This window comes from Flavobacterium omnivorum (assembly GCF_900099915.1).
GTDB classification, from domain to species: Bacteria; Bacteroidota; Bacteroidia; order Flavobacteriales; family Flavobacteriaceae; genus Flavobacterium; species Flavobacterium omnivorum.
In genome coordinates this window covers 1-57,671 of record NZ_FNDB01000019.1, presented here as the reverse complement: position 1 = coordinate 57,671, position 57,671 = coordinate 1, and the positions used below count along the sequence as shown (strand labels likewise).

The following is a 57,671-nucleotide window of genomic DNA, read 5'->3' as shown; positions in this document are numbered from 1 at the left end:
GTTCTATTGGGACTTTAATTATTGCGGTAATGATTATGATTTCGACTTTTGCTTGCAATAACGGTTTGATTATGGCGGGTGCCAGAGTGTATTATACGATGGCGCAAGACGGTGTTTTCTTCAAGAAAGCTGCCGAATTAAATAAAGCGAGTGTTCCTGCTTGGTCTATCTGGGCGCAGTGTATCTGGGCTTCGGCGTTGTGTTTGACAGGAAAATACGGTGATTTATTGGATTTTGTGGTGATTATTGTGTTGATATTTTACATCTTGACCATATTGGGAATCTTTATTTTGCGCAAGAAATTACCAGATGCTGAAAGACCGTATAGAGCTTTTGGCTATCCATTTTTGCCAGCACTTTATATTGTTGTTGCTAGTGCAATATGCATCGCTTTACTTTATACTAAAACGAGCACGAGTGGTTGGGGTGTTTTGATTATGCTAGTTGGAATACCAATTTACTATTTGACTAAAGCTAAGGAGTAGTTTTTTAAAATTATGAATTATGAGTTATGAATTTGCGGATGTACATCGTATTTTTAAATAGAGATTTTTTACGAATCAGTGAAAATCCTTCAAATCCGTTTCATCTGCGTTCTATTCGATACAAAATTAGAAAATGAACACTTAAAAAAAATCCGTTTAATCCGTGTCATCTGTGGCTAAATTAGAGCTACAATGCCAATAAAAAAGCAAAAAAAATCCGTCTCGTTTTAAAAACAGACGGATTTTCTATTGAATTCAGGTTGTGTTGCGGTTGTTTTAAATCTACAAATTAATGACTAAAAACTAATAACTAAAAAATTACAACCGCAATATACAACCTGTAAAGGACCGCTAGTAATACGTAAAACGTCTTACTTTAGCAATGTATTTTGCCAATCGGATTACTTGGTGGCTGTAACCGTATTCGTTATCGTACCAAATGTATAAGACGATATTCTTTCCATCTTTTGAAACGATAGTTGCGTTACTGTCATAAATAGCAGGTTGTGGAGTCCCTATTATATCTGAAGAAACTAATTCATTATTCATGGAATATTTTATTTGCTCTACCAGCTCGCCTTCCAAAGCATATTTTTTCATGATAGCATTGATTTCCTGTACCGAAGTGGTTTTGGAAACCTCAAGGTTTAAGACAACCAAAGAGCCATTTGGAACTGGGACCCGAATCGCATTGGAGGTCAGTTTCCCTTCTAATGATGGCAACGCTTTTGCAACAGCACTTCCAGCACCAGTTTCGGTAATCACCATGTTTAAAGCGGCTGCTCTTCCACGACGGTATTTTTTGTGCATGTTGTCTACAAGATTCTGGTCGTTTGTGTACGCATGAATCGTTTCTAGATGTCCTTTGACAACACCTAATGTATCTTCAACAGCTTTTAAGATTGGTGTGATTGCATTTGTAGTACAAGATGCCGCTGAAAAAATATTAATTTCATCCGGATTGTATTCGTTCTGGTTTACACCATGAACAATGTTTGGAACTCCCTTTCCAGGAGCGGTAAGCAATACTTTATCTGTACCTTTAGAAACTAAATGTCTGCTCAAAGCTTCATGTGTGGTAAAAGCTCCTGTGTTGTCAATTACTAAAGCATTGTCAATTCCGTAATGCGTATAATCAATTTCTTCTGGAGCGTTTGCAGTAATGACATGAACGGTAGTTCCGTTGATTATCAATGCGTTATTTTTGGGGTCGGCAATTACAGAGCCTTGAAAGTCTCCATGTATAGAATCATATCGCAATAAAGAGGCTCTTTTTTCGAGCGAGGTAGCGTCATTTTTATCACGGGTAACAATCGCTCGCAAGCGCAACTGACTTCCTTTTCCCGTTTTAGACATCAGCTCTCTGGCTAATAGACGACCAATACGTCCAAAACCATACAAAACAACATCTTTAGGTTGCACTTCCTCTGAGTCTTTTGCGTTTTTTAATTTGTCAATCACAAAATACTTAGCATCTGGATATTTGTCCTCTTCTAAACCATATTCATAGGTTAGCTTGCCAATATCTAATTTTGAAGGTAGCAAGTTCAATTCTAAAACCGCTTTTGCAATTTTAACAGAATCAAATATAGAAATGGGTTTCCCTACAAATTCGGCTGCATATTCATGTAGATTAATGATGTCACTAACATTTCGGTCTAGCAGTTGATTGCGGAATAAGACCATCTCAATGGATTTGTCATACCATAAATCGCTGATAATTTTAATCAGTTTTACTCCTGCGCGTCGCCTGTCGGCTTGAAAAGAAACTTCTTTTTCGTATAAAGTGGTAGTTGCCATGTTGAAAATTTAATGAAAATAAGTGATTGTATTTTTTAAAATTTGTGCAAAAGTACCGATTTCAATCGATTTCGTAACGTGTTTTGTTATTTATTTGCAAATAAAAAAGCCATCTTGTTTTTTCAAGATGGCTTTAGTTTTATTAAAAAAGGAAGCATTAGAGAATCACTCGCATTACTTCTCCACTTTTAGTAATCATTTCAATACGTACGGTTTGGCTTTCTTCTTTTTTACTTAAAAGCTTAGACACCGTTTCTACATCTGTAGCTTTGACATTGTCAATACTCAAAATAATATTTCCTACCAACTCCTCTCTGTATTGTTTTAAATTTTCGCTGGTGATCGATTTGATTTTTACACCATAATCTATTTTGAATTTCTTTTTATCTGCTGCTTCTACGTTTTCTAATTCAATTCCTTTAAACTCGGTGCTGAAAAATTCATTTTTACTCAAGATAACTGCAACAACTTTAGTTTTTCCGTCTCGTATAAAAGATACCTGCACTTTGTCGTTCGGTCTTTTGGTGTTGATGTAACCAGAGAGATCTGCAAAAGTAGCCACATTTTGTTCGTCTAATTTTATGATAACGTCACCTTTTGTAAGGCCTGATTTCTCGGCACCAGAATTTTTAGTTACCTTATTAATGTAGAATCCCTGCGTTTGGGAAATTCCTAATTCTTTGGATGTAATGCTGTTCAGTTCACCTCCTTCAACCCCAAGAATTCCGCGTTGTACATTTCCAAACTCCATTAAATCTTCAATGATTTTTCGGGCAATATTCGAAGGAACCGCAAACGAATAGCCTACGTAAGAACCCGTCATAGACGAAATCATCGTGTTGATTCCAATCAGTTCGCCACGTGTGTTTACTAAGGCGCCACCACTGTTTCCCGGATTTACCGCGGCATCTGTTTGTATGAATGATTGGATACCGCTGGTGTCTAAATCTCTGGCTTTCGCCGAAACAATTCCAGCAGTTACCGTAGAAGTTAAATTATATGGATTACCAACAGCCAAAACCCATTCGCCCACTTTCACCGAATCAGAATTGGCAAAAACGGTGTACGGTAATTTCTCCTCTGCATCAATTTTCAATAAGGCAATATCCATTTTAGAATCGGTTCCAATGAGTTTTGCCTGATATGATTTCTTATTGTTTAAGGTAATTTCGATTTCAGAGGCACCTTTGATCACGTGATTGTTGGTTACGATATAACCATCCTCAGAAATGATTACACCAGAACCAGTTCCTACTTGCTCCTGAGATTGTCCTCCTTTATACCCATAAAAATATTCTAAAATAGGATTTGTAACGGTTCTTCGCGAGACGTTTTTTACGTGCACAACCGTATGAATAGTTTTTTCTGCAGCTTCAGTAAAATCAAGGACTTCCGATGATAATCCTACTTTTTTTCCGTAAGAATTGGATGCTGTTGTTACCAAAGTATTTTTATCATTAGAAAAATAACCATTGGGGTCAAATAATAACTTGTAGGAACCTAGTGTTACTACTCCGCTTAACAAGGAAACTAAAAAAAGTGTTGAAAAATTTTTCATAATTAAATTCGTTTATTAAGATATTTACTTGTAAAAATAGAATTAAAATTGATTCCTAAAATACAGTTTAACGCTCTTTAACAATGATTAACATTTCATTAATAGTTTGTACTTTTGTGAAACACAAATCAAATTAAAATGCACTTAGAATTTTATAAATACCAAGGAACAGGAAATGATTTTGTAATGATTGATAATCGCACGGAGTTTTTTCCAAAAGAGAACACAAAACTAATAGCACATTTATGTGACCGACGTTTCGGGATAGGTGGCGATGGGTTGATTTTGTTAGAAAATGATTCTGAAACCGATTTTAAAATGGTCTATTACAATTCAGATGGAAACCAAAGTTCCATGTGTGGGAACGGTGGACGCTGTTTAGTGGCTTTCGCCAAAAAGCTACAGGTAATCGAGAATGAAGCAACTTTCATAGCCACAGATGGCTTGCACCACGCAATTATTGGCGATGATGGATTGGTTTCGCTACAAATGATTGATGTTGCTGAGGTAAAAGTCAGTCCAGATCACGTGTTTCTAAATACGGGTTCGCCACACCATGTGCAATTAGTTGATGATTTAGAAAATTACAATATAAAAGAAAATGGAGCTGCTATTCGATATGGAGATTTATACGGCAAAGCAGGAAGTAACATCAATTTTGTCAAACAAATTGACGATACCACTTTTTCGCTACGAACGTATGAAAGAGGCGTAGAAGATGAAACACTTTCTTGCGGAACAGGAGCGACCGCAGTTGCAATTGCGATGAATGTTTTAGGAAAAACGGATTCTTCTTCCATTGATTTGAATGTTGAAGGTGGGAAATTAGTCGTTTCTTTTGATAAAGGAGAAGGTAAATTTACTAATGTTTTCCTGAAAGGACCAGCAGAATTTGTATTTGAAGGAACAATTGCCATTTAATTACAAATTAGGAATTATGCAAACGCCGGATTTATCAATTTTAGTATTGTTATTATTTGTTTGTAGCTTTCTTTTTTATTCTCACTTCAAAAAAGGTGGATTTTCTAAAATGAATTATTACGATAAATATCATTCAATGATTCGTTTTTTAATCATTCCTATTGTAATAATAATTTTATTGGTTGCTATTTTTAATAAACTGGTTTATAATTCGTAATTATTTAAAATGAAAACATTAAAAGGTGACAACATCTATATTCGAGCATTAGAACCCAATGATTTGGAGTTCGTGTATGCGATAGAAAATGACCAGAGCATTTGGGAAGTCAGTAATACGCATACCCCTTACAGCCGGTTTTTAGTCAAACAATATTTAGAAAATGCCCATCAGGATATTTATGAAGCCAAGCAATTGCGATTGGCTATTTGTCAAGATCAGGATTTTCCTGCTCTGGGTTTAATCGATTTATTTGATTTTGATCCAAAGAACAACAGGGCAGGAGTGGGTATCGTTATCCAAGACAACGAAAACCGAAAACAGAATATTGGTTCCGAAGCTTTGGCATTATTAATAGAATATGCTTTTTTTAATCTTAATTTACACCAATTATATGCAAATATAGGAACCGAAAACGAAGCAAGTAAAGCTCTTTTTACTAAATTTGGATTCGAAATGATAGGCGTAAAGAAAGACTGGACTTTTGTAAACGGAAAATACAAAGACGAAGCTATTTTTCAATTGATTAATACTAAATTTTAAAAAGTACAGTTATAATTCCCAATCTTTTAAACAGAAAGTAACGATTATAGAGACTAACACTCCAACAAAAAAATACCACAAATGAATTTAAAAAAAATTATCACGATAGTATCCGTTGTCTTAATATCAATATTAATGATTTACGGATTAATTATTTTGCGTCAGATTTTTTCTTCCAACACAAAATTTTCAGAAAATGAAGTCTATGTTTATATCCCAACGGATTCGAATTATGAAGCGGTAAAAAAAATAGTGGCACCGTATATTGAAAACTTAGATCGCTTTGAGATGGTTGCAAATAAAAGAGGCTATGCAGAGAATGTGATACCAGGCCGTTTTTTACTAACCAAAGGAATGAACAGTTATGAATTGGTAAAAACCTTAAGACTAAATTCGGCGGTAAAACTAGCTTTCAACAATCAAGAACGAGTAGAGAATTTAGCGGGACGTGTAGGTTCTCAAATCGAAGCTGATAGTGTAGCGTTATTGAATGCGTTTAAAGATTCTATTTTTCTAAAGGAAAACGGATTTAACGAAGAAAACGTTTTGGCACTATTTATTCCCAATACATACGAGATTTATTGGAACACTACTGCTGAAAAGTTCCGCGATAAGATGATCAAAGAATATCGTAATTTTTGGAATAAAGAAAGACTTGCCAAAGCACAAAAACAAGGATTGACTCCAATTGAAGCAACTATTTTGGCTTCAATAGTGCATAAAGAATCGGTTAAAAAAGACGAGAGACCAAGAATTGCAGGGGTGTATTTGAACCGTTTAAGAGCCGGAATGCCGTTGCAAGCTGATCCAACCGTAATATTTGCAATGAAAAAGAAATCGAATGATTTTAATCAAGTCATTAAAAGAGTTTTTTATAATGATTTGACAATGTCGCATCCTTATAATACATATATGAATGTTGGTCTGCCTCCTGGACCTATTGCCATGCCTGACATCACGGCGTTAGAAGCTGTTTTGGACCCTGAAAAAAACAACTTTATTTATTTCTGTGCCAGCGTAGAGCGTTTCGGATACCATGAATTTGCAGCCACTTTAGAAGAGCACAATAAAAACGCAAAAAAATATTCAGATTGGATCAACAGTCAAGGGGTGAAAAGATAGTTGTGACTTGTAAAGTCCTTCTTATAGTAGGGTTCATACTTAGTTTTCAAATTGGGTATTCACAAGATAGCCCTAATAAAAATTCCTTTAAACCCTCCGATTCTTTAAATACGAAAAGACAAAATTTCGTAATCATTTCGGAAGCTGTTTTGGCTACGGGAACTTTAATAGGTTTAAACCAACTTTGGTACGCCGAGTATCCCAAATCTAATTTTCATTTTATAAATGACAATTCTGAGTGGCTTCAAATGGATAAAGCAGGTCATGTGTTTTCATCTTACCATTTAGGACGATTTGGTGCAGAAATGTTAGAATGGAGCGGCACCTCAAAAAAGAATCAATTGCTTTACGGCGCCGGTCTCGGTTTTGCATTTCTAACCGCTGTTGAGGTCTTAGACGGCTATTCTGCTGAGTGGGGCGCTTCTTCCGGAGATATACTAGCTAATGCTGCTGGAACCGCTTTGTATGTTTCGCAAGAATTAATCTGGAACGAACAACGCATTACCCCGAAATTTTCTTTTAATACTACGAAATTTGCAAATTATCGACCCGAAGTTTTAGGAAGTTCAATTTCAGAACAAGTGCTAAAAGACTATAATGGTCAAACGTATTGGCTTTCGGTTAATTTATATTCGTTTGCTAAAGACTCCAAAATACCAAAATGGGTGAATGTAGCATTGGGATATGGAGCAGAAGGAATGATCACTGGGAGAAATGAAAATAGAACCACTTTTTCAGCCGAAAATTTACAACGTTTTAGACAATTTTATCTGAGTTTGGATGTCGATTTAACAAAAATTAAGACCAATTCTCATTTTTTAAAGACCGTTTTTTCTGTTTTTAATACTATTAAAATTCCCGCACCAACTATAGAATTGGTGCGTTTCAACGAGGTAAAATACCACTTAATCTATTTTTAGAAAAGTTTAACTAACTGATTATCAGTATAATTATTTTTATTGTATCTTTGCACGTAGAAATTTCATAACGGGACAGCGTTTGAAGAAAAACAATTTATGATAAAGAAATGGTATTTTTATGCAAGTTTGACTGTGATTACAGTTTTTTTGAGCTCAGGTTTTAGACCTTTTAATTTAGAAACCAACCCTTGGTTTCTTATCAATGAAGAAGATGGTACACACTACTTATATCCATCTCAAGAACAAGAAGAATACACGAATTTAAACATCCCTTTTACCGGAAATTTCTTTATTGGTTTCAGAGAAGCTTTGGGCTATCGGGAATCAGAAAGCAAATACAAAAAAATTAATTCTTTAGGATATATGGGTAAATACCAATTTGGTATTGAAACCTTAAAATCTGTGGGCATATACAATCGCTCTGCTTTTTTAAATAGTCCTGAACTGCAAGAAAAGGCGTTTTTAGCCCTTTTGGCGCAGAACAAGTGGGAATTAAAAAAAGAAATTAAAAAATACGAGGGTACAATCTTAAATGGCATTCGTGTTACAGAATCTGGGATATTAGCAGCTGCTCACCTTGGAGGTGCAGGGTCTGTAAAAAAATATTTTAGATACAAAGGCAAACGAAATTTTAGAGATGCTTATGGAAGTTCCGTGCGTAGTTATATGAAAATGTTTGGAGGTTATGATACTTCGTTTATTGTTGCAGACAGCAACGCGAAAGCCAAAATTAGATAATCAATTTATAGGGTAAAAAAAATAGGATGTCAAGCAAGGATTGACAGCCTATTTTTTTTGTATTATTAGATTACTTTGCTTTAAGAATTTCTCCATTAGGCCGAACCAATAATTTTATGGTTTCCTTATCTTTTTTTATTTTTACATTGTATTGTTTTTTAATGATGTCTCCGTCCTCTTGAGTATAAAGAAAACTATCATTTACAATAGTCCAGCCGGGATATGTTCGGTAGATGGAGTAGATTACTTCGCTAGGAAGAACCACATTCTTGAATTGTTCTACAACACGTACTAGCTTCCCTTTTTCATTATAAGTAGCGGTTAACGATCCGTTTTTAACCTCCATAACCACAAGATACTCTTCGTACCCTTCAGCATCTTTTCCTAAATCATAAGCGATGAATTTCTCTTCTACCATTTTGACCTTTTGATCCGGGTTGTTATCAGGAATGTAAACTGAAAAATCAGTTCCTACTCTCTTAATGATCACTCCAGGTAATTCTTCTATTTTGATTTTTCCTTTTTCAGTTACTTGAGCATTTACTGCTAGTGTAACGCTTAAAAAAAGTATAATAATAAGTGCTTTCATAATATTTAAGTTTTAAATTAGTTAATGATTTTTGGAATTATATTCAACTATAACTTTCTAAGGCTTACTTTTTACTTCCCCTTTTATATTTTGTTAATTATCTTAATATCAGTAATTTAAAATTTAATTTCTTCGCTAAAAGTAAATAGGTATATGTAAATTTAGTTTTTTATTTCAGGATGTAGCGTTAATTTTACTATAATTTATGTTAACAAAATGAGCCAAATTAGATTCTTTTTATTAGGATTTTTTTGCTTTTTATTTTAATTAAAAACCAAAAAACACCAAGCTTTCGAATGGTGTTTTTAAGGTAAAATAGAGTCTAAAATGGCGTTTGATTATTCGAAACTTTCCAATAAAATTTCTAATATTTTAATAGCCGCCTCGCTAATTTTTGTACCAGGACCAAAAACAGCAACCGCTCCTGCATCAAATAAAAACTGATAATCTTGTGCAGGAATTACTCCTCCTACAACTACCATAATATCCTCTCGACCGTATTTTTTTAGCTCTTCAATCACTTGTGGCACCAGCGTTTTATGACCAGCAGCTAATGAGGAAACTCCAAGAATATGTACGTCATTTTCCACCGCTTGTTTGGCAGCCTCAGCTGGCGTTTGAAAAAGTGGGCCAATATCCACATCAAAACCTACATCAGCGTAACCGGTGGCTACCACTTTAGCACCTCGGTCGTGTCCGTCTTGTCCCATTTTGGCAATCATGATTCGTGGTCGACGTCCTTCTTTTTTAGCGAATTCATCTGCCAGTTGTTTTGCTTTTTCAAAGCTTTTATCGTCTTTTATTTCTTTGCTATACACACCACTAAAGGATTTAATTTGTGCTTTGTATCTTCCAAAAACCGTTTCCAGTGCGTCACTGATTTCTCCTAATGTTGTTCGGTTTCGAGCTGCTTCAACAGCTATTTCCAGTAAATTTCCTTCACCAGTTTGAGCACAAAGGATTAATTTTTTAAGTGAATCCTGAACTTTTTCAGAATCTCTGCTGGCTTTGATTCGGTCTAATTGCTCCAATTGTTGCTTGCGGACCATTTGGTTATCGACATCCAAAATCTGTAAAGGATCTTCTTTTTCTAATCGGTATTGATTGACACCTACAATAATATCCTGACCACTGTCTATTCTTGCTTGTTTTCTGGCTGCCGCTTCTTCGATTCTAAGTTTTGGAATTCCGGATTCAATGGCTTTGGTCATTCCGCCAAGTTCTTCTACTTCTTCGATAAGTTTCCAAGCATTTTCTGCAATCTCATTCGTCAAGCTTTCTACATAATAACTTCCGGCCCAAGGATCGACGGTTTTGGTGATTTTAGTTTCTTCTTGTAAATAAAGCTGTGTGTTTCTGGCAATTCTAGCCGAGAAATCCGTTGGTAAAGCAATGGCTTCATCCAAAGCATTGGTATGCAAAGATTGTGTTCCTCCAAAAGCTGCTGCGGAAGCTTCAATACAAGTTCGCGCTACATTATTAAAAGGATCTTGCTCCGTTAAACTCCAACCCGAAGTTTGGCAATGGGTTCTCAAGGCTAATGATTTATCGTCTTTTGGTTCGAATTGTTTGACTAGTTTCGCCCAAATCATTCTTCCCGCACGCATTTTGGCAATTTCCATAAAATGGTTCATACCAATCGCCCAGAAAAAAGATAATCTTGGAGCGAATTCATCAATTTTCATTCCGGTCGCTAATCCAGTTCGAATGTATTCGAGTCCATCGGCCAAAGTGTAGGCTAATTCAATATCAGCAGTGGCTCCCGCTTCTTGCATGTGGTATCCAGAAATTGAAATCGAGTTGAATTTCGGCATTTTTTTGCTGGTAAATTCAAAAATATCAGCAATGATTTTCATCGAAGGCGTTGGCGGATAAATGTACGTGTTTCGCACCATGAACTCTTTCAAAATATCATTTTGGATTGTTCCGGAAAGCAATTCGGGTTTTACGCCTTGTTCTTCGGCGGCGACAATATAGAAAGCCATAATAGGTAAAACAGCGCCATTCATCGTCATGGAAACCGACATCTCATCCAGCGGAATTTGGTCGAATAATACTTTCATATCTTCCACGGTGTCAATCGCAACTCCCGCTTTTCCTACATCACCTACTACGCGTTCGTGATCTGAATCATAACCGCGGTGTGTAGGTAAATCAAAAGCTATGGAAAGTCCTTTTTGACCCGCAGCCAGGTTTCTTCTGTAAAAAGCATTACTTTCTTCAGCGGTCGAAAATCCGGCGTATTGGCGCACAGTCCATGGACGACGAACGTACATTGTAGCGTAAGGTCCGCGTAAATTTGGTGCAAAACCAGCTCCAAAATCAAGATGAGTAAGATGCTCAATATCTTGTTCCGAATACGTTGGTTTTAGTTCGATTCCCTCCGCGGTTAGAAAAGCAACAGCCAAAGAATTTTCATTCTCTACTTTCAACGGTTTGCTTTCTAATTTTATATGTTGTAAATCTTTTCTTTTCATTTGTTTAGTGCAAAGATTATATTTTTTGAAATTTTAATTCCTTTCAATCCATATTTCAGTATTTCGTGAAGTATGAAAAAATAGCTTTAATAACAATTGTGTTATCGTAGCTGTTGAAATGAATTAAGTATGGAAAATTTTGAATTAAAGCTACTCTGGTCTTGTCATATCTTATTTGAAAAAGTAGCGGATTTGACTTAATTATTTTTAAACTTTCCTTGAAAGAATTGGAGAAAGTATTGCCCAATTTAGGTTGAATGCTTTTGTACCAATCCAAAGCTGTTATGAAATCAAGTTTAGCTTCCTCAACAATTATAATTTTATAACTCGCCATCAATATCTTTTAGAAAATCATCAATATTTTGGGCTGAAGAAGGATTCTTAAGATATTTCTCAGTTCTTTCTCTAACTTGGTCCATTTGCCATTGAGGGATTTCTACATTATTCGACTTTGGAAGAATAATCACTTCAACTTCATCAGCATTAAAATCATCCGGCAGTGTGATACTTATTTTGTGATTTTTCACCTTAACGATTTGTCTTATGGCTTCCATTATTTTATGTTTTTAGTAACGTAAATATACTCTTTTCCAGTGGTGTTAAATTAAATAACAGAGTCGAGTTGACTATTCAAGATCCAATCTTTCCTGTTCTATTTTTTCTGCCAGACGTTTTTCGATTATGGGTGTAATCAATGTTTTTCTTGGTTTGACTTTTACAAAAGGAAACAATTCTAAATCATGTTTCATTTTGTCCTGTTTATTAGGATGTTTGTTTGTACCTAATAGAATTTCTTTCCCAGAATCAAATAGTTCCTGAGCTGTATCAGCACTTTCCTGAATTTTCCTTTTGATGATTCCGTCATTAAGTTGTTTTAGGAAACCGCCATTTGCCTCAATATCTTTAAATAATGCCAACGCTTTTTCGGCTAATTGATTGGTGAGATTTTCGATATAATAACTGCCGTCAGCCGGATTATTCACTTTGTCAAAATAACTTTCGTTTTTAAGAATCAATAATTGGTTTCGGGCAATTCGGTCGCCAAATTCATTGTCTTTGTGATACAACGCATCATAAGGTAAATTTGCAATAGCATCTGCCCCGCCAAGAATCGCACTCATACATTCGGTTGTGGTTCGCAACATGTTAACATTATAATCGTATAATGTTTTATTTCGTTTGGTTGGCGATACGATGATGTTGCAATCTAAGTTGTGGTTGTATTCTTTAGCAATAAGATTAAAAAGTAATCGTAATGCACGCAGTTTTGCAATTTCAAAAAAGTAATTGGTACCAACGGCCACTTCAAAAACTATGGGTTGGTTTATAATTTCAATTCTATTGAAATATTCATTGGCTTGTCCTAAACTATAAGCAATTTGCTGCACCATATTGGCACCTGCATTTTGATACAAAACAGCATTTATACTGATTAATGACACTGATTTTGTTTCTTCCGATAGTAAATTCAGTGTATCAAAATTACTTTTTTCTTTAGTTGTAAACCAGTTTCCGTCTTTGGCTAATTGTCCAATTGGATCCAGATTGCAAAAAATAGCAGTATTATTTTTTTTTGCGAAAGCATCAATTTTTTTTACGAAATCGATTGAAATAAATCCAAGATTAAAATAAACGGTAACTTTTTCTAATGGTAATTGATCCAAAAGAGTGGTGATATCAATTGATTCGTTTTCTATTGTAAACCGAAGGCTATCCGCACCACGACTTAATGTGTCGAGAGCTCTTTCTATTGATTTCTGAAGATCGTAGACAAATATATTTTGACAAATTTTAAATTCAGACGCTTTAGTGGAAACAGGAAAAGCTTTGGTAAACTCATCTTTGTGGTAAAAAGGTTTTACCTGAATGTCTTCGGGAGAATTCCAAACTAAGGTTTCATTATAATCCGCTCCTTTGAGTTCAAACTGGATTTTTTGTTTCCATTGTTTGGAGGAAATTGGATCGAAAGCATCGAAAAGATTTGTTGTCATTTTATTTGTATTTTTCCTAATCCCAGCGATTCTCCAAAAGAAATTGAGCTAAAAATCGGTATTTTATTTTTTAATATTTTCTATTTAATTTCACGCTCTTTTCCCAATTTTGAAATTGTTAGGAGGTGATTTTATTTTTTAATCGTGTCGCCTTCAAATTCGATGATATAAATATCTTCACTATCTTTTTTCATGTAGTATTTTTCGCGGGCGTATTTTTCTATCTGTTCTGGATTTTTTAATTGCTTGATATTCTCTTGATCTTTTTTAATTTCTTCTTGGTAATAAGTCGCGTTATCCTCTAAATCTTCAATTTGTTTGTCTAAAATACGATGATCGAAGTAGGAATAGTTATCCAAAAAAATCATCCATGTACAAAAGAACAACAATACCCAGACATATTTGTTGCTTAAAAATTTAAACCAAGGTTTCTCTTTGTACGGATTTTTCATTTTATTTTTTTTAGCCCCGATTACAGTGTAAATCCTTTTAGTAGGTGATGATGACGAAGGAAGATTCACCTACTAAAAGATTGCAACGGAAAGCGGGAAATAGCTCCTAATAATTATTCCACTAAAATTACAACTAAATTAAAGAATTTTTTGATTTATTACCGCACGAACCACATCAATGGCTACGGTGTTGTATTTGTCATTTGGTATGATGATGTCCGCAAATGCTTTGGTTGGTTCAATGAACTGCTCGTGCATGGGTTTCAATGTGGTTTGATACCGATTAATGACCTCGTGCATATCTCGGCCTCGCTCTACAATATCGCGTTTCATCCGTCGGATTAATCGTTCGTCAGAATCGGCATGAACGTATATTTTTACATCAAATAATTCTCTTAACTCCGGATTTGCAAGAATTAAAATCCCTTCTACTATCATCACTTTTCTGGGATGTGTAAAAACAGAATCATCAGTTCTATTATGTGTTGCAAAAGAATAAACGGGTTGGTGAATGTTGTTTCCCTCTTTTAGTTCTTTAAGATGCGCAACGAGTAACTCAAAATCGATAGCACGCGGATGATCAAAATTAATTAAAGCTCTTTCATCAAATGAAAGTCCGTGATTCTCTTTGTAATATGAGTCTTGAGAAATAATACCAACTTCTGTTTGTGGTAATTCATTCATAATCTGATGTACAACTGTTGTTTTTCCGCTTCCTGTACCACCTGCAATTCCTATAATGAGCATAAATGTTTTGTTGTGTTTTTATGAATACAAAAATAGGAATTTAATCGGGAGCAGTTTTTGTTTTTTTAGGAAATATTGCTAATTAAATATATGTGGTAGGGGTTTTCAATAAACATTTTTTACCTTTAGTTTCTAAAATTAAAACTTTGTATTCTCAAATCAACAAAAACATAAGCCGCTACGTCTCTTTTGACCAGCAAGAATTAGAAATCTTCAATTCTTTATTGGAGTTTAAAACCGTTCCAAAAAAAACGATGTTACTGCAAGAAGGAGAGATGTGCAACTTTGAAGCTTTTGTTGTCAAAGGCTGTGTTCGAAAATATTATATTGATGACAATGGCTTTGAAGTGATTCTCCAATTTGCTATCGAAAATGCTTGGGTAAGCGATATTTCGTTCAGTATTTACGAAAACAAGCCAAGCCGTGTTTTTATCGAAACATTGGAAGATTGTGAATTTTTTATGTTCAGTCCTGAATCAAAAGAAGAATTGTTTAGTAACGCACCTCAATTTGAACGTGCGTTCCGCATCCTAATGCAAAGGAGTCTTGCGGTCACTCAAGACCGTTTATTTAATACTATTTCTAAAACGGCAACCGAGAAATATTTAGAGTTTCTTGAACATTATCCTGCGCTTTCACAGCGTGTTGCCCAGCATTATATTGCTTCTTATTTAGGTATTTCAGCCGAATTTTTAAGCAAAATAAGAACTAAAATCGCTAAACTTTAAATTCTTTTTTTTATTTCTTGTCCTAGTTCAATGCATGCGCTCTTTTTTCGACGCAACTTTGCATTATACTTTTAAAAATCAAGACAATGGAAAATACTGATATAATAGACGGTGCAATTACTAATTCGGTTTTGCATAAAGCAAATTCTCGCGGTAACGCTAATCATGGTTGGTTAGAATCCTATCATACTTTTAGTTTTGCCAATTATCAAAATTCAGAGCGTATGAATTTTGGTGTGTTGCGCGTTCTAAATGATGACAGAGTCAGCCAAGGAATGGGTTTTGGGAAACATCCACATGATAATATGGAAATTATTTCTATTCCGCTCGAAGGGGATTTAGAACACCAAGACAGTATGGGGAATACTACCGTAATCAAGGAAGGTGATATTCAGGCGATGAGCGCCGGTACCGGAATTTTTCATAGCGAATACAATAAAAACAAAGATCAATCGGTTAAATTTTTACAGATTTGGATTTATCCAAATAAAAAAAATGTAACGCCTCGTTATGACCAAATCACTTTAGATTTAAATGATCGTCACAATAAATTACAGCAAATTTTGTCACCAAATCCAGAAGATGAAGGGGTTTGGATTCATCAAAATGCTTGGTTTCATATTGGGAAGTTTGACAGCGATTTTTCTACTGTTTACGAATTAAAAAAACCGGGAAATGGAGTTTATGCTTTTGTTTTAAAAGGAGATTTTACAATAGGAAACATCGATTTAAATGAACGTGACGGATTAGGAATTTGGGATACAAATGCAATTAATATTACCGCTAATTCAGCTAATGCAGAGATCCTATTGATGGAAGTTCCAATGCAATTGGAATCTAATAAATAATAAAAATAACTAATAAATATCAAAATTATGTCAACAACAAAATGGGTAATTGACCCAACACACTCAGAAATTGGTTTCAAAGTAAAACACATGATGTTTACGAATGTTTCAGGTAAATTTTCAAAATTTGATGCCACGATTGAAGCAGAAGAAAGCAATTTAGAAAACGCAAAAATTGAATTTACAGGAGCAATTGATTCTATAACAACAGGAAACGCAGATAGAGATACGCATTTATTGAGTGATGACTTTTTTGATGCTGCTCAGTTTCCAGAAATTAAATTCAGCGCTACTTCTTTTACCAAAATTAAGGAAGGCGAATATGAATTGGTTGGCGATTTAACATTACACGGTGTTACTAAATCAGTGAAATTAGAGGCGGATTATGGAGGATTAATGAAAGATCCATGGGGAAATACTAAAATGGCACTTGCATTAGAAGGAAAAATTAATAGAAAAGATTGGGGATTAAACTGGAATTCTGCTCTTGAAACTGGCGGTGTTTTAGTAAGTGAAGAAGTTCGTTTGAACATCGAATTGCAATTTTTGCAACAATAATATAAAGTAATTAGACACAAATCTCAAAGGATTATTTTCTTAGGGGTTTGTGTTTTTTAAAAATAGAATGATGGAAACCATAAACATTTTATACATAGGCAGACATCCCGAAATTCTAGAAACCGTCATCCGATTAATAAATGCAAACGAGAATTGGAATGGAGTAGGCGTTATGAATGATGAGGAAGCGAAGGAAATTTTTCTAAAAAAAGATTTTTCCATTGTCTTGTTAGGTTCCGGTATTCAGGAAGAAAGCGAAACTGAATTGTGCACTTTTTTCAAAAATATAAACACAAATATTAGTATTGTTCAGCATTATGGAGGCGGAAGTGGTTTACTGAAAAGTGAAATTCTACTCACTTTGGAAAATACTAAATAGTAGCAGAAACAAAAAGAGAGCCATGTGAATGACTCTCTTTTTTTTATATAAACTATTATTTGTTCTTCTTTGCTTTGATCATCATTTCCAACTGATCCCAAAGTTCTTCGGGAATTGCTTCAAGTAAATTGAACTGTCCAGCGCCTTTGAGCCATTCGCCACCATCAATTGTTATGACATCTCCGTTGATGTATGCTGAAAAATCAGAAACTAAATAAGCCGCTAGATTAGCTAATTCCTGATGATCTCCCACACGTTTTAAAGGTACTTTTTTAGCCATATCAAATTTCTCGGCTAAATCTCCAGGTAACAATCGGTCCCACGCACCTTTAGTTGGGAATGGTCCCGGTGCAATTGCATTGGAACGAATTCCGTATTTTGCCCATTCTACTGCAAGACTTCGTGTCATGGCCAAAACACCCGCTTTTGCAGTTGCGCTAGGTACCACGTAAGCAGAACCTGTCCAAGCGTAAGTCGTAACAATATTCAAAATGGTAGATGATTTTTGTTTGGTGTCAATCCAATGTTTTCCAAAAGCAAGTGTACAGTTTTTGGATCCTTTTAAAACAATATCAATTACAGTATCAAAAGCATTGGCAGACAATCTTTCGGTTGGTGAAATAAAGTTTCCGGCAGCATTATTCAGTAAAACATCAACTTTACCAAAAGCTTTCAACACTTCTTGAAGCATATTTTCCACTTCTTCATAATGACGCACATCACATTGTATAGGAAGACAAGTTTCGCCGGTTTCCGCTTCTAGTTCTGCAGCAGTATTTTTCAGTTTTTCTAAATCTCTGGAAGTAATGGCCACTTGCGCACCCAATTCTAAGAAATATTTAGTCATTGCTTTTCCTAAACCGCTTCCGCCTCCTGTTACGACAATCACTTTGCCTTTTAGGGCATCGTCGCGTAACATTTTATCTGTATAGCTCATGTTTTTATGTTTTTATAATGTAAATATATTAAATTAAAATAGTATGCACGCATAACAAAAACAAATACTTTCAAATAGCGCACAATCGTTTACCGGCTTCTTCCAGCGTGGCATTATCTTTGGCGAAGCAAAAACGAATTAATTTCAGGTCTTTTCCATCATCATAAAAAGTAGAAATGGGAATAGCAGCTACGCCATACTCGATAATCAAACGTTTGCAAAAAGCAACATCATTCTCATTTGATATAGTTTCATACGAAACCACTTGAAAATAAGTTCCTTCACACGGCATGAGTTTGAAGCGGCTATTCTTTAATAATTGTCTAAAATAATCTCGTTTTTCTTGGTATAATTCTCCAATTTCAGCTGTGGAAACCAAGTCCAAATACGCACTAATAGCAACTTGACAAATGCTATTTACACTAAAAACTAAAAACTGATGCACTTTTTTGATTTCTTTCATTAAATAATCGGGTGCTACTAAATAGCCAATTTTCCATCCCGTAACATGGAATGATTTTCCAAAAGAAGAAACCATCACACAACGATTCAATAGTTTTTCCCTAGTATGAGCTGAAATATGTTTTTCCTCGAAAGTGATATATTCATAGACTTCATCAGAAAGAAGTACGATATCAGGGTATTTTTCGAGCAGCATTTCCAAGGCTTCAAAATCAGATTCCGTTAAAATTTTCCCCGTTGGATTGTGCGGATTGTTAATGATAATCATTTTTGTTTTTGAGGAGCAAGCATTTTCTATAATTTTCCAATTGGGTGTGTAGTCATCGTTAAGTGTCACGCGAATGGGAGTGGCCTGCGATAATAAAACAGGTGCTTCGTAACAGTCGTAACTGGGATCCAGAATTATAACCTCGTCATTGGTTTTCACCAAAGCTAGTATAGTGGTAAAAATTCCTTGTGTCGCTCCGGCGGTAACTAATAGTTCCGTTTCAGGATGAACTGTTCTTTGATAAGAGTTCTGAATTAATACCGCTATTTTTGATAATAACGGCGGATAGCCGGACATTGGTGTGTATTGATGCACATTTTCTTTGGCCAGTTTGGCAACAATAGCTGTTAATCTTTCGTCAACAGGAAAGTTTGGAAAACCTTGTGAAAGATTGATGGCATTATATTCAGCAGCCATTTTTGACATAACTGTAAAAATACTCGTGCTGATATTTGGAAGTTTACTCATAAAAAAATGATTAATTCTAAACATAAAAATAGGTTTTTATATTTAGAATTAATCATTAGAAGTATTGTTTTTATAATTATTCAACTCTTTTGAGTTGAATAATTTACAAGCTTAATATCGTTTTGATGAAGTATATGTTCTGTGATTTCTGTTAATTTCATCCTTTAGGATTTTTAAAGGAAAGTTTGAATTTACATTTTATGTATGATAAAAATGGTAGGACGTTTGTGCAAATCGATAGTTTCTTTTTTCCAAGCCGCAATTTTTTTGGTTTTGATATATTCTGTAGGCAAGGTTATGTCTGTTGCAATGCATAAATGCGTTTCGGGATGTAGTGTCTGAATTAAATCTTCCAGTAATTTATTATTACGGTATGGTGTTTCAATAAAAATCTGAGACTGATTCTTTTCAAAAGAGACTCTTTCTAACGTTTTAAAACTGGCTTTCTTTTCGTCTTTTTCAATAGGTAAATAACCATGAAAGGTGAAACTTTGACCGTTCATTCCTGATGCCATCATTGCCAAAAGAATAGAAGAAGGACCTACCAAAGGAATAACCTGAATTCCCTTTTCATGCGCTAATTTTACAATTACAGCTCCAGGGTCAGCTACTCCAGGACATCCCGCTTCGCTCATTAAACCCATGTTTTGACCTTCCAAAAGTGGTTTTATAAAGTCTAAATGTTCTTTAATTTCGGTATGTTTGTTCAATACAAAAAGCTTTAGCTCAGCTTGTTTTTTCTCTGGACTTACCTCCTTAATGGACTTACGTGCTGTTTTGTCGTTTTCAACAATATAATAATCGATAAGATCAATACTTCTTTTTATAGTTTGTGGTAAAACATCCGTAGGATCACAATCGCCCATGGTTGTAGGTATTAAATACAGTTTTCCTAAAACAGCGTTTGATTTCATGAGTGTTTTTTATGTCCCTATTATGGTGTTGATAGGATTATTATTGTTGCCGATTGATAACGAATTATAAGATTCTAAGTGCTAACCACAATTTTTGAAGAGAAAAATTATTGGTGTTTGGCTACTAGTTTTTTGGCAATTACATCACAAACTTCATCCAGCATGTTGTAAACAATTTCGAATCCATTGGGTAAGCCAAAATAAGGGTCGGGAACATCTACATTTTCTTTTGGAAATAATTCATTTAAAATTAGCTGGACTTTTTCTTTGTGTTGTTCAGTTTTGGCTAAAGTTAGTACATCGCTATAATTAGTATTGTCCATCACATATATGTAATCGTACACATCAAAATCAGTAGTGCTGAATTGTCTTCCTTTTTGATGTGAAATGCTAATTTTGTTTTTTTTTGCAACAGCAATAGAGCGTTCGTCAGGTGCATGACCAATATGCCAAGAACCAGTTCCTGCGGAATCAACAGTGAATTTATCCTTTGGAAGTTTTGAAGCCAATATTCCTTCAGCTAAAGGAGAACGGCAGATGTTTCCTAGGCAAACCATTAATATTTTTACAGGCATAATGCTTTTACAACGTTAATTTTTTGTTGATATCTTCCACAAATTTCTTGAATTGTTTGTCGGTAGCCACTAAATTGTCAACCGTTTTGCAAGCATGTAACACGGTAGCGTGATCACGATCTCCAATTTGAGAGCCGATATTTGCCAACGATGCTTTTGTAAATTTCTTTGCGAAGAACATAGCCAATTGTCTGGCTTGCACTACATGTCTTTTTCTCGTTTTTGATTGTAAGGTTTCTAAATCCAATTGGAAATAATCAGAAACAATTTTTTGAATATAATCGATAGAAATTTCTCGTTTTACATTTTTTACGAATTTTTCAACGACACTTTTAGCAAGTTCCAAAGTAACTTCCTTCTTGTTAAATGAGGATTGTGCAATCAATGAAATAATTGCTCCTTCCAATTCTCTAACGTTCGATTTGATGTTGCGGGCAACATATTCTACAATTTCTTCAGGAATTTCTACACCATCGCGATATAATATATTTTTTAAGATAGAAATTCTTGTTTCATAATCGGGCTGGTGTATTTCAGCAGACAATCCCCATTTGAAACGAGATAACAAACGTTGTTCGATATCTTGCATGTCAACCGGTGCTTTATCTGAGGTTAAGATCACTTGTTTTCCATTCTGGTGCAAGTAATTAAAGATGTGGAAAAACACATCTTGAGTACCTGATTTCCCAGAAAGAAATTGTACGTCATCTATGATCAAAACATCAATTAGCTGATAGAAATGGATGAAATCATTTCTATTATTTTTCTTAACGGAGTCAATATATTGCTGAGTAAAAATCTCTGCTGAGATATACAAAACGGTTTTTTCAGGGTATTTGTCTTTTATTTCCACACCAATAGCGTGTGCTAAATGAGTTTTTCCTAGACCAACTCCCCCAAAAATCAATAGCGGATTGAATGAAGTTCCACCTGGTTTATTGGCTACAGCCATACCTGCGGATCGTGCTAATCTATTAGAGTCTCCCTCTAAAAAATTATCAAAACTGTAATTAGCATTTAGTTGAGATTCAATTTTTAAATTTCTTATACCTGGAATGACAAAAGGATTTTTTAATTCGGGGTTTAAGTTTTTAAATGGAGCATCTACTTCTTGTGGTTTCATAGGAACTCTATTCGCACTTGGCAACTGTTCTGTAAACGGTTGTTTATTGCCATAAGTGTTTTCCATTCTGATTTTATAAAGTAACTTAGCGTTTTTTCCAAGTTCTTTTGTAAGGGCTACTTTTAGTAATTTTACATAGTGCTCCTCTAACCATTCATAGAAAAATTTACTTGGAACTTGAATATATAATGCGTTATCGGTAAGTTCAACTGATTTGATTGGTTCGAACCAAGTTTTGTAAGCTTGGTCTTGGATGTTGTCTTTTATAAAAGACAAACAGTTTTCCCATACTGATTGAGCAGTTTTGTTCATATATTCTATTAAATTGTTTTTAATTGGTAATTGTTATCTTACTAAAAAAAAGGAGTTTTGTAATTATTTATCGGGGTAACAAATATGTGAACAAAATTCTGTAAAAAAAAATATATAGGGTAATAATTTCACGAATTATTGTTGTAAGGCGCTATTTAAAATTTAAATATTTAATATAAAATTAATGAAAGATCATCAAATAGAAGTTAGGGTACGCTACTCAGAAACTGACCAAATGGGCGTTGTATATCACGGAAATTATATACCTTATTTTGAAATAGGAAGAGTGGAATGGCTTAGAAACAAAGGGATATCGTATAAAAAAATGGAAGAAAGTGGAATTGCCCTTCCTATTGTTTCCATGAATATAAATTATAAAAAATCAGCGCGTTATGATGAGTTGCTTACGGTTCACACGATTTTCAAAAGTCAGACGTCCGTAAAGATAGAATTCGATTGCGCGATCTATAATGAAGCGAATGAGTTATTAACAACTGCCCAGTTTATTTTGGTTTTTGTGTCATTAAAAACAGGTCGCCCAACTGCTCCTCCAGATTATATTTTAGAATTGTTAAAAACTTTGGAATAAACTGAAAAAAGTACTGTTTTAAATCAGAATTAGACTCGCCTAATGTCTATTTCAAATAACGTTTGAAAAATGTCGAAGACTATTTCGGCATTTTTTTTTCGTGTTTTTACCTCAATTATGCCCATTGGAAGGGTTGAGATTTCATTTATTTCCATTTCTTGAGAAACAATTTCTAGTTTCTTTTCCTTGATTACCCGCATCACTTTATTCATCTTTTTGTAATCAAACGAGATTATAAAATGTACATCAATGGTTTTTTCGATAATATCGCAGGTGGCAAGTACTAGTTTCGCAGTTGTCTTGTAAGCTGTAATCAATCCTCCAACGCCTAATTTTACTCCTCCAAAAACGCGAACGACTACAAGTAATACATTTGTAACGGAAAAGGATTGAATTTGGCCATAAATGGGCATACCAGCACTGTTGCTAGGTTCTCCATCATCGTTTGCTTTATAGGTAAGCGCATCAGTACCCATTTGATAGGCATAACAAAAATGACCAGCATGCGGATGTTGTTTTCGTAAATGGTCTAGGATCGGTTTTAGCTGATCTTCTTCTTGCATGGGGAATGCGTAACCAAAAAACTTACTATTTTTGTCTTTATGGAGAATTCCTTCTACGGGTAATTCAATGGTTTTGTATGTATCTTTCAATGAGAATTAAATAGGGAATGAATTTCAAACTCGGTTTGCTTTTGAAGCCTTTTTTCAAATTAATTTTTTGTCTAATAAATGGATGACGTCTTCTTTTCCAACTTGTAAATTCCAAACTTCAAATCCTAAAGCCAGCGCAGCATCAGTGTTTTCTTTTTTGTCATCTACAAACAGGGTTCTTTTGGGAGCCAATTCATGATTGTTTATCAGGTGATTAAAAGTTTCAGGATTGGGTTTTCTTGTGCCAAGTTCAAACGAAAAATATACTTTTTCAAAACATTGATAAAAATCCCGGTAAAAAGAAATCCCGTTTGTTTGCTCAAAATTTTCAATATGGATAGCGTCAGTGTTCGACAACAGAAACAAGCGGTATTTTTGGGAAAGCATTTGTAAAAATTCTAATCGATACAAAGGAAAGTCAAGAAGGATGGCGTTCCAAGCCGTTGTTATTTGTTTAATACTAGCCGTTGGAATGTGTTTTTGAATGCCAAACAGAAAATCTTCACGAGATATTTTTCCAGTTTCAAACTGAAGGTTCAACTGTTCAAGATCATCATTCCATTCCGTTAGACCTAAGTTTTTAAAAGCAGTAATAGAAGCTTGCTTGTCTAAATTAATAAAAATATCACCAAAATCAAAAATTATAGTATTAATCATAGTTTCTAGAAATTAGAAGTTCGTCAGTACCAATCATCGATTTGTTGAACTGTTTTTTATCCAGAATAGGCGCTTTGATTCCGGAAGTGAATGGGATGTTTCCAACGAATATTCGTGCTTCATCCCATAGATTGGCATCTATAAAAGATTGCAAAGTTTGCCTCCCGCCTTCGATAATAACGGACTGAATTTGATGTTCGTACAACGATTGAACTACTTGCTGTACTACGTTTTCTTCAAAATCAATTATTTCAAAGATAGTATTTTCTTTTTCAGCAGCGGTTTTAAATTTAGAAAAAAGAATAGTTTTAACTTGATTGTCAAGAATTTGGCTATGTTCTGGAATGCGATTATTTTGGTCTAAAACTACTCGTACAGGATTATTTCCCCGCCAGTCTCGTGCGTCGAGTTTAGGATTGTCGTCAAGTACAGTTTGTGTTCCCACCAGAATTGCCTGCTCCTCAGTGCGCCATTTGTGGACTAGTTGCCTGGAAAACCCATTGGTAATCCAAACGGGTTTTTTTTCTAATTTTTCTAGTGGAGCGATAAAACCGTCTTTGGATTCTGCCCATTTTAAAATAAGGTATGGTCTTTTCTTGTTGTGAAAAGTAAAAAAGCGCTTGTTCAATTCAAAACAGTCCTCTTCTAATACGCCAACAGTTACTTGAATTCCGGCTTCGATTAGTTTTTTGATTCCTTTTCCCGCCACTTTTTCGTTAGAATCTATAGTTCCTATGACCACCTTTGGGATTTTATTAGCGATAATCAAATTGCTGCATGGTGGTGTTTTTCCAAAATGGCTACATGGTTCTAAACTTACGTAAATGGTTGCTTTTTTCAATAAGGTCTTATCTTTTACTGAATTTATGGCGTTTACTTCTGCGTGTGGTTCACCCGCTTTTCTATGCCAACCTTCACCGATAATCTTTCCATCATAAACAATTACACAACCTACCATAGGGTTTGGATATGTAGTTCCTAAACCGTTTTCAGCTAATTCGATGCACCTCTTTATATATATTTCATGTTTTTTCACCATACAAAAGTAGTAATTTTTGAGTTTATGATTTTGTTTCAAAACTTTGAAGAATAATAATAAACAATTTCTATTTTTGCAGGTATAAATAGATTTTTAAAAAATGGAAAATTACAGTATCAGAAAAATAAATAAAGAAGATAATCAAGAAGTTGCAGCATTGATACGCGCGGTTTTTGATGAATTGAATATTCCAAAAGTAGGGACGGCTTATGAAGATCCTTATTTGGATTTTATGTTTGAAGAGTACAGCAAGCCAAGATCTGTGTACTATGTGGTTGAAAATAACGGAAGAATTATTGGTTCTGCTGGAATTGCGCCATTAGAAAACGAAGCGGAAACTATTTGTGAATTGCAAAAAATGTATTTTCTGCCGGAAACACGCGGTTTGGGAATTGGTGCCGAAATGATGGCGGTGTGTTTACAAAGTGCTAGGAATTTTGGTTTTGAGAGCTGTTATTTAGAAACAATGCCTTTTATGCTTGAGGCACAAAAATTATATAAAAAAGTTGGTTTTGAATACATTTCAGCTCCAATGGGTAGTACAGGACATGTCAGTTGTCCCATTTGGATGTTGAAAAATTTAGAATAATGATTTTGACCTAATTGTTTTAATTCTAAAGATAGAAGATTAGAAACAGCAAGCAGTCATTATTTATTACTCTTTATATTTTTAAATAGCAATCCATTTTAAGCTGATTTTTTGTTTGCTATACAATTAAATTGATACTTATAAACCATGAAAATTAAAGAGTACAGAGCTCATTTTATTCAAGAACTCACCCCTCTTTATGATGCTGGTGAAGCAGAGAGTTTTTTCTACTTAATATTAGAGAAAAAACAGCAAATGAAACGAATTGATTTGGCGCTGCATCCTGATTTGGTTTTTTCGGCTGCAGAAATTGTGGTATGGGACGAGATTTTAGAACCGTTAAAACAAGAGATCCCAATACAATATTTATTAGGTAAAACGAGCTTTTATGGATTGGATTTTAGTGTCAATGAACACGTTTTGATTCCAAGACCAGAAACAGAGGAGTTGGTTGATTGGATGCTATCGAATCACCGAAAAACACAACAATCCAACAATTTAAAAATACTGGATATTGGAACAGGAAGCGGCTGTATTGCTATTTCCTTGGCAAAAAATCTTCCAAATGCTACCGTTTTTGCTATTGATGTTTCTGAAAAGGCTTTGGCTACAGCGAAAAAAAATGCTGCCAATAATGCAGTAAGCGTTAATTTCATTCATCAAAATATTCTAGATGTGGTTATCTTAAGTGCAGTTGAAGGAATCAACGAACAGTTTGATGTTATAGTTTCAAATCCTCCTTATGTTCGAAATTTGGAAAAAGAAGAAATTAAAAAAAATGTTTTAGATAATGAACCGCATTTGGCTCTTTTCGTAGAGGATGATGACGCGTTGATTTTCTACAAAAAAATAGCCGAATTAGCTCAAAAAAATCTCGCTGAAAACGGACTGTTGTACTTTGAGATCAATCAATATTTAGGTGCAGCAATGATTGATTTGTTGGAGCAAATGCATTTCAAAAATATCGAATTACGAAAAGATATTTATGGTAATGATAGGATGATAAAATGTACTAGATAGCGTTTAGAATATAACGTGTTTCTTTTGATTGTTAAAATGGTTGAGTCATAGAAGGATGATCCCATAGTTATTACAGGGAAATTTTTTTGATATGCAATTTGAAGGTGGCTAACTAATCCACTTGTATTTTTTGCATCACAACACGTTGGTATACCGTACTTTACTCGTATCGCAACGCTTCAATGGGATCGAGAACTGCAGCTTTGATAGCAGGATATAAGCCCGAAGCAATAGCTACGATGAAACTAGTGATAAAAGCGGCCATAATAGCGCCCCATGGGATTACAAATGCAAAATCCATTGCAGTGGCAATTCCAAATCCAATTAGGATTCCAAAAATAATACCTACCAATCCACCCATTTGACCAATCAATAACGTCTCTATAAAAAACTGAATGGCGATGGTTGTTTTCTTAGCTCCCAAAGCTTTTCTAACTCCTATTTCTCGCGTACGCTCCGTTACGGAAACGATCATGATGTTCATTAAAGCGATAGAAGAGCCTAAAACGGTGATGATACCAATCAACCAAGAGGCCAGTCCTAAGTATTTTGTGATTCCTAAAATTCGGTTAATAAGATCGTCACTACGAACAACACCAAAATTATTGTCTTTAACAGGGCTTAATTTGCGAACTCTGCGCATGGTGCTTGTGGCATTGTCTAAAGCTTGTTCTAGCAATTCTTTTTTACCTACCATAACACTTACCGTATAATTTATGTTGGGCGCCGTAAATAAAGAACGAGCCAACTGAATAGGAATTAAAACACGTAAATCTTGATTGTTTCCAAAGGTGGATCCCTTTTCTTTCAACACTCCAATAACTTTAAATTTAGCACCTCGGATTGCGATTGTTTTATCAATTGGATTCACGTCTTTTAGCAATCCTTTCTCAAAATCAGATCCTACAACACATACATAGGCATTGTTGTCGATATCAAAACTGGTAAAATTTCGTCCTGCGCTGGTTTCTAAACCAGAATTGGTCATAAAATACTCGTCCACTCCAAGAATAGAATTTTCTGGATCTGTTTTAGTCGCTTCATATTTTACTTCAGCAGCGGATGTTGCTGTAAAAGAAAGGGAGGTTTCTGTAAAAGGATAGGTGTATTTGTTCTTGAAAGCCACTGCTTCAGGATAGGAAATAATTGGATTTATGATTACGCGCTCGTCACCACCACGATTACGCGTCGTATTTTCATACTGTTTAATATTAAAAGTATTCGCTCCCATCGATGCAAAATCAGAGGAGATGGTGTTCTCAAGTGCCGAAACAACCGTAAGAATACTAACTAAAGCGGTGATTCCTATAGCGATAATCATCACAGTAAGAACCGTTCGTAACAACTGCGTTCTAATTGAACCTAATGCAATCCGAATATTTTCTTTGAATAATTTTAACATCATAATGGTTTGACACGAAAATACAATTTTTGTTACAAATTTTATCTAGCTAAAAACTAATTTATTGTAATCTCTTTTATTTGAAGCTATTTCCCGCTTTCCGTTACAATGCGACAGCAAAAAATAATTTGTTTTCAATTGCCTGAAAGGAGCTTCCTACGGTCGCTCTTTCCGGCAAGAAAACAATATTATTTTTTTACTGTCTCATTTTCACTTCAATCTGGGCTAGTGGTCCTGCAATAAAATGATGAAATTTGTAAACAGAATAATTTTAAAAATAGGATATTTGCAAAGAATTAGAATTTGGAGTTTTTCAATACTTCCAAAATCTGAAAATCTAAAATCCAATACTCATACAATGGCATCAAAACCGAGCATTCCAAAAGGAACCAGAGATTTTTCACCTGCTGAGGTGGCAAAACGGCAGTATATTATACAGATTATAAAAAGTAATTTCGAGAAATTTGGATTCCAGCCCATAGAAACCCCTTCATTTGAAAATTCGGAAACCCTAATGGGGAAATATGGCGAAGAAGGCGATCGTTTGATTTTTAAAATATTAAATTCCGGCGATTATTTGGCGAAAGCCAATGCCACTCATTTGGAAAGTAAGGATAGCACCAAGCTAACGTCGAGTATTTCGGAAAAAGCGTTGCGTTATGACTTAACAGTTCCTTTTGCACGGTACGTGGTGCAGCACCAAAACGAAATTGAATTTCCATTCAAGCGCTATCAAATCCAACCGGTTTGGCGTGCAGATCGACCCCAAAAAGGACGTTTTAGAGAGTTCTTTCAATGTGATGCGGATGTTGTAGGGTCTAAATCCCTTTGGCAGGAAGTTGAATTGGTGCAACTTTACGATGCTGTTTTTGCTGATTTGGGTTTGAGTGGCGTAACCATAAAAATCAATAACCGAAAGATATTATCAGGAATAGCTGAGGTTATTGGCGCTTCTGATAAATTAATTGACTTTACAGTTGCTTTAGATAAGCTTGATAAAATAGGAGAGGACGGTGTCAAAAAAGAAATGATGGAGAAAGGAATTGCTGTCGAAGCAATTGCAAAAGTGCAACCATTATTTAATTTCACAGGAACTATTTCAGAGAAAATAGAAAAACTTTCTGTTTTGCTTTCTGAATCAGAGGAAGGCTTGAAAGGGGTAGAAGAATTACGTTTTATATGTGACAATGTCATGAAGCTTGGATTGAATAACGCTGTCTTAGACTTAGATGTAACTTTAGCCCGAGGATTAAATTATTATACGGGAGCTATTTTTGAAGTCGCTCCTCCAAAATCCGTTTCCATGGGATCCATTGGCGGCGGTGGCAGATACGATGATTTAACTGGAATTTTTGGTTTGAAAAACATGAGCGGTGTAGGGATTTCATTTGGATTAGACCGAATCTATTTAGTGGTTGAAGAATTGAATTTGTTTCCAGAAACGGTATCGGCAACCTCACAAGCACTATTTATAAACTATGGAGAAATGGAAGCTTTTTATGGATTGCAAGCCATTCAAAAATTAAGAGCCGCAGGGATAAAAGTAGAACTGTATCCCGATGCTGTCAAGGTGGCGAAGCAATTTCAGCACGCGGATAAAAGAAGAATTCCTTTTGCCGTTATCGTTGGTCCAGATGAGATGACATCCAGCACATTTTTACTTAAAAATCTAATTTCGGGAGAGCAGCTTTCACTGAGTTTTGAAAGTTTAAAGGAAGCTTTACTGGGTTCGTAAATTATAGACATAAAAAAAGCTTCATTTAAGTAAACGAAGCTTTTTTTAATATAAAGTAATGGTGAATTAATAATTGTTGAGAATAAACTCTAGAATTTTTACTGTTGAAACGGTATCAAATAAAAATTTTAACAAAACTAGAAAAAACAATAATAAGATAATCTTAAAATAATCTTAAAATTTTAGCTTGTTCTGTTTTATGTAGCTATAAAAAGTGAAATTATTAAAAAGATGACAATTTGACATTTAAAAAGAATTGGCAGTACTTTTGCAATCCAAAGAAAAGAATAAAAATGAACTTTAAGAATATTTTTAAAAATACTAGTAATATGACTACTGAAAATACAGAAATCGATCAAGAATTAGAGGAGGCGACATTAGAGAATAATGCCAGTGAAGAGCAAATCATTGTTGAGGAATTAAGTGTTGAAGAGCAATTGACGCAAGATTTAGCCAAAGAGAAAGATAAATATTTACGATTATTCGCTGAATTCGAAAATTACAAAAGAAGAACTACTAAAGAGCGTATTGAATTATTCAAAACGGCCAATCAGGAAGTTTTATTAGCCATGTTGCCTGTATTGGATGATTTTGACAGAGCAATTACAGAAATAAGCAAATCCGAAGATGAACTTTTGTTAAAAGGAGTGGAGCTTATTCATGAAAAATTAAAAAACACATTGGTAGCTAAAGGATTGGAGCAAGTTGAGGTAAACGCGGGAGACACATTTGATGCTGACTTTGCGGAAGCCATAACTCAAATTCCTGCTGCGTCAGACAAGATGAAAGGTAAAATTGTAGATGTTCTTGAAAAAGGATATAAACTAGGAGATAAAATCATTCGTTTTCCAAAAGTGGTAATAGGTCAGTAATGCGTAAGTATAGAGACGCAATGAATCGCGTCTGTATTTTTTACAAGAAAAAATAAAAATGAAAAAAGATTTTTACGAAATATTAGGCATTACAAAGAGTGCCGATGCTGCCGAAATTAAAAAAGCATACAGAAAACAAGCTATAGCGCATCACCCTGACAAAAATCCTGGAGACAAATCGGCAGAAGAAAAATTTAAATTAGCTGCTGAAGCTTACGAAATATTAAGTGATCCACAGAAGAAAGCAAAGTACGATCAACATGGACATCAAGCTTTTGATGGTTCTGGAGGTTTTGGTGGTGGCGGTCAGGGCGGAATGAATATGGATGACATTTTCAGTCAGTTTGGTGATATTTTTGGAGGTGGTTTTGGAGGTTTTGGGGGCGGAGGCGGAGGAATTCGTCGCGCTAAAGGAAGCAACCTGCGTATTAAAGTAAAATTGACATTGGAAGAAATTGCCAATGGTGTCGAGAAAAAAGTAAAAGTAAAACGTAAGGTTCAAGCGCCAGGCGTGACCTATAAAACGTGTTCTACCTGTAACGGTCAAGGGCAAGTAATGCGCGTGACCAATACAATTCTTGGTAGAATGCAATCGGCTTCAACCTGTCCTACTTGTGGAGGTTCTGGTCAAATTTTAGATAAAAAACCTACGGAAGCTGATTCTCAAGGAATGATTCTTGAAGATGAAACTGTTTCAATAAAAATACCTGCGGGTGTGGTTGATGGCATGCAGTTGAAAGTGTCTAACAAAGGTAATGATGCCCCAGGAAATAGTATTCCAGGAGATTTAATAGTTGCCATTGAAGAATTAGAACACGAATTCTTGAAACGTGAAGGAGAGAATTTACACTTTGATTTGTACATTAGCTTTGCTGAAGCGGTGCTTGGAATTTCAAAAGATATTGAAGCTGTAAACGGCAAGGTGAGAATTAAGTTGGAAGAGGGAATTCAATCTGGTAAAATTCTAAGATTAAAAGGAAAAGGAATTCCAAGTATCAACGGATACGGGAATGGAGATTTATTGGTTCATGTGAATGTATGGACTCCAAAAACATTGAACAAAGAACAAAAACAGTTTTTTGAAAATGCGTTGACAGATGATAATTTTATTCCGAATCCTGAGAAATCCGATAAATCATTTTTCGAGAAAGTAAAAGATATGTTTTCATAAGAGACCCGATGTATCGCTTCTTTAGATAAAATAGTAGCTGCGATTTATTCCAGCTACACCAAAAAATATAAACCCATTCCTGTTTAACAAGAATGGGTTTTTTATATAACTATTCTAAGTATTTTGGTACTAATTATTTACTTTTACACCAATTAAAAATTAAGCATGAGTACTATACTTGAAGTTAATAAAGTCGTAAAGCAATATGGTGATTACGTAGCGCTAAACGGTGTCTCATTGACAGTTCCAAAAGGGAGTATCTATGGACTCCTAGGTCCAAATGGAGCTGGGAAAACATCACTAATCCGAATCATAAACCAAATTACGTTGCCAGATCGAGGTGAGATAATTTTAGATGGTGAAAAACTACAACCCAAACACGTTCAATATATAGGGTATTTACCTGAAGAAAGAGGATTGTACACTACCATGAAAGTGGGTGAACAATGCTTGTATTTAGCTCAAATGAAAGGGCTCACTAAGGCTGAGGCCAAAAAACAACTGGAATACTGGTTTGAAAGATTAGAAATTCAAGGGTGGTGGAATAAGAAGATACAAGAACTTTCTAAGGGGATGGCGCAGAAAATTCAGTTTGTAGTTTGTGTTTTACACAAGCCAAAACTACTGATTTTTGATGAACCTTTTTCAGGTTTCGATCCTGTAAATGCCACTATTATTAAAGATGAAATTCTTGCGCTTAGAGAGGAAGGAGCCACTATCATTTTTTCTACCCACCGGATGGAAAGTGTCGAGGAATTGTGCGATCATATTGCTTTGATCCATAAATCTAATAAGTTGATAGAGGGGAAATTAAGCGATGTCAAAAGACAATTTAAAACCAATAGCTATGAAGTGGGAATTTTATCAGATAATGTGGAGGGTTTGATGTACGATATTACCCAGAAATTCACCGTAGCACCAGCAAATTTTAAATCGCTTAATAACGAGTTAAAATTGGAAATCCAACTTGGAACGGCTTTGCCAAACGAGTTATTACAGGTCTTGACGCAACGCGGTCAAGTCACCCATTTTGTTGAAAAAATACCGAGTGTTAATGATATTTTTATTCAAACGGTTAGTAAATAAACACACAATTTTAGCGCTTTGATTTTAGTTTTCTAAAATCACCAACCTGAAATCACAAATCAAAATTTAAATGAGCATTATTTCACTAATCATAAAAAGAGAGTTTATTGCCAAGGTGCGCAATAAATCTTTTATCGTCATGACTTTTTTAAGTCCGTTATTATTTGTTGGACTTGCTGCATTTGTAGGCTATTTAAGCACGATGAAAGCCGATACCAAACGAATCGCAATTCATGATGAATCTGGTTTGTTTGTGCAAGAGTTTACAGCCATAAATCAAAAGAAGGGGGAATATAAATACCTCGACTTATCGGTTATAGATTTAAAATTTTTAAAAGACAGCATCACTAACGAAAATTATGAAGGGTTGCTGTACATTCCCAAAGTAGAAAGCACAAAGGATTTTGAAAATAAAATTCAATTTATTTCTAATAATAGTCCCAGTATCTCCTTCATAGAAAATGTTCAAGAGGTCATTGCAGATAAATTGACCAAAACTAATCTTGTAGAAGCAAAACTGGATACTTTAGCCATTACGAAGGCTAAGGCCAACGTAAACATTAGTCTATCAAAAGCATCTGGTGAAGAGAGTGTCAAAGGACTTAACGAAATTAAAATAGGTATTGGTGGCGCTTTTGGCTATTTAATAATGATGTTCATTATTATTTATGGCAACATGGTGATGCGCAGTGTCATAGAAGAAAAAACCAGTAGAATTGTAGAAATTATTATTTCCTCGGTGAAACCATTTCAACTGATGATGGGAAAAATAATAGGAACTGCATTAGCAGGACTGCTGCAATTCTTCATTTGGGCACTTATAGGACTTTCATTAATGTTTGCTGCTTCGCTATTTTTTGGCGTAGATGTGGGACCAACCGCTAAATTATCTCCAGAATTATTACAAGCCGCTCAGCAAGAAATGACTGGAACAGCCCAAATGTATATCAAGGAGCTTTGGAATTTACCCATTGCTAGTATTTTAATTGGATTTGTAATCTATTTCATAGGCGGTTATTTTTTATACAGCTCTTTTTATGCCGCCATTGGAGCAGCTGTAGACAATCAAACCGACTCACAACAATTCCTCTTGCCTATTATTATGCCATTAATGTTGAGTGTATATGTAGGTTTTTTCACGGTTATCAATGATCCGCATGGTACAGTCGCAGTAGTTTTTTCAATGATTCCGCTTACATCGCCAATTGTCATGCTGATGCGAATTCCGTTTGGCGTACCTTTGTGGCAAATTGCGATTTCAGTAACCTTGTTATTTGGGACCTTCTTTTCAGTGGTGTGGTTTGCTGCAAAAATATACCGAATTGGAATACTGATGTACGGCAAAAAACCAACTTGGGGCGAATTGTACAAGTGGTTAAAATATTAATGATAAATAAAAAGAATACTAATTAATGTTAGGAGCTGATTCCTGCTGTACGCTATATCTTTTCTGGACTGAAAAAGTCCAGAAAAGGATGCCGCTTCCATCAGGGCTAAAAAACAATAAAGAATATGCCGAAAATTTTAATCATAGAAGACGAAGCCGCAATCCGAAGAGTATTGACAAAAATACTTTCTGAAGAAAATGATACCTATCAAGTAGAAGAGGCTGAAGACGGTGTTGTAGGTTTTGAAAAAATAAAAAACAACGACTACGATTTGGTTTTGTGTGATATAAAAATGCCAAAAATGGACGGCGTTGAGGTGCTTGAAGCAGTAAAAAAAATCAAGCCCGAGATTCCCATGGTTATGATTTCTGGTCATGGCGACATGGAAACGGCTATTAATACAATGCGTTTGGGGGCATTTGACTACATCTCAAAACCACCGGATTTAAATCGATTATTGAATACGGTTCGCAATGCTTTAGACAAAAAGCAACTGGTAGTGGAAAACAAAATCCTCAAGAAAAAAGTCAGTAAAAACTACGAAATGATTGGCGAAAGTGAAGCAATCAATCATATTAAAATAATGATTGAAAAAGTAGCACAAACGGAAGCCCGTGTTTTGATTACTGGACCCAATGGAACTGGAAAGGAACTTGTTGCTCATCAACTACATGAAAAAAGTGTGCGAGCTAATTTTCCTTTAATTGAAGTGAATTGTGCTGCGATTCCATCCGAATTGATAGAAAGTGAGTTGTTTGGTCACGTAAAAGGGGCCTTTACATCGGCAGTAAAAGACCGAGCAGGAAAATTTGAAGCAGCTGATAAAGGAACTATTTTCTTAGATGAAATTGGGGATATGAGTCTTTCGGCGCAAGCCAAAGTATTGCGAGCGTTGCAAGAAAGTATGATCACGAGAGTAGGAGCGGACAAAGATATCAAAGTAGATGTGCGTGTGGTCGCGGCTACCAATAAAGATTTGAAAGTGGAGATAGCTGAAGGGCGTTTTCGAGAAGATTTGTACCACCGTTTAGCAGTCATCTTGATAAAAGTTCCTGCTTTAAATGAAAGACGCGACGACATTCCAATGTTAATTGCACATTTTGCCGATAAAATTGCTTTGGAACAAGGAAATGTGGTAAAAAAGTTTTCTAAGGAAGCTATCAATCTACTCAAGGAATACGATTGGACCGGGAATATCCGGGAACTACGAAATGTCGTGGAGCGTTTAATTATCCTTGGTGGAAGCGAAATTTCCGAGAATGATGTGAAGTTATTTGCATCGAAATAAAATTAATTTAATGATTTAAAAATGTTATGATTTAAAGATTTGGTACTAGTTTTAATCTTTAAATTTTTAAATTTTTAATCTTTCAATCATAAGAAATGAAACTAAAAAAAATAAACGAAAAATTGCAAGAAGCCTTAATCGAAAATGGTTTAATCGAGGCTAATGCCATGCAAAAAGAAACATTTTCGACGCTGAAAAGTGGTGCAGATTGTATTATTATTGCAGATAAAGGGAGTGGAAAATCGACTACAATTGTGCTAAATGTAATTCAACAATTAGTTCGTGAGGGTGAGGAATCACCTCGTGCTTTGGTAATTGTGGAGGACAAAGCTAAGGTTTTGGAGATGGAAGACCTTTTTGAAAAATTTGGAAAATACACGGACTTACGTGTCTATGGAGTGCACGACAAAGGCGATATGGAATATGATAAAAACTATATTTCGACCGGTATTGATGTTTTAATTGGAACGCCAAATAAATTGAGCGATATGTTTACGACCGCTGGATTTAATGTAAACAGACTAAAAATGCTTATTCTCGACGATGCAGATCCAATTTTGAAACTGCGTCATGAAACTAAAATCATGCGTATTTCGAATAGTATTACAAAAACACAACGTATTATTTTCTCAGATCTGTTAACAGAACGAATAGAGATTTTGGCTGACAAAATGTTAGTAGAACCTTTTTTATTCGAAATAGAAGAAGAGGATGAGGAAGAGGATGAGGAAGATGAAGACGAAGGTGCGGAAGAGCAGGAAACTGCTGCTGAAAAAGAAGAATTAGAGGGAGAAAAGGATCAAGACGGTATCAAATAATAAAAAATAGAAAAAATGGGATTAATGAAAGTATTTTCGGGAAGTGAAATTCTAGCAATGGCTTTACAGCAAAAAATTGAAGAAATTGGTGTCGATGTAGTGGTGAAAAACAACATACAATCGGCTCGATTGGGAGGTTTTGGAAATTCGGATTTAGCAGTTGAATTGTTCGTTCAAGAAACGGAATTTGCCAAAGTAAATCCAGTTATTGAAGAATTTAGAATGAGTATTTAAGCTTAAATTATAATTGCAAAAAGAAGTAGATGAAATATAAAATGTTGGTCTTAGACTTGGATGACACCTTGTTGACTGATGACCATAAAATTTCAAAAGAGAATGCAGCCATGTTGTTTAAGGCCCAAGAATTGGGTGTATATGTTGTTTTGGCTTCGGGCAGACCAACATTAGCCATGACTGCTTTTGCCAAAGAATTACAATTGGATATCAATAATTCGTATATGCTATCTTTTAACGGCGCCGTAATTACGGATTTAAAAGAAGATAAAGTGTTGTTTGAACAAACCTTGACGCAACAGCAAATTCATGAATTGTATGATTATAGTATAAAGAGTAAAACAGATATTATTACGTACATCGATGGTAAAATAGTTAGTGAAACCGATTCGGAATATATTGATATCGAGAAAAATATAACAGGGCTGCTGCATAATAAAGTTTTAAATTTCAAGGAAGCTGTGACTACTGCTGCGGTAAAATGTATTTTATTACAAGAACCCAGCTATCTTAAAAAGGTTGAAAAAGATTTAAAAGAAGCCATGCCGCATTTGAGTGTTTCGATGTCAAAACCTTTTTTCTTAGAAGTAGCACAAAACGGAATTGATAAAGCAGCAAGTGTAAAATTTTTGGCTGAGAAACTGAACATCCTTCAAAGCGAAATTATTGCCGTAGGAAATGCAGGCAATGATTTATCCATGATTGAATATGCAGGATTAGGCGTTTGGGTTGATAATGTGGATCCAGAATTGAGAGATAAAGGAGATGTTATTGTTGCCTCAAATAATAATCATGGTGTTGCTGAGGTAGTGAGACGGTTTATCTTGAATTAGGGAATTTAGGTTTGCAATTTCAATTAAACAGTTTATTTGGCTTTTTTGGTGGTTTACAGCTTTTACAAAAATCAGGTAATTCATTGATTTTTTGCAGCACGGCAGAATGGATGGCAGCCAGTTTCTCCTCCTCTTGACCAAGATTAGTATTCTTTGAAGCCATAGCATGATCTTCAGTATAGTGTTGCTGAATGCTGTTGAATAGGACTTGTAAAAAACTCACGTCAGAAAAAGTGCCTTTTTTATCGTATATTTCTTTTCGTAATTTTCGCGCGTACAATTCAGATAAGTCGAATTCATATTGCGCAAAATTTAGTAAATATTTCGCTGTAATACTATCGGTTGCGATAATGGAGGCGGCATTCCGTTTGAATGATGAAATTACTTTGGCATTAAAGTTTTTGGTAAACATAAACTCGACATTGCTCATTTGGAATGCAAAATCAAGACTGGAAGCCGTATGCATGCTATTTATTTTTACAGCACCAATTTGAGTAGCATTAGATTGAAAATCGGAAAGTTGCAACTGGTATTTTCCATCCCACTCTACGTTATTTTGAGCATGTACTTGTGCCATTACGAAAACCAATGCTATTAAAACTAATTTTTTCATGGAGTGATTTTTAATGCAAGATAATGCTAATATCCAGAAAATTATAGATTTCGTTTTAAAGAATATTGTGTGTAAATTTGCACCACGTTGCGAGAAGGATAGCAGCGGCATCCTTTTGTGTAGCGATAGCGCAACAAAAGATACAGCGGATAGCCTGACCCGACGAAGTAAGGGACTCGCACAAACAAAAAGAATATGACAGAGAGAAAAAAAGTTGCTTTTTATACGCTTGGTTGCAAACTAAATTTTTCCGAAACATCTACGATTGCTCGTTCTATTGAAGACGAAGGCTTTGATCGTGTGGATTTTGAAGAAGTGGCTGATATGTACGTGATAAACACGTGTTCTGTGACTGAAAATGCGGATAAGCAATTCAAGCAGATTGTAAAAAAAGCAATGAAATTAAATAATAAAGCATTTGTTGCGGCGGTGGGCTGTTATGCGCAATTGAAACCGGAGGAGTTGGCGGCCGTTGATGGGGTTGATTTGGTTCTTGGCGCCACCGAAAAATTTAAATTAGCAGATTATATTAATGATTTGTCTAAAAATGACTTTGGTGAAGTGCATTCTTGTGAGATTAGTGAAGCTGATTTCTATGTGGGAAGTTACTCAATAGGGGATAGAACCCGAGCTTTTTTGAAAGTGCAGGACGGTTGTGATTATAAATGTACGTATTGCACGATTCCACTAGCAAGAGGAATTTCCAGAAGTGATGCCTTAGAAAACGTATTGAAAAATGCGGCAGCTATTTCAGCGCAGGACATTAAGGAAATTGTTTTGACTGGTGTAAACATTGGTGATTACGGAAAAGGAGAATTTGGAAATAAAAAACACGAACATACTTTCTTAGAATTGGTTCAGGAATTAGATAAAGTTGAGGGCATCGAAAGATTACGAATATCATCTATTGAGCCTAATTTATTGAAAAATGAAACGATTGAATTTGTGTCAAAAAGCAGGACTTTTGTTCCTCATTTTCACATTCCGTTGCAATCCGGTAGCAATGACATTTTGAAATTAATGAAACGACGTTACCAACGTGAAATATATACAGAACGGGTAAATAAAATTCGGGAAGTAATGCCTCATGCTTGTATTGGCGTGGACGTAATTGTTGGTTTTCCTGGAGAAACGGAGGAGCATTTCTTGGAGACTTACAATTTTTTAAATGAAATGGATATTTCTTATTTGCACGTTTTCAAATATTCGGAACGTGATAATACAGAAGCGGCCGAAATGAATGGTGTAGTTCCTGAAAATGTCCGAGTGAAAAGAAGTAAAATGATGCGTGGATTGTCGGTGAAAAAACGCCGTGCTTTTTACGAAAGTCAGTTAGGTAGCAATAGAACTGTTTTATTCGAAAGTGAAAATAAAGAAGGTTATATTCATGGGTTTACAGAGAATTACGTAAAAGTAAAAACACCGTGGAATCCCGAATTAGTTAATACGTTGCACGAAATTAATTTGACTAAAATCGATGAAGATGGTAGTGTGCGAATGGATTTTATTAAGGCGTTGGTTTAATGATTTAAACATATAAGTCATTTAATTTTTTTAAATCATTAAGGGATTTTTACCATATAAGCCATACAAGAAAAAGGCTAAAAAACCATTAAGGCATTACGTTTTATTAAGTTTTACGCTTAATTTCCTTAAAGCCTTAATGGTTGACCTACATGACTTATATGTAAAAAAAAATTACGGATTCGTAGACCAAATACTGCTGTTTTTTATAAATACTCTTCGGTTTAATTTAAGCTGAGCGATGATTAATTCGGCCATATCTTCGGCTTGCATTACTTTATCAGGATTTCCATCGGTTAGTTTCAATTCTTTGGCCATATCAGTGGCAACAGTGCTAGGTGTTAAGGCTGTAACTCGGATATTGTATTTACGAACTTCTTGCATCAATGATTCTGTCAATCCTAACACTGCAAATTTTGAAGCGCTGTACGCACTGGTTAACGCATTTCCACTTAATCCTGCAGTCGAGGAAATATTGATGATATCTCCAGTTTGTCTTTCAATCATATTTGGTAACACGGCACGTGTCGCATAATACGTCCCCATCAAGTTGACTTGAATGATACGTTCCCAAGCTTCAGGTTCCAGTTCGAGGAATTTACCAAAAGCAGCAATTCCAGCATTATTGATTAGAATGTCAATTGTTTTAAATTCAGATAAAGCTTTATCTACTGCGGTGTTTACTGAATTAATGTTGGCAACATCAGCTATAAGAGTCAATGATTTAACTCCCAAAGCATTCACTTCTTGCGCTACTTGATCTAAATCCGATTGTGTTCGGGCAACTAGGATTACATTAACCCCTTCTTTAGCTAAAGCGATAGCAACTGCTTTACCAATTCCTTTTCCGGCACCGGTTATCAGTGCATTTTTATTTTTTAAGTCGTTCATGTTATTTTCTTTTTGTGTGACGTGATTAGCAAAGTTAAGTATTTAGCTTTTTTTAAGCGATACTAAAAGGTAAAATGGCATAGTATTAACGTTTTTGTAGTTCCAAAAAAAAAGCTTAAGATGTTGTTATATGTTGTGTTTATTTGGTGGCAAATAACTTCTTCAACCATTAAATGGAGTCATTTGGTGTAAAGTAGTGTCGACTTTAAGTTTTGCCAATATTTAAATTAGACAAGAAAATATCATAATTATGTAACAAGTAACTTTGTAAAAAAGATCATTTTTGCAAATGACTATTCCAAAAAACAATAAAATACCCTTATGAAAAAAATAGCCCTTATTTTAAATATTAGTATTGCAATCTTATTCTTTTCTTGTAAACAACAAGATAAACAGGATACAACAAATGAAACTGTCATTGTCAAAGAAAGGTACGAGCCTAAAAAAAGAGCATATCATATCGAAAGCGCCAAAGAATTTTTGTCAAAAAACAGTAATGATGTTGCGCAATTAAATATTGTATATGCCTTAAATAGGACTGATGAAGCCAATTTTAAAGAAATGGATTCTGTTGTAATTCCAGATGATAGCAGTGGAGATATAGAATTTTACTTCCCTTTTCCATTAGAGGTTTCTTCCTTGAAAGAAGTTAACAAGATTGTTTTTTTCTCGTATCCTACTCAAACCTTTGCGGCGTATGAAAAAGGGCAGTTAATTTATACTGGCCCAACTAATATGGGACGTGAAAAAGATAAAACTCCTACAGGACTTTTTTTTACAAACTGGAAAGCAGAGCAAACCACTAGTACTTTTGATGATGAATGGGAATTACATTGGAATTTCAACATAGAAAATAAATTGGGTGTGGGATGGCATCAATATGCTCTACCAGGATACCCCGCTTCTCATTCTTGTTTAAGACTGCAAGAAAAAGATGCACGTAAATTGTATGATTGGGCAGAGCAATGGGAATTAGCCGATCCCGAAACTGTTAGGGTAAAGGGAACTCCGGTAATCGTTTTTGGTGCGTATGATTTTGCCGCTTCTAAACCATGGTTAAAGTTAGTTACGAATCCTAAGGTATTGGATATTTCTGAAAGTGAAGTTGAAACGGTAACAAAGCCTTTTTTAAATACTATTCTGAAAGAACAAAAAATCAGACAGGATTTTCAGCGTTCTCAAAAATAAATACGTGGCTATTTTTGTTGGAAAAAATTATATTATTTTAGACTGTATTCTTTGGTTACGTATAGCTTCTTTTGACTATCATCAGTTTCGGAAGAGGTGATTTACTATATGTAGCTGTAGTTTTTAAAAGTATTTTTCAAGGCTATTAGCCCTGTTTAATACAAAGTAAGGTGTAGGAATTTCTAGAATTGTGATACAATTTTAAAGTGGCAAGGCTTTCATAGACTGAATTAGATCTTTAGTCTTTTTGGACTTCGAATTGCTGTGATGAAGTAGATTATTTCGTGTTTAATAGATGCAGTATTTCCTCTGGGTTTTTAACTTCTATTATTAATTTTTTAAAATAATGATCTTTCAATTCAACTACCACCGCATTTTTTTTGTTCATGACGTCCCAAAAATTCCTGCCTTTTTTATAAAATGTTCCGGAAGCAATTAATCCTGGGATTTCAGTTCCTGGCATTCTAAAGCCTTTCCAAAAGGTGAAATCTTCTGGTTCGTGGTGGGCTCTGATAATGCTTGTTTTTGGTACAATAATTTTGCTTTCCATTGCCCAAATTTTATGAAGTCCTATAATTTCAAAAATAAAATTATCATTTTGTACTAATACTGTTACCACATTAATTAGATTTTAAAGAAAAGAAACAAAAAAACTCCTGAATTTCAGGAGTTTTGTCTTTAATCAAGTTTGTTTTTTATATAATATTTACCATCTAGATCTTCATCAAAATCGTCAATTTTAACGGGTTTTGGTTTTGGTTTGTTTGCAGTCGCTTTCTTTTTCCACATTTCGAATTTTTCAGCTGGCATCTTCTTTTTCATGATCTCAAGAATTTCTTTCTCGGCCAGACCAAATTCTTTTTTGATGATTTCAAAAGGGTTTTTTTCTTCTAAAGCCATTGTAACAAGTTTTTCTGTTTGCTCCCAGTTCAATTCTTTTCGGTTACTCTTTTTCATCACGTGAAAATTAATTCAAATAAGTATTAATGATTAATAAATTACAATTCTAATTTAATTCCAATATTAAGAAAAAAATATTTAGCTTTTATCAAAAGATTGCTTTTTTTATATTTTTTACTGATTTTTTTTTAAAGGCTGTTTTTTAAAGGGTATTTTTAATAAATTTTTTAATTCATTGTGCTCTTCAGGGTGGGGATGCGTATCGATTCCGTAAACGATTTCCTCTTTAGGGAGCGTCATAAAAGTGCCAAATAGTCTATCCCAAATGGAGAAGATATTTCCATAATTACTATCCGTGTAAGGAAGAACATGATGATGGTGTACTTTATGCATGTCTGGAGAAACAATAAAATAACTCAAGATAGTATCTACTTTTTTTGGTAGCGAGATGTTAGCATGGTTGAACTGCGTTGCTACAACAGATAGTGTTTGGTACAGGAAAACCAGCCACATGGGGGTTCCAATGATTAAAACACCTAGTGCAGTAAAAGTAAACCGAATAACACTTTCACCAGGATGATGCCTGTTTGCTGTGGTGGTGTCTATCCATGTATCTGTATGATGAATTAAATGGAAACGCCATAGGATTTTAGTTTTATGTTCTACTAAATGGACCAAGTAAGCTCCAATTAGATCCAGTAGCAGTAGACCCGTAAGCGCATAAAACCATACCGACATTTTAGGTAGCCATTGCAAAATGCCAAAATGGTTTGCAATGGTCCAATCAGCTGTTTTCAACAAGATGAAAGCCAAGCAAAAATTGACGACAATAGTGGTAAATGTCATAAAAATATTGATACCTGCATGATGCCATTTTTTGTAATTGAAGTTGAAAAGTGGATAAGCATTTTCTATCAGCCAGAAAAAAGTAATGCCGCCCACAAGAATTAAACTTCTATGTGATGAAGGAATAGTAGAAAAATAGGCAATTAGATCATTCATGATTAGAGTATTTATTTCAAATCTACTACATTTTTAAGACAATATCTACTTGATTACCCGAAAAGTACCATTTATTCTGGAGCCGATAGTCTTTGCTGTTTTCGGAATTTGGTGCTTCCAGAAATGTTGTGTCGTCCCTTTCATCAATAATAAGCTTCCGTGTTCCAGATTAATTGTTTTTTTTAGCTCTTTTTCAAAATTATGCCTCAGTTGAAACGCTCGTTCTGTTCCAAAGCTCACTGATGCAATTACCGGATTTACGCCTAATTCTTTTTCGTTATCGGCGTGCCAGCCGTTGCTGTCTTTTCCATCGCGATATTGATTGAGTAATACCGTTGTAAAAGTAGTAGCCGCGACGGTTTCGATTTTTGCCTTTATCTCTTGCAAAAGTAAATTCCATGGGTTCGGTTGCATGGTTATATTAGAATAAGAATATGGCTTTCCTTCATTTCCAAATAAAGCCGTTAAGCGAGGTTGTGGATGCATTTTTCCATAGACCCTAATGTCATCTTGCTGCCATGGGATATCTGTCTCTAATTTGGCAAAAATGATATCGGCTTGCTCTTTGTCAAAAAAGTGAGGATAATAAATAATTTCAGCGTCTGGCAAGTCAAGATATACTGGTTCTGATGAAGATTCAAAGAGTGATTTCACGGGATTAGGTATATTGGTAGGCCCAAAAAATTAATAGTAATTGTAAAGGCATTCGCAAAAGCAAAACCCATTTAGGCAAGCCCATTCTCGCTTTTTCATCAAAATACATATAGAGATGTGTGGGAAAAATGGCGATCAGTAGCGCAATAACTCCCCAAGCAGCGTAGCTTGAAAGTAGTGGAATGCAGAGTACAATTCCCAAAAAAATCTCCCCCAAACCGCTAATTTGGTTTAATAATTTTGGATTCGGAAAATAAGGAGGGATTATTTTCAGGTACAGTCTCGGGTTTCTGAAATGGTTTAATCCAGCAATAAAGTAAATAAAAGCCATCACGTACAAATGCCAAGGTAAATTCATAATAAAGTTATTTAGTACGAATTTATAAAAATTTAAATGAAATAAAAGCAAATAGCATCAAATTGAAGTTACTTGAATTTTTTAAAATTAACATTCATAATCACAATCGCAAAAATAATCAAAATGATGCCAATCCATTGGATCAGAGTTACTTTTTCACTCAATAGAAAATAGGCCATTAGTACTGATACAGGCAGTTCTAGGGCCGAGACGATGCTTCCTAAACCAATTCCTGTTAGCGGGAAACCGGCATTTAACAACAAAGGCGGAATTATAGTTCCAAAAAGCGCTAGTATAAGTCCCCATTTTCGGAAAATCTCAAAATTGAATGTGCCTGTTTGTGTGGCTATGGCAAATCCAGCTACAATTACTGCGCCTCCAAGCAGCATATAAAGGCTGCGTTGTGCTGAGGAAACATGAGTAGCAACCCGATTAGCCGTAAACATTGTTGTCGTAAAGGAGGTCGCTGCTAAAAATCCTAAAACGATGCCACGCCAGTCTAAATCTACTTTGCTTTGTATGAGATTTGTGGCAAGTGCTGTGCCAAAAAGCACGATAATGACAGCTATTATTTTTTGGTTTGACGGTCTTTTCTTTTCTAGAATCATTTCGAATAAAACACCCATCCAAACGGTTTGCATCAATAAAACAATGGCAATCGAAACAGGGATATATTTTACAGCCAAATAATAAAAAATACTAGTCAGCCCTAAGGAAGTTCCTGCCAGCATTAATTGAGAAATATTTTTCTTGGATGCTTTAACCACATCATTTCCTTTTTTAACTTTTTGAAAAAGATTAATCAACAGCATTCCTGTAATTCCATAAACAAATTGAGCGATGGTAACTTCGGGAGTCGTAAAACCTTCACCGTAAGCTATTTTTACAAAAGTAGCCAGCATTCCGTAGCTCGTAGCACCTAGACCAACTAGTAAAACTCCTTTTAGTACACTATTTTTTATCATTTTTTTCAATTTTAAAAAGCGGGCAAAGATAGATGAATTTATTTACGACCGATTTTTTTAGGGACTAAAATTATTCGAAAAACTGTAACAAATAATATCTTACAAAGTCTTATAGCAAAAATTAAATAAAATAATATGCGAAAATTAGGTCTAATCGCCATGATGACTTTTGCAAGTGTGTTTGCCGTTTCTGCCCAAACTACTGCTGAAAAAGCTCCCGAAAAAACAACGCAATTAATTGAGGTTACTGTTATAAAAACAAAAAAAGCGATCGAGCAAAAAGCAGATCGTACGATATTTAATTTTTCAGACCAACCTAGTTTAAACACGGGATCGGTGCTGGAAGGAATAAAAAAACTTCCGGGTTTAATAGCTTCGGATATTGCAGGAATGATGTACCAAGGAAAACAATTGGACGTATTTATGGACGGTAGACCATTAAATATTTCGACGAATGAGTTGAATGCTTTTTTAGAAGGAATGCCTGCAAATGCAATTGAAAAAATAGAGATTATTACACAACCGGGTGCTGAATTTCCAGCTACTTCTGGTGGAGCGATTTTGAATATTATTACTAATAAAAATGCTAAGAATTACTTGAGTGCCACCTATACCAATAGCACGAGTTTTACGAGTTATGACCAGGTACGGTGAAGAATGAACAACAGTCTTTTGTTAAGTGCCAAGAATAAATATTTTGGGTGGCAGTTGAATTTGGGACAAAATTATAGAGAAAGTGCGGTGTGGGCTTCTTTAGAAAAACAGGGAAATGGGATGAATTCTTTGTTGTCTAAAACAGATGCAGATCGTGTAGGGCGAAATAATTTTGTCAAATCGGCTTTGACATTTGATATTGGTAAGGATCGTTTGCTCTTGAATTATGATATCACTCACAATAATAATGACAGTTATACACTTGGAAACGGACCCGGTTTTAGTACTAATGATGCCTCTATGAGTTCAGGCTTGCGCCAAGATGCGGTTGTTACGTATCAGAAAAAATTCGAAAACACCTCCAAAAAGCTAGAATTCAAGTTCAATTACAACAACAATACAAATGACTTTGAATTAAGTCCAGTAGGGAATTCACTTGTCACTTTAGCCAATTCTTCTCATCAAAATTTATACAATGCTAAGGTTGATTTCTCACAACCCATCAAGTTCTCTGATGAAGGAAAAGTGAGTTTGGGGGCTTTGTACGAAGAGTTGCTTTTTGATGCAGCTAGCAGAGGCGTTACCAATTTAGAATACAAAAGGAGGACAGCTGCTTCGTATGTAGAAGTACAGACTAAGTTTGACAAAATGAATTTTATTGTTGGCGGTCGCGCCGAAGAGTACAACATTACAGGCAAAACAGATGTGGCTGTTTTAAGTGCTTTTAAGCAATTTCGATTTTTTCCCAATGCGAGTGCGCAGTATAATTTTAGTAATTCGGTTAATTTCAACATGAATTACAATAAAAAAATTACGCTTCCAAGTACCTCAGCATTGAACCCAAACAACACCAATTATCAAAATCCAAACGTAGATTATTCCGGTAATCCCAATTTACAACCCACCATTTTTGATAATTATGAGGTAAAATTGAGCGCTTTTGATTATGCTTTTATCAGTTATAACATCAGTTCTGCTAAGAATCAAGTGATAAATAGAGTCACACTTGATGCTGATTTGGTAGTAAATACTAATGAAAATATTCCCGAGGTTAAGATTCATAATTTTAGCGTTGGAATGCCTATTCCGTACATGTTGTTTACCAAAGGACTGGCAGAAACTTTGAAAATGAATGTGAATCCAGATACAATGAATTTTTTATATGTGTATGCAGGCTACCAATACCACCAAATCCCAAATGTTGATACTAACGGCTTTTGGATGCTAAACTTCATGTCGCAGCTAGTATTGCCAGAAAAAATAAAATTTGTAGCCAATTATAATTATATTATTCCAAAAGGGAATTACTTTTATTTCATAGCCGTTGAACCCATCAGAAACTCTTTGGATTTGACATTCTCTAAAAAGTTCTTTAAAGACCAATTGACACTTTCTATTTATGCTGACGATGTTTTGAATACCAATAGAAATGCTTTCAATTCGTTTGAAACACCCTTGCTAATCAGTAGTAAACAAGACACGAGGAAATTTGGCTTTAGCCTGAATTACAAGCTTCCAACCAAAAATAAATTAGCCAAAGAAAACCCGAATTTATTGAATAAAGAGAAGAAGGAAGACGATGGGATTTTAAATCAATAGGGGGGTTACTATAATAAACGACTATCTTTTGTTTTGTTGTCTTTTGATTATTATGACTACCGTCTTTATTTAGATTTTGTTAAAATAAAATTTTAGTAGTAACTACTTTGTCACTTTGTAGTATTGTTTTCACGAATAAGGGTTGATGGCTTAAATCAAGCTCTAATATTGAAAATGTGTTAGTGTTAATCTTGTCTTTCTGATATATTTGTCGTCCTGCTAAATCATAAATATACACTTTGTCTATGGGTTCGACAGCTGAATTGATATTGATCTGCTTGCTTTTATGAGAAACCAAAACAGAAGATTGTGTAGTAGTTATGTCGTTAGTTCCTAAACTTTTGTTCGAATAAAGTAAGACAAAACGTTCGTTAAATACTCCTTCGGTGGTTGTAAAGGTATAGTCTCCATTTTTCAAATTAAAAATAGTTTGCAATACTTTGTCTTTTATAAACACTTCTTGACTTTGCAGAAAGCCATCAACATGATCGATACTTATTTTAAAGGTGCCGGCAACGGTCGTTCTGAAACCTAAAATCACTTCATCATTTTTATCAAATGGTAAAGTACGACCTTGTATTGATAAATTTTTATTTGAATTTATACTATAAAAATCAACAAATTCATGACCGTCAAAACTTTCTCCATCAAAATTACCATCAAATAAATTTGTAGCTCCCGTCACATAACCCACTAAAGCTTGTTTGAATATTCCCTGTACATTTGTGAAGTTCAACCAAACTCTTGATTTTTCTAAGGTGTTGATTACCTTGGTTTTGTCTTGTGTCATTTTGAAAAACTGAGTATTATCTAATACATTGTTATTACTGTCGGTTCGCATGTTATTATTAAAAACAGCATTTCCTGGCGCATCACTAATGGCAAAGAAAGATTGTCCTGCTGCAATTTTTCCAGTTGGTATTCCTCCCGCAAAGACAGCGACTCCTCCCAATAAATTATACGATGCATAATCATCAGAAGTATATGCATAAGCGCCTGAACCAGGATTTGAAATTTGGCTTGCTAATTGAATGGCTGTACTATGGGTCCAAAAATAAATAGTCCCATCTAATAGGGCTGAATTTAAGGCCAAAAATTGATCAGCATCAATAGCTGAAGGATAAGGATTTCCGATAAGATTTGAGGAATCGCTCGGTCCAATGGGTGTTTCTAATATTCCATTATTAGGTATACCGAAAAAATTTGTTTCATAAGTAGAGGCAGGAAAGCTACTATTGGTTTGAGGACCTTGCACGATATATCCCTTTCCAATTCCCATAGAAGACGATGGTGTTACCCGAATATAATCTTCAGGAGTTGAGAACGCATCAAATGAGTAAATTGTATTTAAGGGCGAATTTGGGAAGGCTGCGGATAAAATTTGTCCTGCAACAGGAGAAGACCAGTAGGTGTAATCGGAGTTTCTAACTGGAGTAGATTGTCGCTTGTACGTTACATTTCCGGAATTTATAATCCCATCATTAATTTGAATCAAGCTGGCGTTATTTTCGAAAGTAAGTGATCCTCCTGATATATTTAATTCATTAGTTGCAGTCATCGTAGCTCCAGTATTAATAGTGACTACGGCACCATTATTAATTGTAATGGAACACGCGTCAATGTTTTCGCTAGCCGTGTAATTTCCACTAAAAATAGCTGACCTAGTACTATTCGGAGGGCCATTATTCCATGAAGTGCCATTCCACGTTGTAGGAGTTGCAATTGAAATTTCCGCTGGCGTAGCATATCCAATGGGACAGCAGGTACAATTTTGAACCACTGCTCTGTAAAAAGTTGTTACAGTCACAGTTCCAATGGCTATTCCTGATAGGGTATTTGTTGTATTTTCAATATCAATGGGAGTTGTAAAATCAGAATCTAAAGCGCTTTGCCATTTGACGACTGAGCCGCAATTCCCTTCTAAAATTAAATCGGCCGGTTGACTTACGGAACAAAATTCTTGGTTTGATGAGATTATTCCAGGAATAGTAGCTTGGTTAATAGCAATCGTGACAATAGTAGAATTTAAAGTTTTGCTTCCAATGGTAACCACTGCTCTAAAATAGGTTGTTGCACTAACGTTTCCCATTTCAGCTCCGGTAAGGGAAGCAGTCGTATTCGGAATATCGGTTGGATTGGAGAAAACAAGGTCAGTAGATTTTTGCCATTGTACAACTGTAGTAACATTTCCGGTAAGCGTTAAAGCATTAGGCTGTGCGCCGGAACAGATCACTTGATTTGAAGAGGCAATAGGAATAATTGGGATGGATAGTGTAGCATTTTCTAATGTGATAGCGCCTGCGATTGTAAGAAATCGTCCCTCTGCTATTGTGTTATTTCCTAAAGCGATCGCACCTGCTAGGCAAATGAAATTCCCTTTAACATCACTGAATGCACCCACTTCTAAAGCGCCATCAATTACCCAAAATATATTAGATGTAATAGCACCATTCGTTACTATTATTTGGCTATGTGCTGCCATTGCTAGTGCCCCAGTAATTTTAAAAATAAAAACTGAATTTGATAATCCTTGTCCGTCCAAGGTAAGAATTCCTCCTAAAGTTGCGGCACTAGCAATTTGATAAACGCCTGGCTGTAGTGTTTCTCCAGCACCTAGTGCCGCGGGATGGGTACTTGTAGTAGTAATATTTTTTAAGGAATTAAATAAGGGTAATATAAAATTTGCACAAGCCGTCGTTAAAGCATCTTGTACATGTAATAAAGACATATTAGTAAATTGGCCAGTAATTACACCGGCGTTTGTGCCAATATTTGCCATATTGGTTGAAATGCCAGTATTTGCAATTGCACCAGCAGTTGTAAATAAAGCAAAAGAGCTTGCCGGTCCTTCCATCGTTGGCGGAACGACAATGTCGATTTTTACTGTATTGGAATAAACGGTTGATCCATCAATTAAGACAGCAACTCTGTAATAAGTGGTTGACGTAAGAGGTCCAATGCAGAAGCCACTAAGGGTTCCTAAATAATGGTTTATGTCTGTGGGGTTTGTAAAATTGCTATCGGTTGCACTTTGCCATTTTAGAATTGGATTATTATTGCGAATCAATACTAGATCCGCGGGTGTGGCTCCACTATTTATTGATTGATTTTCTTTTAGCAACATAGACGGTGTGGCTAATGACATCCCATCTAATGTTGTGATAGCTCCTGCCGTAGTCAAAACGCCCCCTTCTAAGGTACAATTAGCCCCCAGACTTATTGCTGCCGAACTAATAAATATACCTTTTGCTTCACTGTTTGCAGCTAAAGAAACAGCTCCAGTTATTATCCAAAATACGTTTTGAGCTTGGGTACCATTTGTTAAAATAATTTTCGATCCAGCACCCATAGTAAACGCTCCACCTGATCTAATAATAAAACGTGAGTTCGGATTGTTTTGACCGTCTAAGGTAAGAGTTCCATTTACTGAAATAGCTCCTCCTGTGTTATAAATACCTTGAGTAAGTGTTGTGATGGTTGATCCATAACCACCAGTGGTTTCAATATCAGCTAATCTACTGTTTAAATCAGTGTATAAGGCTCCCAAATCCGTAGCGCATTGAGCCGTTTCTGGGGTGGCATTAAATAAGGCAAAAGGTTGAGTTTGTAGGGATTCAAATCCGGTAAAAGCACCTGAATTAGTTCCTACATTTCCAGCATATATGGAGGTAGATCCGGCATTGGTTACGGCTCCTAACGAAGTAAATAATAAAAATTTGCTGGTAGTGCCCACCGAAGGGGCGATAGGGTTATTGTATTGAGAGAAAACAACACTAGTCTGAATTATTAAAAAGAGACTTGTTAGTAATTGGGGTAGATTTGCTTTCATAATGTGAAACTTTTGGATTCACAAAATTCTGCTAATTAAAAGTATGAAGGTTCAGTATATTTACTCTTTTTAAATAAGCAAATTTTTAAAAAAATCAGTAAAAGTACGGAAGAATACCTATCGTAAGTTTACTATTTAGAACCGCTATAAAAGGATGAAATAAACTGTTAACACTCCGAAAGTATAATTTTCTACGTCTGTTTTTAAATTTTCTTAACATAGTATATTAGAAAATTTAATCGATAGTTATTAATGTATTGCGAATTGCATACATGATAAGTTCAGCAATGTTTTTACAATCTGTTTTTTCTAGCAAATTTGCTCTGTAAGTTTCAATAGTTCGTTGTCCTAGGAAAAGAACTTCAGAGGTCTCCAAAGTAGATTTTCCTTTGCAAATCAATTTCAGTACCTCTAGTTCACGGTTGGTAAATGCAATTGGAATTTCTTCAGGACGTGTAACAATTTTTGGGACAGTTTTTTTATCAGCTAAGGGAATTATATTGCCTACAAGACTCGGATGTCCTTTGTATATAATTACTGAGCCATACAGCTCTACAAATACTGTATTTAAAGTTTTATGAACGGCTTCAAACTGGAATGAAATTGCTCCTTTTGAATCTTTTAAACAGCGATCAAAATCATTTAATATTTTTGTTTTATTACAATACTTATCATCGAGAAGATCAACAAAATTGATGGACTGGAAGTCATCATAGCTATACCCAAAAATGGTTGCTAATGCTTCATTATGAAATAGTAATTTTCCGTTTTGGTAAATATAAAAACCTAGTTTTGGATGGTCTGTTAATGCATGAAATTTTTCGTCATTGAACTGTTCAATCGTTTCGTATTTAGCGAGACGTGTTTTAATTACTTTTAATAGTTCATAGAAATCAAAAGGTTTGATAATATAATCATCAGCACCCAGCTGCATTCCTGCTCTGATATCCTCATTTTCTGTTCTCGCTGAAAAAAAGACTAATGGAATAGTCGATGTAGACTTAATTTGCTTGATTGTTTTATAAAAATCAAATCCATTCATATTGGGCATAGATATGTCACAGAGGATAAGGTCTGGAAAATGTTTCAACGTTTGTTGGATCCCTACAAGACCATCTTCTGCAACAAATACTTCAAAATTTTCCCCTGCAATAAATTCAGCTGTATTTTCTCTTAAGACTGCATCGTCTTCTATGATAAGAATTTTTTTCATTTCAAAAAAATTTAGAATAGTGCATTTTTTTTTACTGCTGATTTAAAATAATAGAATTGATTTCTGTTTTATTTAGTGGTTCATCCTCACTGTTTTCTCGCTGAAAATAAGGTAATATAATGGTTACTTTTGTTCCTTCACTCACCACTGATTCAATTAATATTTGGCCCTTATGAAGATCTATAAATCTTTTTACAATTGACAAACCAAATCCAGTTCCTTTTATAGCTCCGTGATTTGAAGCGCGATAAAAAGGTTCTAATAAATATGATATTTCCTCAGAAGGTATTCCAATTCCTCGATCGGTAATGATGAATTTTATCTCTTTGTTGACTACTTCATCTATATCAATCGTAATTTTTTTATTTTCGCAACTGTATTTTATAGCATTAGAGATAATATTAGTAAAAATATGCCGAATGATAAGGACATCCATGTAATAGGTTTTACTAGCTAATTTTGAACTTACTATTACCTTATGATTGGTGCCTGCCGCACTTATGTTTTCTTCAATAATCTCATTTATAAGGGGCAGAAGTTTAATGTTTGTAGGCCTAAAAAAAGATTTGCTATTTTGCTCTTCATCAATAAGGGAAACATCGTCCAGCAGTGCTTTAGTGTGCTGTACCGCATCAAAAATCTGTTTGAATATTTTTTCTTTTTTTTCCTCATTCCAAGTATCATTATAAATTTGTAATAATTGAACACTTGATAAAATTCCAGCTAACGGAGTTCTAAATTCATGGGAAACTGTAGAAATGAATTGGGATTTTAAAGTATTTACTTCTAGTAATTGTTGATTTAAATGTTTTAGTCTTTCCTCTTCTAATTTCCTTTCCGTAATATCATTAATAGTAGCAATTAATAGGAATTGCCCGTTAATCAATAACTGACTGGTGTATATCTCGACTTCCCTAGTAGTTCCTGAAGAAAATTTGTGTAAAAATTGAAAGTAAGATGATCCAGCGACTCCAAATTTCCCTATTTCTTCTATTATTTGATCTGCAGGAAAAGTACTTATATCAGATAGATTCATTAATTTGAACTGTCCCAGAGAATAGCCGTAAAATTTTGCTGCAGCTGAATTTGCATCTACTATATTTCCGTTAGTAGGATTAATCATTAATTGAGGCGATTGGTTTTTCTCGAACATAGCTTGATATAAATAACCGCTTTCCTTTAATGCATTTTCCGCTTTTTTACGATCGGAGATATCTCTAATGTGACAAAGAACATTATTGTGTGATTCTTCCATGTAAACCACAAGCTCAAATTCAACGTCAATTAATTTTCCTGACTTTGTCTCCAACAATTGGTTTTCAAAACGGCAGTATTTTTTTTCTTTCAATTCGGTAAAAGTCTCTTTTGAAATGATGGTGTTTTTAAATACACACAATTCCCAAAGTGCTTTTCCGACAAGTTGTTCATGATTAAAACCGATCATTTCAATGAAAAATGTATTTGCATCAGTGACTTTCCCACTATTGGAATCAAGAATTAAAATCCCTTCATTGGAAGTTTCAAAAAGACGGTTTGACCAACTTTCAGCGCTTAGTATTTTTTCAAGGGATAACTTCTGTTCCGTTATGTCTTGGACTACTCCAAAAAAATTAATTTCATTAGACTTCTTGTCATAATTAAACCTTCCGTTTCCGTCAACCCATCGAACTACTCCATCATTTTTGCGGATAATTCTGTACTCCTTCTTAAATGATGTTTTGTTTTTTATTGTTTTCTTTAAATACAATTGTATTTCTGTCCTGTCGTCAGGATGAACGCAGTCTATCCAATTGTTATAATTAACAACAGCATCATTTTTTAAGCCAAAAATAAAATATAACATCTCAGAAAACTCCCAAACATTGTTTGTGATGTTTACTTTATACCAACCAATTTGTCCAACACGTTGAAATTCTTGAAAGAATTCTTTTTCTAAAATAGCCTCTTGAAGTTGTTCTGCAGCAGTTAAATTAGTGATTTTTAAAAAGCATTGGTTACTTTGACTATTTATGACGGAGCCAGAAATCTTGATGTCTTTTACATCTTTTCCTCCCTTTAGCCCTAATAAGCAATCCTCAACAGTTTTCTCAAGAAACAGTTTACTAAAAAATTCTTTGAAAGCCGGTTTGTGATGATCAGCAATGTAGTGTTTTAGATTACTATCAATCAAATTTGATTTATCAACTTTTAATAATTGGCATGCAACCTTATTGGCATCAAGTACTGTTGCATTGGTATCAAGTATCACATACCCTAAAGATGCAAATTCATAAAATTCAGTATATTTTTCTAAAGCAGCATTTGCATTTGCCTGCGTTAACTGTAGCTCTTCATTTTGTAATTCTAGCTCGATCTGATGTACTTCTAACTCATGAATAAGTTTAATTTTGTCACATTCAAGTAAATTAGAAGTTTCATTTGTAATATTCTTTTTGTGAATTTTTAAGGCCCTTTGGTAAAGGTTTAACGGATCTTTAGGTTTAATTTTGGAATCTTTCATAGCAAAAATAAGTAATATTATAAAATCATCCTTAAGAACATTGTTTTACATGTACTAGGGAAATGTAGCTTCTACTAAAAATCACTGATAATAGCTCAGGATAATAGGATTATTAATGCATATAAACTTCTAATTATCTGTTAAAGGTATAGTATTAAGAAAACTAAATTGTTAAATGGATGCAATAATTTCATTACCAACGATAAAAATAAGTTAAGAGCGTGTTCTGTTGTGTATAAATTTCATTTTCAACCTGAATCTTAAATTATTAAAGATTTTTCCTTGTATTTTTTTCTTTATCCGATTTGTTTCATCAATGAAATAAAAGTGGTTACCGTGAGTGTTGCAATAACCTAACGGATAAGTGAATCTCATAAAAAATGAAATGATCCTATCAATTATAAGTATATTATTCCAAAAGGGAATTACTTATATTTCATAGCCGTTGAACCCATCAGAAACTCTTTGGATTTGACATTCTCTAAAAGTTCTTTAAAGACCAATTGACACTTTCTATTTATGCGGATGATGTTTTGAATACTAATAGAAATGCTTTCAATTCGTTTAAAACACCCTTGCTAATCAGTAGTAAACAAGATACGAGGAAATTTGGCTTTAGCCTGAATAATAAGATTCCAACCAAAAATAAATTGGCCAAAGAAAACCCGAATTTATTGAATAAAGAAAAGAAGGAAGACGATGAGATTTTAAATCAGTAATTTTCTGGATTAATATAAAGAAAGAGCTGTGAAATACTTTTTGAAGCTCTTTCTTTATGACTTTTTTTGAACTATTATTTCTGAATCAAATCACTCAAATGCAAACGCAAGGCATTGACAGAAATACTGATTTCCCAAAATGACAATCCCAACGAAATTAATAGTCCTAATAAACTCAGTCCAAAAAGATAAATTCCAGCTACTTGTTGCTCTAAAAACAGCAGGAGCATGGCAAAAACGGAAAGAAATAAACTTAAAACGCCTGCCAATTGCATGTTGCGAATTAGCGTCAATCGTAAATTCAGATTTTTTATTTCTAATAAGATTACAGCATTTTGCTTTTCAGTATAGGTTTTTTTTAGTCCTCGTACGATGGTAGCAATGGTCAAAAACCGATTGGTGTAGGCTAACAAAATTAGCGAAGTAGCGCCAAAAAGTAATGCAGGGGTTTCTATTTGTAAAGTCATTTTGATGGTTTGAATTAAAGATACAAAATTCGATAAACAAATTGGGATAACTACTTTCTTGCTTAAAAAGTTGTTAATTGATTTACATCAAGCCTTTCCTATAGTTGGTTTGTTTATTTAGTCTCAACAAGTAAGATTCAGAAATATAAGTAGTGACTTGCCTTGATTTGTTAGGAGTAACTGATATTATCGTTGTGCCAAATTTAGATTTAACGAAAGATTTGTTCGATTAGTATCCTTCCGCATTCCCATAATCATTAAAGGTTGATTAATTTTTATAAATTTTAGTGTTTAATAGCCTTCTTAAAACGATTATCGATATGGATAGTATTAGCAAAATCACAAGGACTTAAAATAATATGCTTTACGTTATAAAATAACAAATGGAATTTAATTTCATACAGCTGTAAACTCCTACTCCTAAAGAAAGTTGTAAATACCTTTTAATTTGCATTAATCTGTAAATTAAAATCGCAGCTCGTTGAATTAAATGCGAAAATTGTTTTAGGTTAATAGTTTTACCAGAAGCATGGTCACCTCTACCAGAAGAACCTAAACTATCAATACAATCTGCATGTTTGACTGTATAAGAAATATCGCCGGCACCTCCAGAACCTGAGTCGCCGGCAACTTTTTTACCCATTCCCATGTGTTGCGAAATACTTCTTCAGTTCATTATCGCTCTTGTGTATGCTTTATCATTCCAATTGACGACTAAAATACGCGATACTTTAACCAAACAAAAAAGTTACAAATCTTTATTTAACTAGATTCAATTAGTTAATGCAACTCTCAGGAAAAAAGATAGGATAATTTTTTCAAAAGAAAGGACATTTAAGTCCTCTCCTTCGAATGGAATAAATTGTCTTTATTTACTCCTGACCAAAGTTGTAAATAATGAGCCATTTAACCAGTGAACAAAGGTATACTATTAGTGTATTATTAGAGCAGAATTTCAGTAAAAGCGAAATAGCAATAGTTATTAAAAAAGATAAGTCAGTTTTAACACGAGAGCTAAAACGTAATTGTGATTTACGCAGTGGTAACTATGATTTTGATTTAGCTCAACGAAAATATGAAAAACGACAA

Annotated in this window: 56 protein-coding genes and 1 pseudogene (1 of these 57 running past the window's edge); 27 read left to right on the top strand and 30 right to left on the bottom strand. The window is 34.7% G+C overall.

Translation table 11 applies throughout. The annotated features are described in order from the left end of the window. Positions 1-485, top strand: partial view of an APC family permease gene (locus BLS90_RS14395; protein ID WP_091258851.1) — the 3' end only. 922 nt of this gene lie to the left of the window's left edge; the window shows 485 of its 1,407 coding nt (coding positions 923-1,407); its start codon lies beyond the left edge, outside the window; the stop codon is at positions 483-485. Positions 486-836: 351 nt separating this feature from the next. Here BLS90_RS14395 and BLS90_RS14390 read toward each other — a convergent pair whose 3' ends face one another. Together BLS90_RS14390 and BLS90_RS14385 are read right to left on the bottom strand one after the other, a co-directional pair. Next, positions 837-2,285 (bottom strand): glyceraldehyde-3-phosphate dehydrogenase, encoded by a 1,449-nt coding sequence (locus BLS90_RS14390; protein WP_091258850.1) that lies wholly within the window; start codon positions 2,283-2,285, stop codon positions 837-839. A 157-nt stretch (positions 2,286-2,442) separates the two neighbouring features. After that, a complete protein-coding gene (locus BLS90_RS14385) occupies positions 2,443-3,843 on the bottom strand; it encodes a trypsin-like peptidase domain-containing protein (RefSeq protein WP_091258848.1) in 1,401 nt (466 codons plus the stop codon). Between the two features lie 138 nt (positions 3,844-3,981). Between BLS90_RS14385 and dapF the strand changes: the two genes are divergently transcribed. The 5 genes from dapF to BLS90_RS14355 all read left to right on the top strand — a co-directional run bounded on the left by dapF (position 3,982) and on the right by BLS90_RS14355 (position 8,304). After that, a complete protein-coding gene (gene dapF, locus BLS90_RS14380; protein ID WP_091258846.1) occupies positions 3,982-4,764 on the top strand; it encodes a diaminopimelate epimerase in 783 nt (260 codons plus the stop codon). A 226-nt stretch (positions 4,765-4,990) separates the two neighbouring features. Then, a complete protein-coding gene (locus tag BLS90_RS14370) occupies positions 4,991-5,524 on the top strand; it encodes a GNAT family N-acetyltransferase (protein WP_091258841.1) in 534 nt (177 codons plus the stop codon). Positions 5,525-5,605: 81 nt separating this feature from the next. Then, positions 5,606-6,646, top strand: a complete 1,041-nt coding sequence (mltG, locus tag BLS90_RS14365; RefSeq protein WP_091258838.1) for an endolytic transglycosylase MltG — start codon at positions 5,606-5,608, stop codon at positions 6,644-6,646. Next, the gene (locus BLS90_RS14360) at positions 6,643-7,566 is read left to right on the top strand and encodes a DUF2279 domain-containing protein (RefSeq protein ID WP_394331034.1); all 924 of its coding nucleotides are present in this window, start codon (positions 6,643-6,645) and stop codon (positions 7,564-7,566) included. The genes mltG and BLS90_RS14360 overlap by 4 nt, the downstream gene beginning before the upstream one ends. A gap of 96 nt (positions 7,567-7,662) precedes the next feature. Next, on the top strand, positions 7,663-8,304 hold the full coding sequence (locus BLS90_RS14355) for a peptidoglycan-binding protein LysM (protein WP_091258833.1): 642 nt from the start codon (positions 7,663-7,665) through the stop codon (positions 8,302-8,304). 70 nt (positions 8,305-8,374) lie between these two features. Here the strand turns inward: BLS90_RS14355 and BLS90_RS14350 are convergent, their stop codons facing one another. The 6 genes from BLS90_RS14350 to udk all read right to left on the bottom strand — a co-directional run bounded on the left by BLS90_RS14350 (position 8,375) and on the right by udk (position 14,560). Next, the gene (locus tag BLS90_RS14350) at positions 8,375-8,893 is read right to left on the bottom strand and encodes a hypothetical protein (RefSeq protein ID WP_091258831.1); all 519 of its coding nucleotides are present in this window, start codon (positions 8,891-8,893) and stop codon (positions 8,375-8,377) included. Between the two features lie 338 nt (positions 8,894-9,231). Continuing rightward, complete coding sequence (gene scpA / locus BLS90_RS14345) at positions 9,232-11,370, bottom strand: methylmalonyl-CoA mutase (protein WP_091258829.1); 2,139 nt, start codon at positions 11,368-11,370, stop codon at positions 9,232-9,234. 320 nt (positions 11,371-11,690) lie between these two features. After that, positions 11,691-11,924, bottom strand: coding sequence for a hypothetical protein (locus BLS90_RS14335; protein WP_091258825.1), 234 nt, complete (start codon positions 11,922-11,924; stop codon positions 11,691-11,693). 72 nt (positions 11,925-11,996) lie between these two features. Beyond that, a complete protein-coding gene (locus BLS90_RS14330) occupies positions 11,997-13,361 on the bottom strand; it encodes a methylmalonyl-CoA mutase subunit beta (protein ID WP_091258823.1) in 1,365 nt (454 codons plus the stop codon). 131 nt (positions 13,362-13,492) lie between these two features. Then, positions 13,493-13,813: an FtsB family cell division protein gene (locus BLS90_RS14325; protein WP_091258822.1), complete on the bottom strand. Its 321-nt coding sequence runs from the start codon at positions 13,811-13,813 to the stop codon at positions 13,493-13,495. A gap of 138 nt (positions 13,814-13,951) precedes the next feature. After that, positions 13,952-14,560: a uridine kinase gene (gene udk / locus BLS90_RS14320; RefSeq protein WP_073353515.1), complete on the bottom strand. Its 609-nt coding sequence runs from the start codon at positions 14,558-14,560 to the stop codon at positions 13,952-13,954. Positions 14,561-14,706: 146 nt separating this feature from the next. Between udk and BLS90_RS14315 the strand changes: the two genes are divergently transcribed. The 4 genes from BLS90_RS14315 to BLS90_RS14300 all read left to right on the top strand — a co-directional run bounded on the left by BLS90_RS14315 (position 14,707) and on the right by BLS90_RS14300 (position 17,073). Beyond that, positions 14,707-15,288 carry a Crp/Fnr family transcriptional regulator gene (locus BLS90_RS14315; protein ID WP_091258876.1) on the top strand — a complete coding sequence of 194 codons (582 nt, stop codon included), beginning with the start codon at positions 14,707-14,709 and terminating at the stop codon, positions 15,286-15,288. Between the two features lie 86 nt (positions 15,289-15,374). Then, positions 15,375-16,136, top strand: coding sequence for a pirin family protein (locus BLS90_RS14310; protein ID WP_175455494.1), 762 nt, complete (start codon positions 15,375-15,377; stop codon positions 16,134-16,136). Between the two features lie 27 nt (positions 16,137-16,163). Further along, entirely contained in the window at positions 16,164-16,694 is a 531-nt protein-coding gene (locus BLS90_RS14305; RefSeq protein WP_091258820.1) for a YceI family protein, read from the top strand. Positions 16,695-16,764: 70 nt separating this feature from the next. Then, the gene (locus tag BLS90_RS14300; protein ID WP_245705120.1) at positions 16,765-17,073 is read left to right on the top strand and encodes a hypothetical protein; all 309 of its coding nucleotides are present in this window, start codon (positions 16,765-16,767) and stop codon (positions 17,071-17,073) included. A 55-nt stretch (positions 17,074-17,128) separates the two neighbouring features. Here the strand turns inward: BLS90_RS14300 and BLS90_RS14295 are convergent, their stop codons facing one another. From BLS90_RS14295 to dnaA, 5 genes are all read right to left on the bottom strand, one after another. Next, positions 17,129-18,010, bottom strand: coding sequence for an SDR family oxidoreductase (locus BLS90_RS14295; protein ID WP_175455493.1), 882 nt, complete (start codon positions 18,008-18,010; stop codon positions 17,129-17,131). A 70-nt stretch (positions 18,011-18,080) separates the two neighbouring features. Next, the gene (locus BLS90_RS14290; RefSeq protein WP_091258816.1) at positions 18,081-19,208 is read right to left on the bottom strand and encodes a methionine aminotransferase; all 1,128 of its coding nucleotides are present in this window, start codon (positions 19,206-19,208) and stop codon (positions 18,081-18,083) included. A gap of 191 nt (positions 19,209-19,399) precedes the next feature. Beyond that, positions 19,400-20,122 carry an SAM-dependent methyltransferase gene (locus BLS90_RS14285; RefSeq protein ID WP_091258814.1) on the bottom strand — a complete coding sequence of 241 codons (723 nt, stop codon included), beginning with the start codon at positions 20,120-20,122 and terminating at the stop codon, positions 19,400-19,402. A 107-nt stretch (positions 20,123-20,229) separates the two neighbouring features. Continuing rightward, positions 20,230-20,697 carry a low molecular weight protein-tyrosine-phosphatase gene (locus tag BLS90_RS14280; protein WP_091258812.1) on the bottom strand — a complete coding sequence of 156 codons (468 nt, stop codon included), beginning with the start codon at positions 20,695-20,697 and terminating at the stop codon, positions 20,230-20,232. 7 nt (positions 20,698-20,704) lie between these two features. Further along, positions 20,705-22,132, bottom strand: a complete 1,428-nt coding sequence (gene dnaA / locus BLS90_RS14275) for a chromosomal replication initiator protein DnaA (RefSeq protein ID WP_073353506.1) — start codon at positions 22,130-22,132, stop codon at positions 20,705-20,707. A gap of 184 nt (positions 22,133-22,316) precedes the next feature. On the opposite strand from dnaA, the gene BLS90_RS14270 reads away from it, so the two are divergent. After that, on the top strand, positions 22,317-22,721 hold the full coding sequence (locus BLS90_RS14270; protein ID WP_091258810.1) for an acyl-CoA thioesterase: 405 nt from the start codon (positions 22,317-22,319) through the stop codon (positions 22,719-22,721). A 29-nt stretch (positions 22,722-22,750) separates the two neighbouring features. Here the strand turns inward: BLS90_RS14270 and BLS90_RS14265 are convergent, their stop codons facing one another. The 3 genes from BLS90_RS14265 to ribD are packed head-to-tail and all read right to left on the bottom strand — an operon-like array spanning position 22,751 to position 25,067. Continuing rightward, the gene (locus tag BLS90_RS14265) at positions 22,751-23,374 is read right to left on the bottom strand and encodes an IMPACT family protein (RefSeq protein WP_245705119.1); all 624 of its coding nucleotides are present in this window, start codon (positions 23,372-23,374) and stop codon (positions 22,751-22,753) included. A 54-nt stretch (positions 23,375-23,428) separates the two neighbouring features. Then, positions 23,429-24,031 (bottom strand): HAD family hydrolase, encoded by a 603-nt coding sequence (locus BLS90_RS14260; RefSeq protein WP_091258808.1) that lies wholly within the window; start codon positions 24,029-24,031, stop codon positions 23,429-23,431. Then, positions 24,024-25,067 (bottom strand): bifunctional diaminohydroxyphosphoribosylaminopyrimidine deaminase/5-amino-6-(5-phosphoribosylamino)uracil reductase RibD, encoded by a 1,044-nt coding sequence (gene ribD, locus BLS90_RS14255; protein WP_091258867.1) that lies wholly within the window; start codon positions 25,065-25,067, stop codon positions 24,024-24,026. Before ribD ends, BLS90_RS14260 begins: the two co-directional genes overlap by 8 nt. Positions 25,068-25,170: 103 nt before the next feature. Here ribD and BLS90_RS14250 point away from each other — a divergent pair, with 103 nt between their 5' ends. After that, complete coding sequence (locus BLS90_RS14250; protein WP_091258806.1) at positions 25,171-25,659, top strand: GNAT family N-acetyltransferase; 489 nt, start codon at positions 25,171-25,173, stop codon at positions 25,657-25,659. Positions 25,660-25,806: 147 nt separating this feature from the next. Further along, positions 25,807-26,679 carry a peptide chain release factor N(5)-glutamine methyltransferase gene (prmC, locus tag BLS90_RS14245; protein ID WP_091258804.1) on the top strand — a complete coding sequence of 291 codons (873 nt, stop codon included), beginning with the start codon at positions 25,807-25,809 and terminating at the stop codon, positions 26,677-26,679. Positions 26,680-26,839: 160 nt separating this feature from the next. On the opposite strand, the gene BLS90_RS14240 is transcribed toward prmC, so the two are convergent. Continuing rightward, positions 26,840-28,084, bottom strand: coding sequence for an ABC transporter permease (locus BLS90_RS14240; protein ID WP_175455492.1), 1,245 nt, complete (start codon positions 28,082-28,084; stop codon positions 26,840-26,842). Positions 28,085-28,439: 355 nt separating this feature from the next. Here BLS90_RS14240 and hisS point away from each other — a divergent pair, with 355 nt between their 5' ends. From hisS to BLS90_RS14195, 9 genes are all read left to right on the top strand, one after another. Further along, positions 28,440-29,816: a histidine--tRNA ligase gene (gene hisS, locus BLS90_RS14235; RefSeq protein WP_091258864.1), complete on the top strand. Its 1,377-nt coding sequence runs from the start codon at positions 28,440-28,442 to the stop codon at positions 29,814-29,816. Between the two features lie 293 nt (positions 29,817-30,109). After that, on the top strand, positions 30,110-30,688 hold the full coding sequence (gene grpE, locus BLS90_RS14230; protein ID WP_091258799.1) for a nucleotide exchange factor GrpE: 579 nt from the start codon (positions 30,110-30,112) through the stop codon (positions 30,686-30,688). Between the two features lie 58 nt (positions 30,689-30,746). Next, positions 30,747-31,859 carry a molecular chaperone DnaJ gene (gene dnaJ, locus BLS90_RS14225; protein ID WP_091258797.1) on the top strand — a complete coding sequence of 371 codons (1,113 nt, stop codon included), beginning with the start codon at positions 30,747-30,749 and terminating at the stop codon, positions 31,857-31,859. Positions 31,860-32,024: 165 nt separating this feature from the next. Then, the gene (locus tag BLS90_RS14220; protein ID WP_091258795.1) at positions 32,025-32,945 is read left to right on the top strand and encodes an ABC transporter ATP-binding protein; all 921 of its coding nucleotides are present in this window, start codon (positions 32,025-32,027) and stop codon (positions 32,943-32,945) included. Between the two features lie 70 nt (positions 32,946-33,015). Continuing rightward, on the top strand, positions 33,016-34,332 hold the full coding sequence (locus BLS90_RS14215; RefSeq protein WP_091258793.1) for an ABC transporter permease: 1,317 nt from the start codon (positions 33,016-33,018) through the stop codon (positions 34,330-34,332). 125 nt (positions 34,333-34,457) lie between these two features. Then, positions 34,458-35,621 carry a sigma-54-dependent transcriptional regulator gene (locus BLS90_RS14210; protein WP_091258792.1) on the top strand — a complete coding sequence of 388 codons (1,164 nt, stop codon included), beginning with the start codon at positions 34,458-34,460 and terminating at the stop codon, positions 35,619-35,621. Between the two features lie 95 nt (positions 35,622-35,716). Continuing rightward, the gene (locus BLS90_RS14205; protein WP_091258791.1) at positions 35,717-36,439 is read left to right on the top strand and encodes a DEAD/DEAH box helicase; all 723 of its coding nucleotides are present in this window, start codon (positions 35,717-35,719) and stop codon (positions 36,437-36,439) included. A 15-nt stretch (positions 36,440-36,454) separates the two neighbouring features. After that, positions 36,455-36,673 carry a putative signal transducing protein gene (locus BLS90_RS14200; protein ID WP_073353483.1) on the top strand — a complete coding sequence of 73 codons (219 nt, stop codon included), beginning with the start codon at positions 36,455-36,457 and terminating at the stop codon, positions 36,671-36,673. 29 nt (positions 36,674-36,702) lie between these two features. Further along, the gene (locus BLS90_RS14195; protein WP_091258790.1) at positions 36,703-37,506 is read left to right on the top strand and encodes a Cof-type HAD-IIB family hydrolase; all 804 of its coding nucleotides are present in this window, start codon (positions 36,703-36,705) and stop codon (positions 37,504-37,506) included. 19 nt (positions 37,507-37,525) lie between these two features. On the opposite strand, the gene BLS90_RS14190 is transcribed toward BLS90_RS14195, so the two are convergent. Further along, positions 37,526-38,119 (bottom strand): hypothetical protein, encoded by a 594-nt coding sequence (locus BLS90_RS14190; RefSeq protein WP_091258789.1) that lies wholly within the window; start codon positions 38,117-38,119, stop codon positions 37,526-37,528. A 195-nt stretch (positions 38,120-38,314) separates the two neighbouring features. On the opposite strand from BLS90_RS14190, the gene mtaB reads away from it, so the two are divergent. Beyond that, complete coding sequence (gene mtaB / locus BLS90_RS14180; protein WP_091258786.1) at positions 38,315-39,643, top strand: tRNA (N(6)-L-threonylcarbamoyladenosine(37)-C(2))-methylthiotransferase MtaB; 1,329 nt, start codon at positions 38,315-38,317, stop codon at positions 39,641-39,643. 174 nt (positions 39,644-39,817) lie between these two features. On the opposite strand, the gene BLS90_RS14175 is transcribed toward mtaB, so the two are convergent. After that, a complete protein-coding gene (locus BLS90_RS14175; RefSeq protein ID WP_091258784.1) occupies positions 39,818-40,534 on the bottom strand; it encodes a 3-ketoacyl-ACP reductase in 717 nt (238 codons plus the stop codon). A 321-nt stretch (positions 40,535-40,855) separates the two neighbouring features. Between BLS90_RS14175 and BLS90_RS14170 the strand changes: the two genes are divergently transcribed. Beyond that, positions 40,856-41,722 (top strand): L,D-transpeptidase, encoded by an 867-nt coding sequence (locus BLS90_RS14170; protein ID WP_091258782.1) that lies wholly within the window; start codon positions 40,856-40,858, stop codon positions 41,720-41,722. Positions 41,723-41,999: 277 nt separating this feature from the next. Here the strand turns inward: BLS90_RS14170 and BLS90_RS14165 are convergent, their stop codons facing one another. The 6 genes from BLS90_RS14165 to BLS90_RS14140 all read right to left on the bottom strand — a co-directional run bounded on the left by BLS90_RS14165 (position 42,000) and on the right by BLS90_RS14140 (position 45,601). Continuing rightward, complete coding sequence (locus BLS90_RS14165; protein WP_091258780.1) at positions 42,000-42,341, bottom strand: hypothetical protein; 342 nt, start codon at positions 42,339-42,341, stop codon at positions 42,000-42,002. Positions 42,342-42,400: 59 nt separating this feature from the next. Then, positions 42,401-42,679: a DUF2805 domain-containing protein gene (locus BLS90_RS14160; RefSeq protein WP_066081282.1), complete on the bottom strand. Its 279-nt coding sequence runs from the start codon at positions 42,677-42,679 to the stop codon at positions 42,401-42,403. Between the two features lie 117 nt (positions 42,680-42,796). Beyond that, positions 42,797-43,624, bottom strand: a complete 828-nt coding sequence (locus tag BLS90_RS14155; RefSeq protein WP_091258778.1) for a sterol desaturase family protein — start codon at positions 43,622-43,624, stop codon at positions 42,797-42,799. Between the two features lie 45 nt (positions 43,625-43,669). Then, entirely contained in the window at positions 43,670-44,278 is a 609-nt protein-coding gene (locus tag BLS90_RS14150) for an alpha-ketoglutarate-dependent dioxygenase AlkB family protein (protein ID WP_091258776.1), read from the bottom strand. Positions 44,279-44,282: 4 nt separating this feature from the next. Beyond that, entirely contained in the window at positions 44,283-44,636 is a 354-nt protein-coding gene (locus tag BLS90_RS14145) for a DoxX family protein (RefSeq protein ID WP_091258775.1), read from the bottom strand. A gap of 68 nt (positions 44,637-44,704) precedes the next feature. Continuing rightward, positions 44,705-45,601: a DMT family transporter gene (locus BLS90_RS14140; RefSeq protein ID WP_091258773.1), complete on the bottom strand. Its 897-nt coding sequence runs from the start codon at positions 45,599-45,601 to the stop codon at positions 44,705-44,707. Between the two features lie 135 nt (positions 45,602-45,736). Here BLS90_RS14140 and BLS90_RS14135 point away from each other — a divergent pair. Next, a pseudogene (locus tag BLS90_RS14135) lies at positions 45,737-47,854 on the top strand (TonB-dependent receptor domain-containing protein). Between the two features lie 79 nt (positions 47,855-47,933). Here the strand turns inward: BLS90_RS14135 and BLS90_RS14130 are convergent. From BLS90_RS14130 to BLS90_RS14120, 3 genes are all read right to left on the bottom strand, one after another. Then, entirely contained in the window at positions 47,934-51,683 is a 3,750-nt protein-coding gene (locus BLS90_RS14130; RefSeq protein WP_091258771.1) for an ice-binding family protein, read from the bottom strand. 235 nt (positions 51,684-51,918) lie between these two features. Beyond that, complete coding sequence (locus BLS90_RS14125; protein ID WP_091258769.1) at positions 51,919-52,896, bottom strand: response regulator; 978 nt, start codon at positions 52,894-52,896, stop codon at positions 51,919-51,921. Positions 52,897-52,927: 31 nt separating this feature from the next. Continuing rightward, the gene (locus BLS90_RS14120; RefSeq protein WP_091258767.1) at positions 52,928-55,396 is read right to left on the bottom strand and encodes a PAS domain-containing sensor histidine kinase; all 2,469 of its coding nucleotides are present in this window, start codon (positions 55,394-55,396) and stop codon (positions 52,928-52,930) included. A gap of 503 nt (positions 55,397-55,899) precedes the next feature. Here BLS90_RS14120 and BLS90_RS14115 point away from each other — a divergent pair. Continuing rightward, positions 55,900-56,115, top strand: coding sequence for a hypothetical protein (locus tag BLS90_RS14115; protein ID WP_091258765.1), 216 nt, complete (start codon positions 55,900-55,902; stop codon positions 56,113-56,115). Positions 56,116-56,189: 74 nt separating this feature from the next. Here BLS90_RS14115 and BLS90_RS14110 read toward each other — a convergent pair whose 3' ends face one another. Both BLS90_RS14110 and BLS90_RS14105 read right to left on the bottom strand, forming a co-directional pair. Beyond that, complete coding sequence (locus BLS90_RS14110; RefSeq protein ID WP_091258763.1) at positions 56,190-56,582, bottom strand: DUF2721 domain-containing protein; 393 nt, start codon at positions 56,580-56,582, stop codon at positions 56,190-56,192. Between the two features lie 364 nt (positions 56,583-56,946). Continuing rightward, a complete protein-coding gene (locus tag BLS90_RS14105) occupies positions 56,947-57,225 on the bottom strand; it encodes a hypothetical protein (RefSeq protein ID WP_139171438.1) in 279 nt (92 codons plus the stop codon). Positions 57,226-57,479: 254 nt separating this feature from the next. On the opposite strand from BLS90_RS14105, the gene BLS90_RS14100 reads away from it, so the two are divergent. After that, a partial coding sequence (locus BLS90_RS14100; RefSeq protein ID WP_139171437.1) for a helix-turn-helix domain-containing protein occupies positions 57,480-57,671 on the top strand: 192 nt, incomplete at its 3' end.

What these genes read in the sequence shown, in the direction of transcription:
- BLS90_RS14390 (WP_091258850.1), bottom strand. Translation starts at nt 2,285, where the DNA reads ATGGCAACTACCACTTTATACGAAAAAGAAGTTTCTTTTCAAGCCGAC.
- BLS90_RS14370 (WP_091258841.1), top strand. Translation starts at nt 4,991, where the DNA reads ATGAAAACATTAAAAGGTGACAACATCTATATTCGAGCATTAGAACCC.
- BLS90_RS14155 (WP_091258778.1), bottom strand. Translation starts at nt 43,624, where the DNA reads ATGAATGATCTAATTGCCTATTTTTCTACTATTCCTTCATCACATAGA.
- BLS90_RS14355 (WP_091258833.1), top strand. Translation starts at nt 7,663, where the DNA reads ATGATAAAGAAATGGTATTTTTATGCAAGTTTGACTGTGATTACAGTT.
- BLS90_RS14105 (WP_139171438.1), bottom strand. Translation starts at nt 57,225, where the DNA reads ATGGGTAAAAAAGTTGCCGGCGACTCAGGTTCTGGAGGTGCCGGCGAT.
- BLS90_RS14250 (WP_091258806.1), top strand. Translation starts at nt 25,171, where the DNA reads ATGGAAAATTACAGTATCAGAAAAATAAATAAAGAAGATAATCAAGAA.
- BLS90_RS14335 (WP_091258825.1), bottom strand. Translation starts at nt 11,924, where the DNA reads ATGGAAGCCATAAGACAAATCGTTAAGGTGAAAAATCACAAAATAAGT.
- BLS90_RS14125 (WP_091258769.1), bottom strand. Translation starts at nt 52,896, where the DNA reads ATGAAAAAAATTCTTATCATAGAAGACGATGCAGTCTTAAGAGAAAAT.
- BLS90_RS14330 (WP_091258823.1), bottom strand. Translation starts at nt 13,361, where the DNA reads ATGACAACAAATCTTTTCGATGCTTTCGATCCAATTTCCTCCAAACAA.
- dnaA (WP_073353506.1), bottom strand. Translation starts at nt 22,132, where the DNA reads ATGAACAAAACTGCTCAATCAGTATGGGAAAACTGTTTGTCTTTTATA.
- scpA (WP_091258829.1), bottom strand. Translation starts at nt 11,370, where the DNA reads ATGAAAAGAAAAGATTTACAACATATAAAATTAGAAAGCAAACCGTTG.
- BLS90_RS14260 (WP_091258808.1), bottom strand. Translation starts at nt 24,031, where the DNA reads ATGATTAATACTATAATTTTTGATTTTGGTGATATTTTTATTAATTTA.
- BLS90_RS14220 (WP_091258795.1), top strand. Translation starts at nt 32,025, where the DNA reads ATGAGTACTATACTTGAAGTTAATAAAGTCGTAAAGCAATATGGTGAT.
- BLS90_RS14385 (WP_091258848.1), bottom strand. Translation starts at nt 3,843, where the DNA reads ATGAAAAATTTTTCAACACTTTTTTTAGTTTCCTTGTTAAGCGGAGTA.
- BLS90_RS14325 (WP_091258822.1), bottom strand. Translation starts at nt 13,813, where the DNA reads ATGAAAAATCCGTACAAAGAGAAACCTTGGTTTAAATTTTTAAGCAAC.
- BLS90_RS14350 (WP_091258831.1), bottom strand. Translation starts at nt 8,893, where the DNA reads ATGAAAGCACTTATTATTATACTTTTTTTAAGCGTTACACTAGCAGTA.
- mtaB (WP_091258786.1), top strand. Translation starts at nt 38,315, where the DNA reads ATGACAGAGAGAAAAAAAGTTGCTTTTTATACGCTTGGTTGCAAACTA.
- BLS90_RS14285 (WP_091258814.1), bottom strand. Translation starts at nt 20,122, where the DNA reads ATGAAATCAAACGCTGTTTTAGGAAAACTGTATTTAATACCTACAACC.
- BLS90_RS14215 (WP_091258793.1), top strand. Translation starts at nt 33,016, where the DNA reads ATGAGCATTATTTCACTAATCATAAAAAGAGAGTTTATTGCCAAGGTG.
- prmC (WP_091258804.1), top strand. Translation starts at nt 25,807, where the DNA reads ATGAAAATTAAAGAGTACAGAGCTCATTTTATTCAAGAACTCACCCCT.
- BLS90_RS14190 (WP_091258789.1), bottom strand. Translation starts at nt 38,119, where the DNA reads ATGAAAAAATTAGTTTTAATAGCATTGGTTTTCGTAATGGCACAAGTA.
- BLS90_RS14290 (WP_091258816.1), bottom strand. Translation starts at nt 19,208, where the DNA reads ATGAGTAAACTTCCAAATATCAGCACGAGTATTTTTACAGTTATGTCA.
- BLS90_RS14110 (WP_091258763.1), bottom strand. Translation starts at nt 56,582, where the DNA reads ATGACTTTACAAATAGAAACCCCTGCATTACTTTTTGGCGCTACTTCG.
- BLS90_RS14175 (WP_091258784.1), bottom strand. Translation starts at nt 40,534, where the DNA reads ATGAACGACTTAAAAAATAAAAATGCACTGATAACCGGTGCCGGAAAA.
- BLS90_RS14195 (WP_091258790.1), top strand. Translation starts at nt 36,703, where the DNA reads ATGAAATATAAAATGTTGGTCTTAGACTTGGATGACACCTTGTTGACT.
- dapF (WP_091258846.1), top strand. Translation starts at nt 3,982, where the DNA reads ATGCACTTAGAATTTTATAAATACCAAGGAACAGGAAATGATTTTGTA.
- hisS (WP_091258864.1), top strand. Translation starts at nt 28,440, where the DNA reads ATGGCATCAAAACCGAGCATTCCAAAAGGAACCAGAGATTTTTCACCT.
- BLS90_RS14270 (WP_091258810.1), top strand. Translation starts at nt 22,317, where the DNA reads ATGAAAGATCATCAAATAGAAGTTAGGGTACGCTACTCAGAAACTGAC.
- BLS90_RS14310 (WP_175455494.1), top strand. Translation starts at nt 15,375, where the DNA reads ATGGAAAATACTGATATAATAGACGGTGCAATTACTAATTCGGTTTTG.
- BLS90_RS14170 (WP_091258782.1), top strand. Translation starts at nt 40,856, where the DNA reads ATGAAAAAAATAGCCCTTATTTTAAATATTAGTATTGCAATCTTATTC.
- BLS90_RS14200 (WP_073353483.1), top strand. Translation starts at nt 36,455, where the DNA reads ATGGGATTAATGAAAGTATTTTCGGGAAGTGAAATTCTAGCAATGGCT.
- BLS90_RS14210 (WP_091258792.1), top strand. Translation starts at nt 34,458, where the DNA reads ATGCCGAAAATTTTAATCATAGAAGACGAAGCCGCAATCCGAAGAGTA.
- BLS90_RS14140 (WP_091258773.1), bottom strand. Translation starts at nt 45,601, where the DNA reads ATGATAAAAAATAGTGTACTAAAAGGAGTTTTACTAGTTGGTCTAGGT.
- BLS90_RS14160 (WP_066081282.1), bottom strand. Translation starts at nt 42,679, where the DNA reads ATGAAAAAGAGTAACCGAAAAGAATTGAACTGGGAGCAAACAGAAAAA.
- BLS90_RS14145 (WP_091258775.1), bottom strand. Translation starts at nt 44,636, where the DNA reads ATGAATTTACCTTGGCATTTGTACGTGATGGCTTTTATTTACTTTATT.
- dnaJ (WP_091258797.1), top strand. Translation starts at nt 30,747, where the DNA reads ATGAAAAAAGATTTTTACGAAATATTAGGCATTACAAAGAGTGCCGAT.
- mltG (WP_091258838.1), top strand. Translation starts at nt 5,606, where the DNA reads ATGAATTTAAAAAAAATTATCACGATAGTATCCGTTGTCTTAATATCA.
- BLS90_RS14130 (WP_091258771.1), bottom strand. Translation starts at nt 51,683, where the DNA reads ATGAAAGCAAATCTACCCCAATTACTAACAAGTCTCTTTTTAATAATT.
- udk (WP_073353515.1), bottom strand. Translation starts at nt 14,560, where the DNA reads ATGCTCATTATAGGAATTGCAGGTGGTACAGGAAGCGGAAAAACAACA.
- grpE (WP_091258799.1), top strand. Translation starts at nt 30,110, where the DNA reads ATGAACTTTAAGAATATTTTTAAAAATACTAGTAATATGACTACTGAA.
- BLS90_RS14280 (WP_091258812.1), bottom strand. Translation starts at nt 20,697, where the DNA reads ATGCCTGTAAAAATATTAATGGTTTGCCTAGGAAACATCTGCCGTTCT.
- BLS90_RS14205 (WP_091258791.1), top strand. Translation starts at nt 35,717, where the DNA reads ATGAAACTAAAAAAAATAAACGAAAAATTGCAAGAAGCCTTAATCGAA.
- BLS90_RS14120 (WP_091258767.1), bottom strand. Translation starts at nt 55,396, where the DNA reads ATGAAAGATTCCAAAATTAAACCTAAAGATCCGTTAAACCTTTACCAA.
- BLS90_RS14300 (WP_245705120.1), top strand. Translation starts at nt 16,765, where the DNA reads ATGGAAACCATAAACATTTTATACATAGGCAGACATCCCGAAATTCTA.
- BLS90_RS14240 (WP_175455492.1), bottom strand. Translation starts at nt 28,084, where the DNA reads ATGATGTTAAAATTATTCAAAGAAAATATTCGGATTGCATTAGGTTCA.
- BLS90_RS14295 (WP_175455493.1), bottom strand. Translation starts at nt 18,010, where the DNA reads ATGAGCTATACAGATAAAATGTTACGCGACGATGCCCTAAAAGGCAAA.
- BLS90_RS14305 (WP_091258820.1), top strand. Translation starts at nt 16,164, where the DNA reads ATGTCAACAACAAAATGGGTAATTGACCCAACACACTCAGAAATTGGT.